The following is a 56201-nucleotide window of genomic DNA, read 5'->3' on the forward strand; positions in this document are numbered from 1 at the left end:
TACAGCGGTTCGCCGATACCGCTGTCGTTCTCCGAGATCAGCTACCAGCATCAGATCCTCGATATCCAGCTCGACGGCGAAACCCTGGTCAGCGTCGAACCGCGGCTGGTCCCGCGCGCGGTCAACCTGCAACGCCTGGGCCCGGTACCGCTGGCGGAGATCCTGCTGCAACTGGCCGAGTTGCCGGACATCGACCTGCTGGCCGAAGAACAGCGCCAGCCCTGGCTGGAAGTGCGGGTGCGCCTGGACGAGCCGCAGCCGGACCTGCGCCAGCAAGTGGAAAGCGCCCTGCAGGGCAAGGCCGTGCGCCTGGTGCGGATCGCCGCCGAATACGCCGGCAACGGAGGCCGCGAGGGCGATGACGGCGCCGCGCAGCTGGTGGAGCTCGACCAGCTCAGCCCGCAGGACCTGTTCAGCCGCGCCTGGCTGGACAGCTACGGCAGCGAAGTGGACGAACAGACCCTCAAGGACTTTGCGCAACTGCTCCAGGAAGTGCAGCACGAGGAGGAGCAGCCATGAAGATTCTTGCCATCCGCCTGAGAAACCTGGCCTCCCTGGCCGGCCCCTTTGAAATCGACTTCACCGCCGAGCCCCTGGCCAGCGCCGGGCTGTTCGCCATTACCGGGCCCACCGGCGCCGGCAAGAGCACCCTGCTCGACGCCCTGTGCCTGGCGCTGTTCGGCGCGGTGCCGCGGCTGAACAATATCGGCCGCGAAACCAAGGTGCCGGAGGTCGACAGCGAAATGCTCACCAGCGACCCGCGCACCCTGCTGCGTCGCGGCACCGGCAGCGGTTACGCCGAGGTCGACTTCGTCGGCATCGACGGCCATCGCTATCGCGCGCGCTGGGAAACCAACCGCGCCCGGGACAAAGCCAACGGCAAGCTGCAGGCCAGCAAGCAGAGCCTGCATGATCTGGATAGCAATCAACTGCTGGCCAGCCAGAAGCGCGACTACGAGCAATTGATCGAAGCCAAGCTGGGGCTCAATTTCGAGCAGTTCACCCGCGCGGTGATGCTGGCCCAGAGCGAGTTCAGCGCCTTCCTCAAGGCCGACGACAAGGAACGCAGCGAGCTACTGGAAAAGCTCACCAACACCTCGATCTACAGCCAGCTCGGGCGGCGCGCCTACAGCAAGAGCAAGGAAGCCGAGGAGCAACACAAGACCCTCAAGGCCCAGGCCAGCGGCATCACCCCGCTGGAGCCTGAGGTGCGCGCCGAACTGGACCAGCGCTTCGACGCCGCCCAGCAGCAGCTCAAGGCCCAGCAGGCGCAGCTCAAGCAGCTGGAGCTGCAACACGGCTGGCTCAAGGAATTGCAGCAATTGCAGGAGCAGCAGCAGAGCGCCGCCGAGCAATTGCAACAGGCGCAAACGGCCTGGAATGGCCTGGCCAGCGAGCGCACCCGGCTGGCTCGGCTGGAGCAGTTGGCGCCGCAGCGCCATCAGTTCGCCCGACAGGTGGAGCTGAACCAGCAATTGACGCCGCTGCGCGAACAGATCCGGCAACAGCGTCAGCAACAAGGCGCAGAACAGCAACGCCAGGGCGAACTGGAGCAGCAGTTGGGTACGGCCCAGGCCGCGTTGCTCGCTGCCCAGGAACAGCAGAGCGCCAGCGCCCCGCTGCTGCGCGAGGCCTTTGCCGAGCAAAGCACCCTCGCCCATCTGGGCAAGAGCTGCGGCGAAGCCGGCGAGCTCAAGGACAAGCTGCAACAGGCCAGCGAGCAAGGCCAGCAGGCGATCCAGGCCATGCTCGAACAGCAGCGGCTGGTGGGCGAGCGCCTGCAACGGATTGCCGAACAGTTGGAACACAGCACTCACCTGGCGCCGCTGAGCGATGCCTGGAACGCCTACCGCGATCGCCTGCAACAGCTGATGCTGGCCGGCAACCGGCTGAACAAGGGCCAGGAAGAACTGCCCGGCCTGCAACAACGGGCCGCCAGCGCCGCGCAGCAGTTGGCCGCGCAACGCGATGAACTGCAAGTGCTGTACAGCGAAGCCGGCGCCGAGCCCCAGGCGGTGGCCGAACAGTTGCAGATCCTCAGCGACCTGCTGCAGGACAACCGCAAGCAACAGCGCGCCTTCGAAGAACTGGCGCGGCTGTGGGCCAGCCAGCAGGACCTGGACAAGCGCGGCGCGGAACTGGCCGACAAGCAGCAGGCCGTGGCCCTCCAGCGCGAAGAACTGAACCGGGTCGGCCTGCAGGCCAAGGCCGAACTGACCGTCGCCGAACAGACCCTGGCGGTGACCCAGCAACTGCTGGAGCGCCAGCGCCTGGCGCGCAGTGCCAGCGTCGAAGAGCTGCGCGAGCAGTTGCAGGACGATCAGCCCTGCCCGGTCTGCGGCAGCCACGAGCATCCTTATCATCAGCCCGAGGCGCTGTTGCAGAGCCTGGGCCGCCATGACGAAAGCGAAGAAGCCAACGCGCGCAAGGCGGTGGATGAACTCAAGGAAAAACTCGCCGAACTGCGCAGCCAGGTGGGCGGCCTGATCGCCCAGCAAAAGGAATTTCTCCAGCAGCAGGAGCAACTGGCGAGCCAGCAACAGGCGTTGGCGCCGAGCATCGAGGCCCATCCGCTGGCGGCGGCGCTGCTCGACCAGAACGCCGGCAAGCGCGAGGCCTGGCTGAACCAGCAACTGGGCCAGTTGCACCAGAGCATCCAGCAAGACGAACAGCGCCAAGGCGCGCTGCTGAAACTGCAAAAGGACGCCGGACGCCTGCAACAGCAACTGCAGGCAGCGATCGAGGCCAGCCAGGAAGCCACGCAGCACCTGACCCAGCAGCAACAGCAACTGGGTGCGGACCGCCAGCGCCTGGAAGAAGAGCTGGCAGCCTTCGCCACCTTGCTGCCGGCCGATACCCTCGAAGCCCTGCGCAACGATCCGGCCGCGACCTTCATGCAGATCGACCAGCAGGTCATGCAGCGCCTGGAGCAGCTCGACCAGCAGAAGGAAGAACAACAGGAGCAGCAACAGCGCCAACTGGCGCTGGACAAGGAACAGGACCGCCAGCAAACCCGCATGCAGCAACTGCAAGCCGCCCAGGAGCAATTCAATGCCCTGGCCGAGCAACAGCAAGCCGCCCGCGACAAGCTCGCGCAACTGCTCGGTGAGCAGCCGAGCGCCGAGCAATGGCAGCAGCATCTGGAACAAGCGGTGGAACAGGCGCGCGCCGCCGAGGTGCTGGCCAACCAGCAATTGCAGCAAGTCCGCAGCCTGCTGGTGCAGCTGGGCGCGGAACTGCAAGGCAAGGAGGAACGGCTGCAGGCCCTGGAAGCCGAGCAGCAGGAACTGGGCAGCAAGATCGCCGACTGGCGCCAGCAACACCCGGAGCTGGACGACGGCGCGCTGGAGCAACTGCTCAGCCTCGACGACCAGCAAGTCGCCGCGCTGCGCCAGCAGCTGCAAGAGTGCGAAAAAGCGGTGGAACAGGCCAAGGTCCTGGTCACCGAACGCGAGCAGCGTTTGCATAGCCATCAGGCCCGGCACGATGGCCAGCTCGATGCCGAACAACTGACCAGCGCCCTGGCCGAGCTGCACAACCAACTGGCCGCCAGCGAACAACTGAGCGCCGAACTGCGCGCCCAGCAGACCGAAGACCAGCGCCGCCAGGATGCCAACCAGGCGCTGGGCGAACAGATCGCCCAGGCCTACGCCGAATGGCAGCGCTGGGCGCGGCTCAATGCCTTGATCGGCTCGGCCAGCGGCGACACCTTCCGCAAGATCGCCCAGGCCTACAACCTCGATCTGCTGGTGCATCACGCCAACGCGCAACTGCGCCAGCTGGTGCGGCGCTATCGCCTCAAGCGCGGCGGCAGCATGCTCGGCCTGCTGGTGATGGACACGGAAATGGGCGATGAACTGCGCTCGGTGCACTCGCTGTCCGGCGGCGAGACCTTCCTGGTGTCCCTGGCGCTGGCCCTGGGCCTGGCGTCCATGGCGTCCAGCACGTTGAAGATCGAGTCGCTGTTTATCGACGAAGGCTTCGGCAGCCTCGACCCGGAATCCCTGCAACTGGCGATGGACGCCCTCGATGGCTTGCAGGCCCAAGGGCGCAAGGTGGCGGTGATTTCCCACGTACAGGAGATGCACGAGCGGATTCCGGTACAGATCCAGGTGCGGCGCCAGGGCAACGGCTTGAGCACCCTGGAGGTGAAATGAATACCCTGTATTCGTTCCGCCGCTGCCCCTATGCCATGCGCGCCCGTCTCGCGCTGCGCTACAGCGGGGTGCCGCTGGAGATAGTCGAAGTCAGCCTCAAGGCCAAGCCGGCGGCGATGCTGGCGCTATCGTCCAAGGGCACGGTGCCGGTGCTCAACGTCGACGGTCGAGTGATCGACGAAAGCCTGGACATCATGCGCTGGGCCCTGGCCCAGCACGATCCGCAGGACTGGCTATTGAAGGATGATGGGCCGGGCCAACAACGGATCGAGGCGCTGATCGCGGAAAACGACCAGGTGTTCAAGCAGCACCTCAATCGTTACAAATACGCCGAGCGTTATCCCGAGCAGCCGATGGAGCATTACCGCGGCCAGGGAGAAGTATTTCTACAGCAGTTGGATGAACTGTTGAGCCAGCGCGACTACTTGCTGGCGGATCATCCGTGCCTGGCGGACATGGCCCTGGCGCCTTTCGTGCGGCAGTTCGCCCATGTCGATCGCGAGTGGTTCGCGCAGGCGCCTTACCCGCATTTGCAGCGCTGGTTGCAGCGGTTCCTGGAGTCGGAGCTGTTCACCCAGGTGATGGCCAAGGCCTGAACCTGCGCCCATTCCGTAGGAGAGAAGCTTGCTCGCGAAAAAAACCGCAACGATAACGCGGTATGACGGATACATCGCCGCTGCGCGGCTATCGCGAGCAAGCTTCGCTCCTACAGAAGATTGTGTTGTTTCGAGAGTTGCATTCAGGCCAGCACGCTGCACATCTGCAACGCCGAGCAATCGACGCTGAACGGGCCGAAGTAGGCGGCCTTGGGCTTGGCTGGCGGGTTGCCGGCCAACAGGCCCTGGGCCTTGGCGGTTTCAATGTTGTGGGCAATGTTGTGATTGCATTCGATGGCGCGGGCCAGCGAGCCCGCCGAGCCCTGCCCTATCCCCAGCAAGGACGCGCCATTGGTCATGAACGCCAGGAAGGCAATGACCCAGAACCTGCGTCCTTTCATAGCAGCGCCACTCCCGCATCCATGGAGTGCTCGGCGGCTTGCGCGCGGTGTTCGAACTGGATGGCCGGGTAAGCGACGTGGATCGGCGGTTGCGCCACCGATGGGGTCTGGGCCGAGAGGCTGACCAGGAGGACCATGGCCAGGTACAAGCCGATGGCGACATAGGCGCCGCGCTTGGCAGAGGTGAGAATCGAGCGGGCCATGATGGTCTCCGTGGGCGTGTTTCAGTGCTCACAGAATCCGTTAAAAACGCCCGCCGCAGAAACCACCTCGGTGCATAGTCACCATCAGTTGGATTGATCGTTAGCCCGGCCCATCAATCCTGCAGCAGGGTCAGCATGCGCTCGCGGGAAGTTTCCGGCTCGCCTTCGACAGGCTGGGCAGCCGAGAGAATCGGGGTGGAATAGAGGAACAGAAGAACCACTGCCAGACGCATCGCCATGCTGTCGATCCTTGGAAAAGAGGGGTCAATAAATTAGCGTCAAATTTAAACATATGGCGATATGACATTACCAAGCTAATTTGCCTGGCATGGGGGAAAACGTCGCATACAGGTGATGCAGGAGCGACATCACTGCCGGTTCGCTGGATGGACAAGCCATTCAGGGAAGCCAGTGACTTCGCTCCTGCATACCTGGGTGTTGTGGGGAGTTTCAGTGTTGGATCTTGTGATCCAGCGCGGCGTAGAAGTTGGCGCTTTGTTGCAGGTATTTCTGGGTGTAGGTGTGGGTCGCGGATTTTTTCTCGCGGATTTCCACGTTGGCGCTGGCTGGCAGGGCCACGGTGGCGGAAATGGCGGAAGCGGCGATCACGGAGAAGAGATTGAAATTCATTGGATAAACCCTCGTATGCAGTCGGCTTGTTTGCCCGGAAGCCTTGATGCGCCGGGCCGTGAAGCAAAACTACGCCCGAGGGTTGGCGGGTTGAAATCTTTTCCAGCAGTAGCAGATATCAGCGTCATTAATAGAACGGCTCAGGCCCCGGCAGCCGGGGCCTGCGGCCTATTGACGCACCAGGAACTTGATATCGCTGGGTGAATCGAACGGCAGTTTTTGCACGGTCTTGCCGAGGAATCCGGTCTTGGCGTCGCGCTCGATCACCACGATCTCGTTGCTCTTCTGGTTGCCGATCAGCACGTACTTGTTGCTCGGGTCGAGGCTGAACTCACGAGGATGATCGCCCTCCACCGAGCGGCGCTGGATTTCCTTGAGCTGGCCTGTGGCCTCGTCGATGGCAAATACCAGCAGCTGATTGGCCTTGCCGCGGTTACTCACGTACAGGTACTTGCCGTCCTTAGAGGCATGCAGCGCACCCGCCGACTTCTTGTCCTTGCCGCCGTTGGTCAAGTCGAGGATCTGCTTCTGGGTCAGCTTGCCGTCCTGGTAATCGAACATCGCCACCTGGGCGCTCATTTCCAGGGTCAGGTAGGCGTGCTTGCCGTCGGCGCTGAACAGCAAGTGCCGTGGGCCGCTGCCCGGCGGCAGCTCGACGAATGCCGGCTCGGCCGCGATCAGTGGATGTTCGGCGTTGGCCTTGGGGTCGTAGCGGTAGATAAAGACCTTGTCCGCGCCCAGGTCGCTGGCGAACACGAATTGGCCGTCCGGCGACGACACCACCGAATGCACGTGGGCCGAGGCCTGGCGCTCGGGGTTGGCCCGGCTGCCCGGGTGGCTGCTGAGCTGGACCACCGGCGACAGTTTGCCGTCGGTGCCGACTGGCAAGACCGCCAGGCTGCCGCCCGGATCTTCGGCCACCGAATAGTTGCTGACGAACAGGTAACGGCCATCGTCGCTCAGGCTCGAATGCGTCGGCTCGTTGCCCAGGCTCTGCACCTGGCTGATCGGGTTCAGCTTGCGGCTCTTGGCTTCGATACTGAAACTGCTGACCCGGCCAATCGCGTCGGCTTGCCCTGGCCCGTTTTCATTGACCACGAACAGTTGCTTCTGGTCCTTGGACAGGGTCAGCCACGACGGGTTGGCGCTCTTGACCACCTGCAGAGGTTTAGCGTCGATCTTGCCGGTGCGGACGTCGAACTTGAGGCGGTAGATGCCCTCGCTCTGGCCCTGGGTGTAGGAGCCGACCAGCACTTCCTGGGTCTCGACCGGCGCGGCCTGCACGGCCATGGCGCCGACACTGCCGGCCATCAGCAATGGCCAGAAGTTACGCATCCTCATGTTCATCCTCCTCATCGTTACGGGCGCTGAAAGCACTCATGCACACCAGGCGGTGCTCACCGGAATCGCCGACGATGGTCCAGCTCTGCAGGGTGTCGTCGAAGGTCGCGGCGTTGACCTGGGCCAGGCTGAAGCTCCAGCGCTTGGCCGCGCGACCGTCCATGCATTCGATCAGCAGGCGCTGGTCGTCAAGGGTGAAGTCGAAGGCGTGCAGCCCGTCGATTTCCAGCATGTCGCAGGCTTGGAGGGCAGTGAGCAAGGTGTCTGTTGCGGCAGTCATGATCATCAGTCAGCAATGGAAAGCGGCCATGATAACGGGTCCGGCGCGGCGCGGCTGTAGTGGCACTACAAAGTTCGCGCGCCCCATTGCTACAAACCTTGTAGCCGCTGGCGAAGCCTGCGCCAGGGCCGGAGGCCCTCCTGGGCCCGGAAGACCGCTGCGACCGTGCCGGTCGATCGCAGCCTCGCGAGCTCGGCAGCGGCTACAGGTCACGGAGACGGGCATAAAAAAACCGCGACCTGGGTCGCGGTTTTGCTTGGAGCCTGGAGGGCTTAGTGGGCGAACAGCGAGCTGCCCTTCTGCCCCGCCAGTTTTTCCGGCTTGATCAGGAACCGCGCCAGTGCCGGCAGCAGCCACAGCGCGCCGAACATGTTCCACAGGAGCATGAAGGTCAGCATCAGGCCCATGTCGGCCTGGAACTTGATGGCCGAGAAGATCCAGGTCGCCACGCCGATGGCCAGGCAAAGGCCGGTGAACAGCACCGCCTTGCCGGTGGATTTCAGGGTCTGGTAGTAGGCTTCCTGCAACGGCAGGCCGGCACGCAGGAAGCTTTCCAGGCGGCTGTAGATATAGATCCCGTAGTCCACGCCGATCCCCACCCCGAGCGCCACCACCGGCAAGGTCGCGACCTTGACGCCGATGCCCATGAACGCCATCAGCGCGTTGCCCAGCACCGAGGTCAGCACCAGCGGCAGGACGATGCACAGGGTCGCCGCCCAGGAGCGGAAGGTGATCATGCACATGACCGCCACGCAGATGTACACCAGCACCAGGATGATCAGCTCGGACTTCTTGATCACTTCGTTGGTGGCTGCCTCGATCCCGGCGTTACCGGCCGCCAGGAGGAATTCCAGGCCTTCCTTGTTGTGCTCCTTGGCGAATTCCTGCACCGCATGCACCGCGCGGTCGAGGGTCTCGGCCTTGTGGTCGTTGAGGAAGATCAGCACCGGCGCCAGCGAGCAATTGTTGTTGTACAGGCCATCGGCCCGGGCGATGGAGTTGTTCAACACGTCCGGGTTGCGCGACAGGGTTTCCCATTTCAGGTTGCCCTCGTTCATGCCCTTGATCATCTGCTTGGACACGGTCACCAGGGAAATCGCCGACTGCACGCCCTCGGTGTTCTGCATCTTCCACATCAGTTCGTCGATCGGCGCCATGGCTTCGTAGCGCGAGCAGCCTTCGGATGCGGTCTTGACCATTACCACCAGCACGTCGGAACTGGTGGAATAGTTGTTGATGATGAAGTTGTTGTCCTTGTTGTAGCGCGAGTCCGGGCGCAGTTCCGGCGCGCCCTGGTCGAGGTCGCCGATCTTCAGGTTCTGGCTGTACCAAAGGCCGCCACCGAAGGCCAGCAAGGCCAGGAAGATCGAGACCGGCGCGACTTTCGGGCTGGCGAAGTTCGACAGCAGGCGCCAGAACGGATGCTCGCGGGTGGCGTCCTTCTTGCTGCGCTCGATCGCCCGCTTGCTGATGCCGACATAGGAAATCGCCACCGGCAGCAGGATCAGGTTGGTGAACACGATCACCGCCACGCCGATGGACGCGCCGATGGCCAGTTCGCGAATCACCCCGATGTCGATGATCAACAGCGTGATGAAGCCCACGGCGTCGGCGAGGATCGCGATCATCCCCGGCAAAAACAGCTGGCGGAAGGTGCGCCGGGCGGCGGTCAGGGCGTTGTCGGCGCCGCTCGATTGCAGGGCGATACCGTTGATTTTCTGCACGCCATGGGAAATGCCGATGGCGAAGATCAGGAACGGCACCAGCATCGAATACGGGTCGAGGCCGAAACCCACGGCGTGCATCAGGCCCAGCTGCCAGACCACCGCCACCAGGGTGGTGATGAGCACGGCGATGGTGCTGCGGATGCACCAGGTGAACCAGTACAGCAACACCAGGGTGATAAGGAAGGCGACGCCGAAGAACATCACCACCATGATCAGGCCGTCGATCAGGTCGCCGACCTTCTTGGCGAAACCGACGATGTGAATCTTCACATTGGGGTTCTGCACCTCGAACTTGTCGCGGATCTTCTCTTCAAGCTGGTGGGAGAATTTCTGGTAGTCCAGGGCCAGCAGCTTGCCCTGGTCTTCCGGGTCCGGGTAGGACTCCAGCAGCGGAATGTCGACGATGCTCGACTTGAAGTCGTTGGCCACCAGGCGCCCGACCTGCCCCGACTTGAGCACGTTGTTGCGCAGCAGGTCGAGGCTGTCGGCCGAGCCGTTGTAACTCTGCGGGATCACTTCGCCGCCGGCGAAGCCTTCCTCCGTCACCTCGGTCCAGCGCACGCTGGGGCTCCACAGCGACTTGAGGCCCGAGCGGTCGACGCCGGAGATGTAGAACACCTCGTCGTGGATCTGCCGCAGCGTCTCCATGTATTCCTTGGTGAAGATGTCACCGTCCTTGGCCTCCACCGAGATGCGCACGGTGTTGCCCAGGTTCGCCAGGTCGTTGCGATGCTCCATCATCTTCTCGATGAAGGGATGCTCGAGCGGGATCATTTTCTCGAAGCTGGTAGACGGCTTGATCAGCGTCGCCTGCCAGAACAGGAAGACGCTGACCAGCAGGCAGATCACGATCACTGCCGGGCGGTTGTTGAAGATCAGACGTTCGAGAAACGTCGCCTTGTCGGTTTGATGACTGGTCATGGAAGTGTTCCCGCCTTCTTATTATTGGCCCGGCTTGCTTGCCCTGATTATTTTCCGAGATCGGCGCCATTCGGCGAGGTCGAGCGCACACCGCCCTGCCCCGCCAGAATCAGGTTGCCATTGCCGGCCGCGGTCACCGCTGCCAGGGAGATCCGGTCCGGACGGTTGTAGACGCTGAACGTCACGCCGTTGTCGGTGCTGCGCACCACGCTGCCGCCGTTGCCGACGATCACCAGCGAGCCGTCCTCCAGCAGCGTGGCGCCGGACAAGCCGAACTCCAGGCTGCCGCGTGCCGCCTTGAGCTCGACCTGCTCCCAGGTGCCGCCGAAATCCGTGGAGCGATAGAGGTTGCCGCGCAGGCCGTAAGCCAGCAGCGTGGCGGGCTGCGCGGTGCCGATCACGCCGAAGAACGAACCTTCATAAGGGCTTTCGAGGCGCTCCCAGGTCTGCCCCCAGTCGGCGGAGCGGAACATGCTGCCCTGCTCGCCGACGATGAACAGGCCGGAATCCTTCACCGCGGCGATCGCGTTGAGGTGGTATTGGTCTTCGTTGTCCAGGCGGTCGCTGGCGTCTTCCCAGGTCTTGCCACCGTCGGTGGTGGCCAGCAGCGCGCCATAGGCACCCACGGCAAAACCGTTGCTGGTGTCCTGGAACCACACGTCCAGCAGCGGCGCTTCGCGCTTGAGGTCTTCGAATTGCTTGGTCCAGGTCAGGCCGCCGTCTTCGCTGGCGAGCACCTGGGCATCGTGGCCGACGGCCCAGCCATGCTTGGCGTCGACGAAATACACCGCGGTCAGCAGTTGGCGGGTCGGCACCTTGGCCTGGATCCAGGTCTGGCCCTGGTCGTCGGAATAGAGAATGTGCCCACGATCGCCGACGGCGACCAGGCGCGAACCGGCATGCACGACATCGAGCATCAAGCCCTTGCTGGCCTTGGCCGATTCGGTGGAATAGACAGTGTCCGCCGCAGACGCAGCGGCCTGGACGGGAGCCGGCAACAGGGCGACTCCCAACAGCGAGAGCGCTGTAGCCAGCAACGCAAATCTGCGCAAGGCCGGCGGGCGGCAGGAACTCACACCCATGACAGGCTCACTCATAGACCTCTCCCCCATTTATTATTGTTAGGTCGTTCAACCTTTACAGGGCGCCGTTCAGGGCGTGCCGATCGACTGGCGATTCCGGACACCGTCCTGAAACCTGCAATCTAGAGCCCCTTCGGAAGCAGACCTATCCTATCGGGCTTTAGAAACTTCTGACAATCGACACCACGTTATCTTTTGTTAACCACCGCCCCCAAGCCTGGGACCTGAATATTTCGGCATTCGCAGGCCTGATCGATACTGGCTTGGCGTACGAAGCGTAGTCGAGGCGGCAGCGAAGCCACCGCGAAATCCACTCCCTTGCTTGCCCAGGGCCCGTGCAGCTAGTCGCGCAAAGACTGATCCGGGTATGGGCCCGCGCTCGCCGGCTTTGGCTATGATGAGCTGCGCGGTTTGCGAGCCGGACCTCAGGAGTGAATCATGATTGCCATACGCGAGGCGTGGAAAGCCGGGTTGCTGGGGCGTGCGCACTGGGCCCGCAACCTGGTGTCCGGGGTGATTGTCGGCGTGGTGGCGCTGCCCCTGGCCATGGCGTTTGCCATCGCCTCCGGGGTCAAGCCCGAACAGGGGATCTACACCGCCATCGTCGGCGGCCTGCTGGTGTCGCTGTTCGGCGGCAGCCGCTTGCAGATCGCCGGCCCCACCGGAGCCTTTATCGTGATTCTGGCCGGGGTCACCGCCAAATACGGGGTCGACGGCCTGCAACTGGCGACCATGATGGCCGGGATCATCTTGTTCCTGCTCGGCATCAGTCGCCTGGGGGCCTTGATCAAGTTCATCCCGGACCCGGTGATACTCGGCTTTACCGCCGGGATCGGGGTGATTATCTGGGTCAGCCAGTGGAAGGACTTCTTCGGCCTGCCCGCCGTCGGCGGCGAGCACTTTCATCAGAAGCTCTGGCACTTGCTGCAAGCCCTGCCCGACCTGCACCTGGCCACTACCCTGCTGGCCCTGCTCAGCCTGGCGCTGCTGTGGGGCGTGCCCAGGGTCCCCCAGCTCAAACGCCTGCCGGCGCCCCTGGTCGCCATGACCCTGGCCACCGCCCTGCAGTCACTGTTCCAGTTCGACGGCGTGGCCACCATCGGCAGTGCCTTCGGCGGCATTCCCCAGGGCTTGCCGGCGTTGCAGTTGCCCGAAATCAGCCTGCCCCGGGTGCTGGACCTGATCGGCCCGGCCTTCGCCATCGCCATGCTCGGCGCCATCGAATCGCTCTTGTCGGCAGTGGTGGCCGACGGCATGGCAGGCACCCGCCACGACTCCAACCAGGAACTGATCGGCCAGGGCATCGCCAACCTGGCCACCCCGCTGTTTGGCGGTTTCGCCGCCACCGGAGCCATTGCCCGCACCGCCACCAACATCCGCAACGGCGGCAGCAGCCCGCTGGCGGGCATTACCCATGCGCTGGTCCTAGTACTGATCATCCTGTTTCTCGCGCCGCTGGCGGCCAATATCCCGTTGTGCGCCCTGGCGGCAATCCTGTTCGTGGTGGCCTACAACATGAGCGAGTTGCACCACTTCAAGCGCATGGTGCAACGGGCGCCGCGGGCGGATGTGGCGATCCTGCTGGCCACCTTTACCCTCACGGTGTTCAGCGACCTGGTGATCGCGGTGAATATCGGGGTGATTCTGGCGATGCTGCATTTCCTGCGGCGCATGGCCTCCTCGGTGGAGGTGCAACAGGTGGTGGAACAGGACCTGCAGCACGAACTGCAGGGCAACGGCCAATTGCGCCTGCCACCCGGCGTGCTGATCTACACCATCGAAGGCCCGCTGTTCTTTGGCGCGGCGGAAACTTTCGAGCGCGCCCTGGCCCAGACCCACAGCGACCCGCAGGTGCTGATCATTCGCCTGCGACATGTGCCGTTCATGGACATCACGGGCTTGCAGATGCTGGAGGAAGTGATTGGCCAGCTGCATAAACGCGGGATCGTGGTGAAGCTGTGCGAAGCCAACCTCAAGGTCCACACCAAGCTTGAGCGGGTCGGCATCCTGCATGCCATCGGCGTGCAGAACTATCACCCTGACCTGAGCAGCGCCCTGACCACCACCCTGTAGCCGCTGCCGCAGGCTGCGAACGGCCCGCAGGGACGCAAGAGGCTGGACGGGAGACCGTCAGGCAAGCCCCTGCGGGGTTTTTCGCAGCCTCGCAGGCTCGGCAGCGGCTACAGCTGTCGAGCCTACATAGGCCCAAGCCCGGCGTCAGGCGAGGCTTTTGCTCACGACCTCAAAGACATCGCTGGACAGCTCGCCGGAAGCGCGGATGCGTTCCAGCTCGCCTTTCATCAGCGCCTGGCGGGCGCTGTCGTATTTGCGCCAGCGGGTCAATGGCGCCAGTTGCCGCGAGGCGATCTGCGGGTTGAAGCCATTGAGCTGGATCACCAGGTCGGCCAGGAAGCGATAGCCAGAGCCATCCGCCGCGTGGAAGTTGATCAGGTTCTGGCCGGCGAAGGCGCCGATCAGGGCACGGACCTTGTTCGGGTTCTTGATATTGAACGCCGGGTGCTGCATCAAGGCCTTGACCCGCTCCAGCCCGCCCGGCAGCGTGCTGCCGGCCTGGACGTTGAACCATTGGTCCATGACCAGGGCATTGTCCTTGAAGTGCTCGGCGAACACCGCCAGGGCCTTGGCCTTCTCCGCTTCTAACGGCGAATTGACCAGCACCGCGAGCGCGGTCAGGCGTTCGGTCATGTTGTCGGCGGCGTCGAATTGCTCGATGGCGGCCTCCAGCACTTGCGGCTTCTCGGTCAGCATCAGGTACGACAGCGCAATATTCTGCAGGGCGCGGCGGGCGAAGTGCTCGGACTCGGCCACATAGGCGGTGGCCTTGGAGACCTCGCGATTGGTCTGGTAACGCTTCCACAGCGCCTCGAACAGGCTGTCGGCCAGTTGCTGGCGGGCGAATTCGCGCGCGGTGTGAATGGCCTCGACATCCGCCACTTCGCTGATTTCGGTCAGATAGGCCTCGCCTGGCAGCGAAAGCATTTCCGCGACCATGGCCTGGTCCAGGCTGTCATCGGCCAGCAATGTGCCCAGCGCGGTGACCAGGCGCTGATCGAGCACCAGTGCCTGGCCCTGCTGATGCTGGGCAATCAGGTCTTGCAGCACTTGCACCGCCAGTTGCTGGCCGGCGTCCCAGCGGTTGAAACCGTCGCTGTCGTGCTGCATGAGGAACATCAGCTGGTCGCGGTTGTACGGGAAGCTCAGCTTCACCGGCGCCGAGAAGCCGCGCAGCAAGGACGGCAGAGGCTGCTCGGCGATGTCGACGAAAGTAAAGGTCTGCTCGGCCTCGGTCACCGAAATCACCCGCGAAGTGCCTTGCGCGGTGGCTTCGCCCGCCAGGCGCAGGGCGATGGCCGCGCCCTTGGAGTCCAGCAGGCCCAGCTCGACCGGAATCACGAACGGCAGCTTTTCCACCTTGTCCGGGGTTTGCGGGCAGCTTTGGCGGAAGGTCAGGCTGTAGGTCTTGGCCGCCGCGTCATAGGCCTCGCTGACCGCCAGGCGCGGGGTGCCGGCCTGGCTGTACCAGCGCTTGAACTGGCCCAGGTCGATGCCATTGGCGTCTTCCATGGCCTTGACGAAATCGTCGCAAGTCACGGCCTGGCCGTCGTGGCGCTGAAAGTACAGGTCGCTGCCCTTGCGGAAGCCTTCGGCGCCGACCAGGGTGCGGATCATGCCGACCACTTCCGAACCCTTTTCGTACACGGTCAGGGTGTAGAAGTTGGAAATCTCGATAAAGCTTTCCGGGCGCACGGCGTGGGCCATGGGGCCGGCGTCTTCGGCGAACTGGTGGGTGCGCAGGTAGGCCACGTCCTGGATGCGCTTGACCGTGCGCGAGTTCATGTCCGAGGAGAAGCCGGCATCGCGGAACACGGTGAAGCCTTCCTTGAGCGACAGCTGGAACCAGTCGCGGCAGGTCACGCGGTTGCCCGACCAGTTGTGGAAGTATTCGTGGGCGACGATCGCCTCGACCCGCTGGTGCGCGGCGTCGGTGGCGGTTTCGGCGCGAGCCAGCACGGCGCTGGAGTTGAAGATATTGAGACCCTTGTTCTCCATGGCGCCCATGTTGAAGTCGTTGACCGCGACGATCATGAAGATGTCCAGGTCGTACTCGCGACCGTAAACCTCTTCGTCCCAGCGCATCGACTTCTTCAGGCTGGTCATGGCGTGCTGGCACTTGTCGATGTTTTCCGGCTCGACATAGATGCGCAGCGCGACTTCACGCCGGCTCATGGTGGTGAAGCTGTCTTCGACGCACCACAGGTCGCCCGCCACCAGGGCGAACAGGTAGGCCGGCTTCATGAACGGGTCTTCCCAGGTCGCCCAGTGCCGGCCGTCTTCGCCCGGGCCGCTGGCGATCGGGTTGCCGTTGGACAACAGCACCGGGTAGCTGTGCTGCTCGGCCACCACGGTGGTGGTGAACTTGCTCATCACGTCCGGGCGATCGAGGTAATAGGTGATCTTGCGAAAGCCCTCGGCCTCGCACTGGGTGCAGAACATGCCGCCGGACTTGTACAGGCCTTCCAGGGCGGTGTTGCTTTCCGGGTGGATCTTGACGCTGGTGTCGACAGTGAAGGATTCGCTGGTCGGCTGCAGGGTCAGGTGGTTGGCGCTCAGCTGGTAGTCCGCGGCCGTCAGCTCGCGGTCGCCCAGGGACACCGACAGCAGCTCCAACTGCTGGCCATCGAGCACCAGCGGCGGCAGGCCGGCGCCATGCGCCGGGTTGCGGCGCATCACCAGTTGCGCATGGACCAGGCTGTGGTCCTCGAACAACTCGAAGGTCAGGTGTGTTTCGTCGATCAGGTACTCGGGCGCCTGATAGTCCTTGAGGTAAATCATCTTCGGTTGTTCGGTGCGCATGCTCGAATCCTTCTACTGATGCACGGCGAGCTGGTAAGCCGTGTATTTACGAATATTGATCACGCCGGTATCGAAGATCAGGTACTGCCCCTTGATCCCCAGCAGCGTGCCCTCGGCAATCGGGTTCTTGTCCAGGTTGAAGCTGACGATCTTGGCCGGGTACTGCTCGACCGGGTAACGAATTTCGATCGGCTCGACGTCGATGACCGGTTGGATCGCCTGCAGGCCGAAGCGTTCCTGCAAGGCGCGCAGGCCCTCGGCGCAGGAAGCGAACAGCTGGTCGCGCACCTGCAGCAGGTCCACCGACTCGGCTTCGCCCTTGAGCAAGGCGCGCCAGTTGGTCTTGTCGGCCACCTGGCTGCGGAACAGGTCCTCGACGAAACCGGATTGCTGGCGGGTCGCCACGCGCATGATCGGCAGCGCCTGGCTGGCGCCCTGGTCGAGCCAGCGGGTCGGCAGTTGCGTCGCGCGGGTGATGCCGACCTTGATCCCCGACGAGTTGGCCAAATACACCACGTGGTCGGTCATGCAGAACCGCTCGCCCCAGGACGGCTCGCGGCAGGTGCCGGCGTCGTAGTGGCAGCGTTCCGGGCTCATGATGCAGATATCGCACTGGGCCAGCTTGGTCATGCACGGGTAGCAATAACCCTGGCTGAAGCTGGTTTTGGTCTTGCGCCCGCAATGGGTGCAATGGATCGCCCCCAGGTATTCCAGGCGCAGGGGGCTGCCGATCAACGGATTGACCGGCACCTCGGTGTCGCCAAGGCGAAAGGCATACTGCACATCGGAGCCTTCCAGGCGCGCCGACATTTTACTGATGGAGCCACGGCCAATCTCGATCAATGGATGGCATCCGACTTGAAGAGGATATTCGGCACTTCGATCGACTTCGACGCACATTCCTGCGGGCCCATGTAACCGGTGCGCTGTTCTTCGGGCAGGTTCTGCATTTCCCAGGCGATCACCGCCTGCAGGGACAGCTCGCGCTGCTCGGCGGTGAGCTTGCGGCCATCGGACCATTTGCCGATCTCTACCGCCAGTTTCAGGCTCTGGTAGATGTCCGGGGTGATGTTTTCAATCATTTCAACAAACGACGACATAAGTGGTCTCCAGCATTAGAGGGCCAGTTTACGGCGGCTGTACAAGCCGCCCAACAAACCTGTGAGGCATCCGACGAGCAACCCGCCGACGTGGGCGGCGTTGGCGATTTCACCGAAGCCGATCATCGAGATCAGCCCCGACATACAAATCAGCAACCATACCAGCATCATCGCCAGGACCCCGCGAGGCAGGCGATACGCCGGGTTGGGCGACAGCAACTGATAGATCCAGCAGTGCCCGAGCAGGCCGTACAGCACGCCGGACAGGCCACCGAACAGGCTCGGCCCGCTGAACAGGTATTGCGCGTAGTTCGACACCAGGCTGAACAGCAACGTCAGGCCCAGCAGGTTGATGCTGCCCTGGCGCTGTTCGATGCGTCGCCCCAGCTCCCAGTACCACATGCCGTTCATGGCGATGTGCAGGAAGCCGAAGTGGATCAGCATCGGCGTGACCAGGCGCCACCACTGCCCCGCCGCCAGGCTGTCGGCCAGGGGCGTGAAGCGGATGTAGTCGCCGACCACGCGGAACTCGAGGAAGGTCAGCCAGCTCAGGGACTCGAGGTTTTCGCCGAGCAGGGTCAGGGCGCCGACGATCAGGCTCAGCAGCAGGATCAGCGCGGTGGCTGGGCTATGCCGCAGTTGCTCGACGAAACCCGGACGACGCATCGCGGCGCCAGCCTCGGGAATGTCCAGTTGCTGCTCGGGGTCGCCCGCCGGAAAACGCTCGTACAGCGAACGCACGTCCTCGCTGATGGCATGTGGCACCCAGAGCACCTGCTCCCCGGCTTCCTCGCTGACCCGGTGCGGCACCTGCATGCGCTGCAACAGTTTGACGAAGCCACTCAGGTCCACATTCAACGGCAGACGCAATACCGCAACAGCACTCATGGCAGGGACTCCTCCGGCCGCTCGACATAGACCCAGACGAATTTATCCGGGTCCAGGCGGGTTTCCTGGTCCAGGCGATAAGCCACCAGCCTGCCGTAGAGCACCGCGCTGTAATCCAGGCAGGCTAGGTTCGAGCGAATCGGCGCCGGTTTGCCGCTGCGCCAGTAATGGCCGACGAACAGCAATGGCTCATCGACGCCGTAGCGCAGCAGGTTGTTTTTTTCCGCCGATGACAGCGGCGTGCGGGCGACCGGCTCGGGCAGCGCATCGGGCTGGAAGACGATGTCGCCGTAAGTCTGCGGGTCGTCTTCCCAGAACTTGGTGCGAAAGAACGAACGGGTCAGGCCATCGCCGCTGGTCATGGTCAGGCCATGGGGCAGACGCATGTCGGTGCCGCGCAGCAGGCGGTCGAACACGTTATTGGCGAAGCTGCCAGGTACCGCCGAGGCCTGGAGAAAGTGCTCGTCGATGCAGCCATCGGGGTATTGCGCCCGCAGCGGCTCGATCAGGCCGGCGTCCCAGCAGGCATGCACCACGCGAAAACGCCCGGCGTCGATAAACAGCGGCATCTCGTAGAACCAGGCGAGGAAATCGTGCCAGTCCTTGGGGTGCTGTTCGAACTGCGCCAGGGTCTCCTTGATCAGGCGGGCATGACGCGGCGTGTGTTCGCGCACGAACTGCCTGCTGCTGCCGGGCGGTGCCGGAGTGACCCAGCCCAGGGCGTTGAATTCATGGTTGCCCATGACGCACAGCGCCTGGCCGGCCTCAACCATGTCATGGACGATGTGCAGGGCTTCGCGGATCCGTGGGCCGCGGTCGATGATGTCACCGAGGAACACCGCCATGCGCGACGAATGCCGCCAGACGCCGCCCTGCTTGCGATAACCGAGCTTGTCCAGCAAGTGCTCCAGGGTCAGGGCGCAACCGTGCACGTCACCGATCAGGTCGTAGCTACGCGCGGGATCGAGCATCAGTCGCCTCCACCACCCAATCGACTGCCCCAGCCGAGCTTGGTCCGGCAGACCTCGTAATAGTTATGGTCCAGCGGATGGATCAGGCGCAGTTTCTGCGCCTTCTTGCTGACGGTGATGGTGTCACCCGGGGCGCAGGTGAAATGGTTCTGCCCATCGCAGGAAACCTGCGGGTAGATTTGCATATCCTTGGACACGACAATTTTCAGCTCGCTGTTGCCATCGACCACGATCGGCCTTCCCGACAAGGTATGGGGATACATCGGCACAATCACAATGGCGTCGAGCTTGGGATGCATGATCGGCCCGCCGGCGGACAAGGCGTAGGCCGTGGAGCCGGTCGGCGTGGCAACGATCAGGCCGTCGGCCTTCTGGCTGCAGACGAACTGACCGTCGATATAGATCTCGAATTCGATCATCCGCGTCGATTTGCCCGGGTGCAGCACCACATCGTTCAACGCATCGCCCTGGCCGATGGCTTCGGCGTGGCGCCGCACTTCGGCCTGCAGCAGGAAACGGTTTTCCACCAGGTAATGGCCATCGAGGACTTCGGCGACCTTGATTTCCAGCTCGTCCGGACGAATATCGGTGAGGAAGCCCAGGCTGCCGCGGTTGATCCCCAGCACCGGGATGTTGTGGCGCGCCAGGGCACGGGCCGCGCCCAGCAGGCTGCCGTCGCCGCCGACCACGATCACCATGTCGCAGACTTCGCCCAGCAACTTGCGCGACGAAGTCTGCAGGCCGTGGCCTGGCAGCACTTCGGCGATGGTGTCTTCGAGGATCACATGCAGGTGGCGGGCGAGCAGAAACCTTTTCAGTCGGCGAACTGTGTCCAGCACCTGCGAACTGCCCAGGCGACCGATAATGCCGATATTGCGAAATTGCTCCATGGGGCTCCTGCAAGGTTCTGGGACGGGCAAAGCAGAGATTATGGGCGAAAGCCGGCCATAGACAAAATCCTTTCAGCCTCGACGTTAGGCGCTATGCTCGCAGAATGATCCTGTTTCCCGGCTTGCTCGACCTCCCCCGCCAGTTGCGCCACCCCGAAGTGCGCGACCTGGCCTGGGTCATCCTCGCGCCACCGATGCTCGACCAGACGCCCTGGCCGCAGCGCCATCCACTGGCCGGCAGCGACTGGGTGCAGGCGCCCCAGGCGCTGGAACACTGGTTGCGCCAGCTGGACCAGGACGACCGCATCCTGCGCCGCTGGCTGGCCCTCGGCCCGACCAAGCGCCTGGGCCTGTATTACGAACGCCTGTGGCAATTTGCCGTACAGCACGCGCCCGGCGTCGAGCTGTTGGCGGCCAACCTGCCGATCCGCCGTGCAGGCCACACCCTGGGCGAACTGGACATGCTGCTGCGCGATCGCGACGGCATTCATCACCTGGAACTGGCGATCAAGCTCTACCTCGGCCCGCAATCGGGCGACGGCGAAGACACCGCGGCATGGCTGGGCCCCGGCTGCCACGATCGCCTGGACCGCAAGCTCGCGCATTTGAATGAACACCAGTTGCCGATCTCCGCCCGGGCCGACAGCCTGGAGGTGCTCGCGGCCATGGATATCCAGGACTTCAGCGCGCACCTGTGGCTCGGCGGCTACCTGCTCTACCCGTGGCCCGGCGCCACCCGGCCGCCTCGCGGTGCTCATCCGCAGCACCTGCGCGGGCGTTGGCTGCACCAGCGCGACTGGCCGGCCTTTATCGCGCAAAGCCCGGTCGGGCGCTGGCAACCCTTGCCACGCCAGGCCTGGCTGGCGCCGGCGTCCTACCCGGCGGCGCAAACCTGGAGCGATCAGCAGTTGCAAGCCTGGCTGCAGGAACTGGACCCGCAGGCCCCGGCGCAACTGCTGGTGCGCCTGACGGAAAACCGCGCCGGCGACTGGGAAGAAGCCGAGCGCCTGTTCTTGGTGGCGGACCTCTGGCCGAATGTGCCGGGTACGGCTTGAGCCGCCCTCAGCACCTCAGCCTTCCTACATCACCGACAAACGCAGGGCCAGCGCCGCCAGGGTCACCAGCAGCACCGGCAGGGTCAGCACGATACCGACCTTGAAGTAGCGGCCCCAGCCGATATGAATGTTCTTGCGCTCCAGCACGTGCAGCCAGAGCAAGGTGGCCAGGCTGCCGATCGGGGTGATCTTCGGCCCCAGGTCGCTGCCAATCACGTTGGCATAGATCATGGCTTCCTTGACCAGGCCGCTGGCCTGGCTGGCGTCGATGGACAACGCGCCGATCAGCACCGTCGGCATGTTGTTCATGATCGAGGACAAGAAGGCCGTCAGCAACCCGGTGCCCATGGCCGCGCCCCAGATACCGTGCTCGGCGAAGCGGTCGAGCCAGCCGGCCAGATAGGTGGTCAAGCCGGCATTGCGCAGGCCGTACACCACCAGGTACATGCCCAGGGAGAAAATCACGATCTGCCACGGCGCTTCGCCGAGGACCTTGCGGGTCGAGATCTTGTGGCCCCTGGCCGCGATGCCCAGCAGCAAGGCCGCGCACACCGCCGAAATCGCGCTGACGGGAATGCCCAGCGGCTCCAGGGCGAAACAGCCCAGCAGCAGGATGATCAACACCCACCAGCCGGCGACGAAGGTGGCCTTGTCGCGGATCGCGCTGGCCGGCGATTCCAATTCCTCGGGATCGTAGGCTTGCGGAATGTCGCGGCGGAAAAACCACAGCAGCACCGCCAGGGTCGCGGCCACGCTGACCAGGTTCACCGGCAGCATCACCGCGGCGTACTGGTTGAAGCCGATGTTGAAGAAGTCCGCGGAAACGATATTCACCAGGTTCGACACCACCAGCGGCAAGCTCGCGGTATCGGCGATGAACCCGGCGCCCATGACGAACGCCAGGGTCGCCGCCCTGGAGAACCGCAGCGCCAGCAACATGGAAATCACGATCGGCGTGAGAATCAGCGCCGCTCCGTCGTTGGCGAACAGCGCCGACACCAGCGCCCCCAGCAGCACCATGAAGGCAAACAGCTTGCGTCCGCTGCCCTGCCCCCAGCGCGCCACATGCAAGGCGGCCCAGGCGAAAAAGCCGGCCTCGTCGAGCAGCAGACTGATGATGATCAAGGCCACAAAGGTGCCGGTGGCGTTCCAGATGATCTGCCAGACCACCGGAATATCCGTTAATTGCACGACCCCGAACAGTAATGCGAGCACCGCGCCGAACACCGCGCTCCAGCCCACGCCGAGGCCCTTGGGCTGCCAGATCACCAGGGTAATGGTCAGCAGGAAAATCAATGAAGCAGTCAGCATGCCAGGCAGCCTTGAACAGAAAATGAAGTTGGGGAGGAATTCAGCAGCAGCGCACGGGGCGATCGGTCATGCCTTGCAGGCGTTGCAGGTCGCCCAGCAACCAGGGGCTGTTGGCCTGCAGCGTGTTTTGCAGCAGGGTGCTCACCCAGGGGGCCAATTGCGGATGCAGCCGGTAGTAGATCCACTGCCCCTGGCGACGGTCGGCCAGCAAGCCGCAACTGCGCAACAGCGCCAGGTGCCGGGAGATCTTCGGCTGGCTCTGGCCCAGCGCGGCGGTCAGCTCACAGACGCACAACTCGCCTTCGTGGGTAACCAGCAAGGCAATGCGGCTACGGGTTTCGTCGGCAAGTGCCTTGAACAGCTCGGCGGGGTTGAGAGTGTCGGACACAAGGGCCACTCCAGACATATGAAGTGGCGAATATATGAATATTCAGATATGCGGTAAAGCGCTTTTCTCACGGCACGGGAATCGCCCATGCCCCGCGAAAGCCGGCTGGCCGGCTTTCGCGGCGCGCAGATCAGAGCTTTTTATGCTGCTCGACCCACTGGGCGTAGGCATTGATGAAGCCCTGCAAGAACGGCTTGACCGACTCGGACAGCTTGCCCGCCTCGTCGAAAGCCGAGCCGGCGCCACCCAGGTAGGCTTCCGGCTGCTGCATGCACGGCACATTGAGGAATACCAGCGACTGGCGCAGGTGGTGGTTGGCGCCGAAGCCGCCGACGGCGCCCGGGGAGACACTGATCACCGCTCCCGGCTTGCCGCTCCAGGCGCTCTTGCCATAGGGCCGCGAGCCCACGTCGATGGCATTCTTCAGCGGCGCGGGAACCGAGCGGTTGTATTCCGGGGTCACGAACAGCACCGCATCGGCGCCACTTACCTGCTGGCGGAAGGTCTGGTAGGCGGCCGGCGGATCCACATCGATGTCTTCGTTGTAGAGCGGCAAGTCGCCAATCTCGACAATATTCAGCCGCAAATTGGCCGGGGCCAGTTCCGCCAGGGCCAGCGCCACTTTCCGGTTGATCGAGGCCTTTCTCAGGCTACCCACCAGCACTGCGATCGTGTAGACGTTGCTCATAGCCAATTCCCGACTTCTGGTTGAGGAGGCTGGTAGTTATAGATGATCCATCCCGCCTGGAGCCACCCGCGCAAGGAAAATTGGCGAGCTTTTTCATGTGCCGCGCCGCTGTACGCGCGCTGCAACCAGGCTGCGGACTATTTTTTTTTCGTCGCTAAACTTCCTTCACCCAGGCACGGTCTACAGGACCGCGAATTGAGTGTTTTATCTCCAGAGGCTCTAAAGATGGCAGCAGTACTCGTCGGACAATTTCATGCAAGGGACGCGGAAGGCCGTGTCTATTCGGTGCATGAGTTCCAGGAATCCACCCCGTCGCCAGACGGTATCGCCGGCTCGGAGCCTGTTACCACCTATCGCCTGGCCATTGGCGATCGCGTCAACAAAATGGACGACAACCAGTTTCTCCTCGTGCAATCGGGCATCACCCTCATTCGCGAACCCGAGACCATTCTCCCTTCATAACGTGCCGTTATGAGCTGAAGTCATAAGCCTGGACATGAGTTAGGATTCAGGATGAATCCCTCACCGGCTGGACATGGACTTCAAGCATGCGTTTACGTCATATCGAAGTGATTCAGGCGCTCCTGCAAACCGGTCACCTGGGCACGGCCGCCGAGCTGCTGCAACTGCCGGTGGCCGAAGTGGAAGCGATCCTGCGCGACGCCGAAGGCCAATTGGGCTTCATGCTCTTCGCCAGTGTTCGCGGCCGCCTGCAAGCCACTCGAGAGGCCCGCGAGCTACAGCCGGCGATCGCCACCCTGTATGACGCCTTCGAACCCGTGCAACGCCTGGCCGACAGCCTGAAACAATACCAGGCGCCGCCCTTGCGCATCATCGGCACCCCGCCCCTGGCCCAGCAACTGTTGCCGCAGAGCATCGCCGCCCTGCGCCGGCGCTTTCCCGATACCCCATGCAATCTCGCCAGCCAGGGCACCCGCGACATGGTCAAGAGCCTGTTGCTGCGCGAAGGCGACTTGGGCCTGAGCCTGCACAACCCCGATCACCCCGATATCCAGTGCGTGGCCCTGGCCCAGGGCAAGCTGCAACTGCTAGCCCCCCACGGCTGGTTGCAACCGAAGCAGAAGTACATTTCCCTGCAGGACCTGGCGGGCCAGGCCATGGTCGGCCTGGAAGGCCAGGACCCGCTGAGCGTGACCCTCGACAGCAAGCTGCAGAACCTGCGCCCCAGCCCGACCATTCACACCCGGGTGCAAACCCACCAGATGATGCGCAGCATGGTCGAGGCTGGCGAAGGCCTGGCCATTGTCGACCCCTTCACCGCGCTGGGCGCCCGCGCGGGCGGCCTGGACGTCTGCCCGCTGTCGCCGCCGATCCCGGTCACTCTTTATGCCTTGACCCGCAGCGGCAACGCGCCCTCGCCAACCCTCGAGGCGTTGCTGGAAACCCTCACGGAAAAAGCCGAAGGCATGCTGGCCGGCTAGCCCCCGGCTTACCGCGCCAGTTCGTCGTTGAATAGCCGATACCAGAAAATCGCCACCTCGGCCGTGGTCGGATCGATCCCGCGATAACGCAGGTGGTCGATGCCACCGACCACATAACCACAGCGCTCGTAGAGCCGGCAGGCTCCCAGGTTGTTGTTCTGGGTTTCCAGCATGATGCCCGGCAGCTTCTTCTTGCGGCTCCAGAACTGCGCGACATCCAGCAAGGCCTTGGCCACCCCGTGGCGTCGCGCCGGGGCGTGCACCGCCAGCTCGTCGATATGGGCGTAACCGTTCCAGTTGGTGCTGACCACCACATGGCCGACCGGCTCGTCGTCCAGGTAGGCCATGAACACCGCGCTGTCGGCGGCATCGCGATAGCTGCTGAATTCTTCGGGATCGATGCCGTAGCACTTGCGGTACGGGGTGATATGCCGCAATGGCCATTTGGCCACCGCCTGCTCGCTCTCGGCCTGGGCGTAGGCGCTGACTTCGAAGCTGAAATCGCTACCCCACACATAGGCGGCGAAACCATCGTCGGCGACACGCACCGACAAGCCGGGATACTTGGGATTGATCATTGGCTGCATAGCGGGAAACGTCCTCAAACCTTGATGCAATCGACGGTGTAATGCCGCCCATTGCCTTCGTCTTCATGCTGCAATCCATGCACATCCGCGACAAAGCCGGGAAAGCTGCTATCGAACGTACGGGCAAACGCCAGGTAATCGATGATCGAGCGGGTCGATTCGGTGAAACGTTCGCCCGGCATGATCAATGGGATACCCGGCGGGTATGGCACCAGCATCACCGCCGCCACCCGCCCGGCAAGGGCATCGATGGAGACGGCCTCGACCTCGCCCCGCACCAACTGATCGTAGGCGTCGGCGGGCTTCATCGTCACCTCCGGCAGCACGGTGTACATGCGCTTGAGGTGCTTGGCCGTGGCATTGCTGCGGTAACAGGCATGCAACTGATCGCAGAGGTCGCGCAGGCCCATGCCCTGGTAGCGCGCCATGTCCTGCTGGGCGATGCTCGGCAGGCAGGCCGCGAGGCTGGCATTGGCGTCGTAGTTGCGCTTGAACTCCAGCAGCTCGGTCAGCAGCGTGCTCCACTTGCCTTTGGTGATGCCCATGGAAAACAGCACCAGAAATGAATACAGGCCGGTCTTTTCCACCACCAGGCCGCGCTCCCAGAGAAACTTGCTGACCACCGCCGCCGGAATCCCGCGCTCGCTCAAGGCACCGCCAGCGGTAAGCCCGGGCATCACCAGAGTGACCTTGATCGGGTCCAGCAGCACGTAATCGTCGGTCACCCCGGCGAAGCCATGCCATTCGCCTTCTGGCTCCAGCAGCCAGTCCGCGGTGCTGACCCGGTCGATGCCTTCCACCCGCTCCGGTTGCCAGATGGAAAACCACCAGTCGTCGGCGGCGATGTGCTGGCGCAGGTTGGCCAGGGCCCGGCGGAAACTCAGGGCCTCGTCGAACATTTCTTGCAGCAGCGAGCGCCCCGCCGGCCCTTCCATCATTGCCGAGGCCACGTCCAGCGAGGCGATGATGCTGTATTGCGGCGACGTGGAGATGTGCATCATGAAGGCTTCGTTGAAGCGGTCGCGGTCCAGCTGCCGCGCACCGCCGTCCTGCACATGGATCATCGAGGCCTGGCTGAAGGCCGCCAAAAGCTTGTGGGTCGAATGGGTGGTGAACACCAGCGGGCTGTCGGCGCTGCGCGAGGTGCCCATGCCGTAACGCCCCTCGAAGAACTCATGGAAGGCCGCGTAGGCGTACCAGGCCTCGTCGAAATGCAGCACCTCGACGCTGTTGCCCAGGCTCTGCTTGATCAGCTCGGCGTTGTAGCAGAGGCCGTCATAGGTCGAGTTGGTGATCACCGCCAGCTTGACCTTGGCAGGCCGGCCCTGGGTCAGCGGGTTGGCGTCGATCTTGGCCTGGATCGATTCGCGGCTGAATTCGCTCAAGGGAATCGGGCCGATGATCCCCAGCTCGTTGCGCTCCGGACAGAGGAACAGCGGGATCGCGCCGGTCATGATGATCGAATGCAGTACCGACTTGTGGCAGTTGCGGTCCACCAGCACCAGGTCGTCGCGACCGACCATGGAGTGCCAGACGATCTTGTTCGCCGTCGACGTGCCGTTGATCACGAAGAAGGTATGGTCGGCGCCGAAATTGCGCGCCGCCCGCGCCTCGGCTTCCGCCAGGGGCCCGGTGTGGTCGAGCAGCGAGCCCAGCTCCGGGACCGATACCGACAGGTCCGAACGCAGGGTGTTTTCCCCAAAGAACTGATGGAACGCCTGCCCCACCGGGCTTTTGCGATAAGCCACGCCGCCGCCGTGCCCCGGGGTGTGCCAGGAATAGTTGGAATCGGCCGTGTGCTGCACCAATGCCTTGAAGAAAGGCGGCAACAGGCCATCGAGGTAATTGCGCGCCGCCCGCGCCACCTGGCGCGCCAGGAACGGCACCGTGTCTTCGAACAGGTAGAGAATGCCGCGCAGCTGATTGAGCTCGCTCATGGCGTCGGCCGGTGCGTTTTCCAGGGTCACCTGCTCGCCCAGGGCGAAGATCGGCAGGTTCGGCGCACGTACCCTAGCCAGGCGGATCAGCTCCACCATGTTTTGCAGCAGATGGGTGTTTTCCCCGGCGCCTTCGGCGGCGATCAGCATGCAGGCCAGGCCGTGATGGGTCGAGGCCACCAGGCGCCCTTCGGCATAGTCCACCGCGGAAAAGATACTGAAGCCTTCCTGCTCCAGCTCCTTGGCGATCCCCCGCACCCGGTCGCCGGCGACAGTGTCGGCCTTGATGTCGCGATGCACGATAAGGACGGGGAATTTCAGGTCTTTGTACATGGCGCCAGGCATCCTGAGGCGGCGGACAAGCGTCCGCCAATCACCTCAGGGTAGAAGCTCGGGGGCCGGTGCGGAACCCCATCAACGACCTCCTGTAACAAAAGGTCGCCCACGAACAACTACTGCTGCTGGGCCTTGGCTTCGGCCAGCTGGGTCCAGAGCGCCGGGGCACCGGCGGATTTGGCGATGATCTCGAGACGCACCAGGTGCTCGGCCAGTTCGGCTTCGCTGGCACGGATCACCCGACCGCGCTGGCGATCCGCCGGCAGCCGGCGGATTTCGCTGGCACGGTTGCCCGAGCCTTCGCTGCCGTTGCCGTCCGAAGCGTTGCCGGCCAGCGACAGGCTGGTCTGGCCGCCAGTCATGGTCAGGTAGACGTCGGCGAGAATCTCCGAGTCGAGCAAGGCGCCGTGCAGTTCACGACCGGAGTTGTCGACGTCGTAGCGCTTGCACAAGGCATCGAGGCTGTTGCGCTGGCCAGGGTGGCGTTCCCGGGCCATCAACAGGGTGTCGAGGATGGTGCAGTGCTGGGTGATGTCGGCGCGGTCGTGCTGGCCCATCAGGGCGAATTCGTTGTTGATGAAGCCAACGTCGAACGCCGCGTTGTGGATGATCAGCTGCGCGCCCTGGATGAACTCGAAGAACTCATCGGCGACTTCGGCGAAGCGCGGCTTGCCCACCAGGAATTCGTTGGTGATGCCGTGGACGCCGATCGCGCCCTCGTCGCTCTCGCGATCCGGTTGCAGGTAAACGTGGAAATGCCGACCGGTCAGGCGCCGTCCGATCAACTCGACGCAACCGATTTCAATGATCCGGTGGCCGTCGGTCACCGGCATGCCGGTGGTTTCGGTATCGAGTACAACAGATCTGTTGGCCATCAGGGGTCAGTTCTCAACGGTGGAAGTCTTTCAAGGCGCGGGATTTTAGCACGCTCTCGCGGCATGGCACGCATGCCGGATTCGCCCGGTTGCGGCCTGCGCAGTTTTTAACAATCGTTCGCAAAGCTCATGCAGTTTGCCGTGCGGCGGCTTGTTAGGGTTCGCGACGATATTTCCAGCGGACCTCCACCTCTCATGACCACCTGCAAAATTCGACTGCCCTTTCTGATGTGCTCCTGCCTGTTCGCCAATCTTGCCCAGGCCACCAGCCTGGTGATCAGCACCGACATCACCATGAGCCTGGCCTTGAGCACAACCGAAGGCAGCTCTAAAGCCACCAGCTCGTTCAAGGATGACAAACTCGTGCTGGCCGCCCGGAGCGATGCCGCAACCTTTGTCGCCAGCGCCGGCGACATTCGCGGCGCCCAGCTGGAAGCGGCCCTGCAGCACATTCGCCAGGTACTTGGCGACTCGCCCTACTCCGACCTGCAGCTGGCCAGCGCCATCCTTACGCTTTGATCGCCCCGGACGGCGCCGCTCATTTATCCCGCGCTCCACGCGTTGCTTTAAATGAGCGCGACCATTGCGCTACCGTACGCCCCACTCAAGCGGGCGGGGTGCCGATACCCGGCCTGCACTCACCTCCAGGAAACCGCCTTCCCATGCTCGAGACTCGACAGGTGATCCCCCTGCTGCTGGCCGCGGCCTTCATCGGTGGCTGTTCATCGCTTCCGGCAACCGACAGCGACGCCGGGCCACGGCCGTTGATCGTCGCCCATCGCGGCGGTGCCGCGGACTTTCCCGAGAACACCCTGCTGGCCATCGACAACGCCCTGCGCAACGGCGTCGACATGCTCTGGCTCACCGTGCAACTAAGCCGCGATGGCGTGCCGGTGTTGTATCGCCCCGCCGACCTGGGCGCCAACACCCCGGCATCCGGCGCGGTCAACGAAAAAACCCTCGCACAGCTGCAAGCGCTGAATGCCGGCTGGAACTTCAAGCAGACAGCGGCCGATGGCCAGGTGAGATTTCCCTATCGTTCGCAGCCGCTGAGCATTCCGTCGTTGCGCCAGGCGCTGGCGGCGATCCCCGAATCGGTGCCGGTCATTCTCGACATGAAGGCCCTGCCAGCCGCTCCCCAGGCCAAGGCTGTGGCCCAGTTGCTGGAGCAGCTGCATGCCTGGAACCGGGTGCTGATCTACTCCACCGATGCCAGCTACCAACAGGCTTTCGCGCAATATCCGCAGGCGCGGCTGTTTGAATCCCGGGACAGCACCCGGGATCGGCTGGCCAGCGTCGCTCTCGCCCATAGCTGTAGCGCGCCGCCCGCCCCAGCCAGTTGGGTGGCCTTCGAGTACCGGCGCCCGGTTCAACTGGTCGAGACCTTCACCCTGGGCGAAGCCCGTTCCAAGGTGGATGCCCGGCTATGGACGCCCGCCGCGGTGGATTGCTTCCAGTCGCGGGGCAAGGTGCGGATGCTGGCGATCGGGATCAATACCGCCGAGGACTACCAGGCGGCCGCCTGCCTGAAGATGGATGCGGTGCTGGTGGATTCGCCCCGCGCGATGCGGGAAATGAAGCAGCGGCTCGAATGGCCGCTGCGTTGCCCATGACTACCCGGCCAGGGCATCAGGCCTGCTTGTAACCGCGCACCTCGTCGACGCCGCGGTTGGCCAGTTGGTCTGCCCGTTCGTTGCCGTGGTGCCCGGTGTGGCCGCGCACCCATTTCCAGGTGACCTGGTGGCGGTTGACCTGCTCATCGAGCTGCTGCCACAGGTCGGCATTCTTCACCGGTTCCTTGGCCGCGGTTTTCCAGCCGCGCTTTTTCCAGTTGGCCATCCATTCGTTGATGCCCTTCATCACATATTGCGAGTCAGTGACCAGGATCACCTGGCACTCGCGCTTGAGTTCCTCCAGGCCACGGATCGCCGCCATCAGCTCCATGCGGTTGTTGGTGGTGTTGGCTTCGCCGCCCCAGAGTTCCTTCTCCACGCCCTTGAACACCAGCAGTGCGCCCCAGCCTCCCGGGCCAGGATTGCCCTTGCAGGCGCCGTCGGTGAAGATTTCTACGCTATCGCTCATGCCAGACTTCCAATCGAAAATACCTGTGGCCCGCCGATCGTCGATCGACAACGCCCAAGCCGGGCAAACTCGGCCCGGCTGAATTAAAGAGGGGGTTCGCTGTGCCGGCGGTTGACCTTGGCCATCGGCAGCGGCACCAGCTTGCCCATCGGCTCGCGGCGCACCTGGCGCACCGGGCGCAGGCCGACCACTATCTTGCGTGCTACCAGCAGGTAGAAACCGCCGCCGGACAGTTGCCAGTCGCCGGCCTTGCGCTCCCAGCCGGCCAGCCGTGCCTGCCAGGCCGCCGAGGCAAGCGGCGGACGATAGCACCCGAAGCGGCGTTTCTCCAGCGCGAAGCCCAGCAGGTTCAGCCAGTCGGCGACCCGCGACGGCGAAATGCAGCGTGCCTTGCGCAGCGCGTCATGGGCGAACGCATGCCGCAGGCCCCAACTGCTCCAGGGATTGATCCCGACGATCAGCAGATGCCCGCCAGGGCGCACCGCGCTGGCGGCTTCGCGCAGCAGGCCGTGGGGCGACAGGCAGAAATCCAGGCCGTGCTGCAGCACCACCACATCGGCGGCATGCTCGCTGAGCGGCCAGGCCTGCTCCTCGCAGACGATCTCCACGCCGGGCAGTGGCGCACCCAGGCGGACATTGCGCTGCACCTGCGGCGCTGTCGGCGGGGTTTGCGCCGACGGCCCGTAATGCACCAGGTAACCGCCAAAGAAGCGCCCCAACTCGTCGTCGAGCATGCGCCGTTCTTCATCCAGCAGAAATTGCCCCAGTGGCCCGGACAGCCACTCACGGGCCGAACTGATCAGGGCCAGCCAGTCAGGATCGGCCTGAGCGAACGCTTTATCGGTCATTGCATTCTCCAACCCGCCAAGAAGTTCTAAGATGCGCCAATGTTTTCCGCTTGGCGACTCCAACGATGATACAGATCAGTGCCCTGCCCGCGTTCACCGATAACTACATCTGGTTGTTACAGGATCATCGCCACCAGCGCTGCGCGGTGGTCGATCCGGGGGACGCTGCGCCGGTCCTGGGCTGGCTCGCCGAGCATCCGGGCTGGGTGCTGAGCGATATCCTGGTAACCCATCACCACCACGACCACGTCGGCGGTGTCGAACAGCTGAAAAAAGCCAGCGGCGCCAAGGTCTGGGGCCCGGCCAACGAAAACATCCCGGGGCGCGACGTGGCCCTGAACGACAACGACCGGGCCAATATCCTGGGCTGGGACTTCGACGTCTACGCGGTGCCCGGACACACCCTGGGACATATTGCCTACTACCATCATGGCTTACTGTTTTGCGGCGACACCCTGTTCGCCGCCGGCTGCGGGCGCCTGTTCGAGGGCACGCCGGAGCAAATGCACCATTCGCTGAGCCGCCTGGCCGCCTTGCCCGCCGACACCCTGGTGTACTGCACCCACGAATACACCCTGAGCAACCTGCGTTTTGCCCAGGTGGTGGAGCCGGACAACCCGCACATCGCCGAGCGCCTGCAAAAAGTCAGCGAACTGCGGGAAAACGGCCGCATGACCCTGCCTTCCACCCTGGCCCTGGAAAAACTTACCAACCCTTTCCTGCGGACCGGCGAAACATCCGTTAAACAAAAAGCGGACGAACGGAACGGCCTCGATAACCGGGCCCAGAGTGCGGTTTTTGCTGCCTTGCGGGCTTGGAAAGATAAGTTCTAAGCAGGTGTCGGGTTGGTACGAAAATTCTGAATGGTTGACCGCACCCGGTGCGCTTTCTAGAATCGCCCGACATTTTTGCCCGGAACTTACTTCCAGCCAATGTCGTCATCTATTCGTAAATCCATCAATTCAGACGCATTGACGCGGTTGGCTCAAGCCATCGCGGTGGCTGTGTCCGCCACCCTGGCGGGCTGCCAAAGCACGAGCCACGTCCCGCAAACCGACACTTCCCACACCCAGAATTTCAACGCCCGCATCAAGCAGAAACCCATCTGGCTGAATGAAAAACCCAGCCCGCAATTGCCCCAGGACGTCTGGGAGCGCATGCGCGAAGGTTTCCAGTTGCAGGAAGGTATCGGCGTCAACCCGCGCATCGAACAGCAGCGCCTGTGGTTCGCCAGCAATCCCTCGTTTCTCGAGAATGCCAGCGAACGCGGCAGCCTCTATATCCATTACATCGTCGAACGCCTTGAAGAACGCAACATGCCGCTGGAACTGGCGCTGCTGCCCGTGATCGAGAGCGCCTACAACCCGCTGGCCTATTCCCGGGCCGACGCGGTCGGCCTCTGGCAGTTCATCCCGTCCACCGGTCGTTCCTTCAACCTGCGCCAGACCCGTTTCTACGATGGCCGTCGCGATATCACCGCGTCGACCACCGCGGCCATGGATTACCTGACCCGCCTGCACGACATGTTCAATGGCGACTGGCTGCTGGCCCTGGCGGCCTATAACGCCGGCGAAGGCACGGTCAGCCGGGCCATCGAGCGCAACGAGAAACTCGGCCTGCCCACCGACTACTGGAACCTGCCGCTGCCGTCGGAAACCCAGGCCTACGTGCCCAAGCTGCTGGCCCTGTCCCAAGTGGTCATGGCGCCCGAAGCCTATGGCGTGAACCTGAACCCGATCGCCAACGAACCTTATTTCCAGGTCGTCGAGATCAACCAGCGCATGGACCTGTCCAAGGTCGCCGCGGTGGCCAATATCGACGAAGACGAGCTGTTCCAGCTCAATCCGGCCTTCAAGCAGCGCACCACCATCGACGGTCCCCAGCACCTGCTGGTGCCGACGTCCAAGGCGCAACTGCTGAGCGCCAGCCTGTCGACCATGAAACCCGAGGAACTGATCAGCCAGCGTTCGCTCAAGCCGGTGTTCGAGGGTGCCGACAGCCGCGAGATGGCCCAGGCCAAGCGCAACTATCGGGTCAAGCGTGGCGATAACCTGTCGCAGATCGCCAAGGCCAACAAGGTCGGGGTCAAGGACCTGCAACGCTGGAACAATCTGACCGGCAAGAAACTCAAGGTCGGCCAGACCCTGGTCATGCAGGACACCCGCAAAGCCAAGACCGGCACCAAGACCAATGCCAAGACTTCCGGCAAGAAGACCCTGGTCGCCAGCACCGACAAGAAGTCGACCCAGTACAAGGTCAAGCAAGGCGACTCGCTGTACATGGTGGCCAAGCGCTTCAACGTCGAGATGCAACACCTCAAGCGCTGGAACCCCCGCGCCGGCCAGGCCCTCAAGCCAGGCCAGATGCTCACCGTCTACCTGCCTCACTGATCTGTAACTCCTGGCGCAGGTCCTACTGCGCCAGGAAGATCGCCGCGACTGTGCCAGTCGTTCGCAGCCTTCGGCAGCGGCTACGGGGTTGCCTTGAAATCGTGATATCTCCAACGACTCTTCCGGCGTAGCCGCTGCCGCAGGCTGCGATAAGGCCGCAGGTACTCCTGCGCCAGGAAGATCGTCGCGACCGTGCCGGTCGTTCGCAGCCTTCGGCAGCGGCTACAGGATTGCCTTGAAATCGGGATGTTTCCAACGACTCTTCCGATGTAGCCGCTGCCGCAGGCTGCGATAGGGCCGCAGGTCCGCCTGCGTCAGAAAGATCGTCGCGACCGTGCCGATCGTTCGCAGCCTTCGGCAGCGGCTACAGGCAAATGTCGTGGTCGGCGGGGGCGGCCTTTTTCCTGTCGATACAAGCTGTTACTGTACGGAGCACAAAGCCCAAGCCGCCCGGATCGGATCTCTGCCTTGATGCGTCCCCTCCTCCTGTCCCTAATCAGTCTGGCCTTGAGCTTTCCCGCAAGCGCAACGATCACTGAAAGTCATGGTTACGCGCAGTTCGGCACGCTCAAGTACCCCGCCAAGTTCACCCATTACGATTGGGTCAACCCCGCCGCGCCCAAGGGCGGGACCTTGCGGCTCATGGCGTTTGGCACCTTCGATACCCTCACCCCCTACACCTTCAAGGGCAGCAGCCCGGTTTCCACGCCCAACTTCCTGCAATACGGGGTCAACGAACTCAACGAGCCGCTGATGGTCGGCACGGGCCAGTACGCGCCGTCCGGCGACGAGCCGACTTCCAGCTACGGCCTGATCGCCCGCTCCGTCGAATACAGCGAAGACCGCAGCTGGGTGGTGTTCAACCTGCGTCCCGAGGCGCGTTTCCACGACGGCAAGCCGATCACCGCCTACGATGTGGCGTTTTCCTACCGGTTGCTGCTCAAGGAAGGCCACCCGCAATACCGCACCAATCTGCAGGAAGTGCAGCGGGTGGATATCCTCGGCCCGCAGCGCATCCGCTTTGTCTTCAAGCGCTCCGGCAACCCGCTGCTGATCCTGCGCCTGGGCGAGCTGCCGGTGCTGCCGCAGCATTACTGGAAAGACCGCGACTTCAAGGCCACCACCTTCGAGCCGCCGCTGGGCAGCGGCCCCTACCGCATCACCCGGGTGCAGCCGGGCCGCTCGCTGCTGTTCGAGCGGGTCAAGGACTATTGGGGCAAGGACCTGCCGGTCAATCGCGGCTTCAACAATTTCAACAAGGTCGCGGTGGAGTTCTACCGCGACAGCGGCGTGGCCTTCGAAGCCTTCAAGGCCGGCGAATTCGACATCTACATCGAGCACCAGGCGAAGAACTGGGCCAACGGCTACAACTTCCCCGCAGTCAATCGCGGCGACGTCATCAAGGCCCAGGTGGCGCACCAGATCCCGACCCAGACCCAAGGCCTGTTCATGAACAGCCGCCGGCCGATTTTCGCCGAGGGCAAGGTGCGCGAGGCCCTGGGCCTGATGTTCGACTTCGAGTGGACCAACCGCACCCTGTTCAGCGGCGCCTACAAGCGCGCGACCAGCTATTACCCGAACAGCGAGTTCTCCGCCAGCGGCCTGCCGGTCGGCCATGAATGGCTGCTGCTGTCGCCCTACCGCGAGCAATTGCCGGCCAGCCTGTTCACCCAGCCCTTCAGCCTGCCGCAGACCGATGGCCGCGGCATTCCGCGGGCCACCCTGCGCCGTGCCCTGGGCCTACTGGCCGAAGCCGGCTGGAAGCTCAACGGCCAGCGCCTGCTCAATAGCGCCGGGCAACCGCTGCGTTTCGAGCTGCTGCTGGTCAACCCGAACCTGGAACGGATCCTCCAGCCCTACGTCGAAAACCTCGCCAGCATCGGCATCGACGCACGCCTGCGCACCGTGGACCGGGCGCAATACAAACAGCGCCTGGACCAGTTCGACTTCGACATGATCCTCATGACCCTGAGCCAGACCCTGAGCCCGGGCCTGGAGCAATGGCAGTACTTCCACTCCAGCCAGGCCAGGGTCAAGGGCAGCAAGAACTATGCAGGCATCAGCAACCCCATCGTCGATCACCTGCTGGAACACCTGCTCGCCGCACAGAGCCGCGACGAGCAACTGGCCGCCGGTCGGGCCCTGGATCGGGTGCTGCTGTGGCAGCACTACATCATCCCCAACTGGTACCTCAACTATCATCGCCTGGCGTACCGCAACCGGTTCGCCTTCGTCACCACGCCGCCCTACCAACTGGGCCTGAGCGCCTGGTGGCTGAAGTCTCTGGAGAAAGCCCAATGATGCCCCTGCGTGCCCTGCTCCCGTGGGCCGGCGGCGTGCTGCTGGTGGGAATCGCCTGTCTCGCCCAGGCCGCCCCGCAACACGCCCTGACCCTGTACAACGAACCGCCGAAGTACCCGGCAAACTTCAAGCACTTCGCCTACGTCAACCCGGACGCGCCCAAGGGCGGCACCTTCCGCGAGGCCGGCTTCGGCGGCTTCGACAGCCTCAACCCGTTCATCAACAAAGGCGTGCCGGCGGACAATATCGGGCTGATCTACGACACCCTGATGCGCCAGAGCCTGGACGAACCCTTCACCGAATACGGGCTGATCGCCGGGCAGATCGAAAAGGCCCCGGACAACAGCTGGGTACGCTTCTACCTGCGCCCCGAGGCACGCTTTCACGACGGCCATCCGATCCGCGCCGAGGACGTGGTATTCAGCTTCGAAACCCTGATGAAGACCGGCGCGCCGATGTTCCGCGGCTACTACGCCGACGTCGATCAAGTGGTCGCCGAAGACCCGCTCAAGGTGCTGTTCAAGTTCAAACACGCCAACAATCGCGAGCTGCCGCTGATTCTCGGGCAACTGTCGGTGCTGCCCAAGCATTGGTGGGAACACCGCGACTTCTCCAAGGGCAACCTGGAGATCCCCCTCGGCAGCGGCCCGTACAAGGTGGCCGAAGTGAAGGCCGGGCGCTCGGTGCGCTACGAGCGAGTCAAGGATTACTGGGGCAAGGATTTGCCGATCAACCGCGGCCAGTTCAATTTCGATGTCATGGTCACCGACTATTTCCGCGACAACACCGTGGCCCTGGAAGCCCTCAAGGCCGGGCAGTTCGACTACTGGCTGGAGATCAGCGCAAAGAACTGGGCCAACGCCTACAACGTCCCGGCGGTGACCGAGGGCCGGCTGATCAAGGAACAGATTCCCAACGGCAACCCCACCGGCATGCAGGGCTTCGTCTACAACATCCGTCGCCCGCTGTTCCAGGATGTGCGGGTGCGCAAGGCCCTGAGCCTGCTGCTGGACTTCGAGTGGACCAACAAGCAGCTGTTCAACGGTGCCTACACCCGTACCCGCAGCTACTTCGAGAACTCGGAAATGGCCGCCACCGGCCTGCCCGACGCCGACGAACTGCAAATCCTCGAACCGCTGCGCGGCAAGATCCCCGAGCAGGTCTTCAGCGAAGCCTTCCAGCCCTCGGTGTGCGACGGCAGCGGCATGATCCGCGCCCAGCAGCGCCAGGCCTACCAGCTGTTGCAGGAAGCCGGCTGGCGCATCGTCGACGACAAGATGGTCGACGCCCAGGGCAAGCCGGTCGTCATCGAATTCCTGCTGGCGCAGACCGAATTCGAGCGCATTTTGTTGCCCTTCAAGCGCAACCTCGCCGACCTGGGGATCGACCTGGTGATTCGCCGGGTCGACGTCTCCCAGTACATCAACCGCCTGCGCTCGCGGGACTTCGACATGGTGGTCGGCAGTTTCCCGCAGTCGAGTTCGCCCGGTAACGAGCAGCGCGAATACTGGAAGACTTCCAGCGCCGACAACCCCGGCAGCCGCAATTTCATCGGTCTCAAGGACCCGACCATCGACGCCCTGGTGGAAGACCTGATCAACGCCGACTCGCGCAAGAGCCTGGTGGCCCATGCCCGCGCCCTCGACCGCGTGCTGCAATGGGGCTACTACGTGATTCCCAACTGGCACATCAAGACCTGGCGCGTGGCCTACTGGGACCATATCGGCCATCCCCAGGTCTCGCCCAAGTACGACATCGGCATCCAGACCTGGTGGATCAAGCCCGACGCCAAGCCGGCCGTGACCCCGGCCACCCAATCGCAAGCCGCCCCCGCCGGCGTGGAGCAATAAGATGCTGGCCTACATTCTGCGGCGACTGCTGCTGATCATCCCCACCCTGTTCGGCATCCTGCTGATCAACTTCGTGATCATCCAGGCCGCGCCCGGCGGCCCGGTGGAACAGATGATCGCCAAGCTCGAGGGCTTCGAGGGCGCCACCAGCCGGATCGCCGGCGGCGGCGCCGAAGTTTCGGTGGCAGGCTCCAGCTACCGCGGCGCCCAGGGCCTGGACCCGGCGCTGGTCAAGGAAATCGAGAAGATGTACGGCTTCGACAAATCGGCGCCGGAACGCCTGTGGATCATGGTCAAGAACTACGCCACGCTGGATTTCGGCGACAGCTTCTTCCGCGATGCCAAGGTGGTCGACCTGATCCGCGAGAAGCTCCCGGTGTCGATCTCCCTGGGGCTGTGGAGCACCCTGATCATGTACCTGGTATCGATCCCCCTGGGGATCGCCAAGGCCACCCGCCATGGCAGCCACTTCGACGTCTGGACCAGCTCGGCGATCATCGTCGGCTACGCGATCCCGGCGTTCCTGTTCGCCATCCTGCTGATCGTGATGTTCGCCGGCGGCAGTTATTTCGACTGGTTCCCGCTGCGCGGCCTGACCTCGAACAACTTCGACCAGCTGAGCTGGAGCGGCAAGATCCTCGACTATTTCTGGCACCTGGCCCTGCCGGTGACCGCGCTGGTGATCGGCAACTTCGCCACCATGACCCTGCTGACCAAGAACAGCTTCCTCGACGAGATCAACAAGCAGTACGTGATCACCGCCCGGGCCAAGGGCCTGACCAAGCGCCGCGTGCTCTACGGCCACGTGTTCCGCAACGCCATGCTGCTGGTGATCGCCGGGTTCCCCTCGGCCTTCATCGGCATCTTCTTTACCGGATCCTTGCTGGTGGAGGTGATCTTCTCCCTCGACGGCCTGGGCCTGATGAGCTTTGAAGCGGCGATCAACCGCGACTACCCGGTGGTGTTCGGCACCCTGTTCATCTTCACCCTGCTGGGGCTGGTGGTGAAACTGATCGGCGACCTGACCTACACCCTGGTCGACCCACGCATCGACTTCGAAAGCCGGGAGCATTGAGATGAACCTGTCCCCCCTCAATCGCCGACGTTTCGAACTGTTCAAGGCCAACAAGCGCGGCTGGTGGTCGCTGTGGCTGTTCCTGATCCTGTTTGGCGCCAGCCTGGGCGCCGAGCTGATCGCCAACGACAAGCCGCTGGTGGTGCACTACGACGACGGCTGGTACTTCCCGGCGCTCAAGCGCTACCCGGAAACCACCTTCGGCGGCGAATTCCCGCTGGAGGCCAACTACAAGAGCCCGTATATCCGTGAACTGCTGGCGGCCAAGGACGCCTGGGTGCTGTGGGCGCCGATCCCCTTCAGCTACCAGAGCATCAACTACGACCTGAAGGTCCCGGCCCCCGCGCCGCCCTCGGCGGAAAACCTGCTGGGCACCGACGACCAGGGCCGCGACGTGCTGGCGCGGGTGATCTACGGCTTCCGGGTGTCGGTGCTGTTCGCCCTGACGCTGACCATCCTCAGCTCGATCATCGGCGTCATTGCCGGGGCGCTGCAGGGCTTCTATGGCGGCTGGGTCGACCTGGCCGGGCAACGCTTCCTGGAAATCTGGTCGGGGCTGCCGGTGCTCTACCTGTTGATCATCCTCGCCAGCTTCGTGCAGCCGAACTTCTGGTGGCTGCTGGGGATCATGCTGCTGTTCTCCTGGATGAGCCTGGTGGACGTGGTGCGCGCCGAATTCCTGCGCGGGCGCAACCTGGAATACGTGCGCGCCGCGCGCGCCCTGGGCATGCAGAACGGCGCGATCATGTTCCGCCATATCCTGCCCAACGCCATGGTCTCGACCATGACCTTCATGCCGTTCATCCTCACCGGCGCCATCGGCACCCTGACCGCCCTGGACTTCCTCGGCTTCGGCCTGCCGCCCGGCGCGCCGTCCCTGGGCGAACTGGTGGCCCAGGGCAAATCCAACCTGCAGGCGCCGTGGCTGGGCATCAGCGCCTTTGCCGTGCTGGCGATCATGTTGAGCCTGCTGGTATTTATCGGCGAGTCCGCTCGCGATGCCTTCGACCCGAGGAAATGAGATGAATCAGGACAATCTGATCGAAGTGCGCGACCTCGCCGTCGAATTTGGCGTCGGCGAACACACGCAACGGGTGGTCAACGGCATCAGCTTCGACATCAAGCGCGGCGAAACCCTGGCGTTGGTCGGCGAAAGCGGATCCGGCAAGTCGGTCACCGCGCACTCGATCCTGCGCCTGTTGCCCTACCCGCTGGCCCGCCACCCGTCCGGGACCATCCAGTACGCCGGCCAGGACCTGCTGAGCCAGAAAGAGAAAACCATCCGCCATATCCGTGGCAACCGCATCGCCATGATCTTCCAGGAGCCGATGACCTCGCTCAACCCGCTGCACAGCATCGAGAAGCAGATCAACGAGGTGCTGGGCCTGCACAAGGGCCTGACCGGCAAAATCGCCACCCGGCGCACCCTGGAGCTGCTGGAACTGGTGGGCATACCCGAGCCGCACAAGCGCCTCAAGGCCCTGCCCCACGAGCTGTCCGGCGGCCAGCGCCAGCGGGTGATGATCGCCATGGCCCTGGCCAACGAGCCGGAGCTGTTGATCGCCGACGAGCCGACCACCGCTCTGGACGTCACCGTGCAACTGAAAATCCTCGAACTGCTCAAGGAGCTGCAGGCGCGCCTGGGCATGGCCTTGCTGCTGATCAGCCACGACCTCAACCTGGTCCGGCGCATCGCCCACCGCGTGTGTGTGATGCAGCGCGGCTGCATCGTCGAGCAGGCGCCTTGCGAACAGCTGTTCCGCGCGCCGCAGCATCCCTACACCCGTGAATTGCTGGCGGCCGAACCCAGCGGCAAGCCGGCGAGCAATGTGGTCGGCCCGCCATTGCTGCAGGTCGAGGACCTGAAGGTCTGGTTCCCGATCAAGAAGGGCCTGCTGCGCCATACCGTCGACCATGTGAAGGCGGTGGACGGCATCAACTTCAGCCTGCCCCAGGGCCAGACATTGGGCATCGTCGGCGAGAGCGGTTCGGGCAAGTCGACCCTGGGCCTGGCGATCCTGCGGCTGATCGGCAGCAAAGGCGCCATCCGCTTCGAGGGCAAGCAGCTGGACGGCCTGTCACAGCAGCAGGTGCGGCCGTTGCGCCGGGAAATGCAGGTGGTGTTCCAGGACCCTTTCGGCAGCCTCAGCCCGCGCATGTGCGTGAGCCAGATCGTTGGCGAAGGCCTGCGCATCCACAAGATCGGCACCGCCGCCGAGCAGGAACAGGCGATCGTCGAAGCGCTCAAGGAAGTGGGGCTCGATCCGGAAACCCGCCACCGCTATCCCCACGAATTCTCCGGCGGCCAGCGCCAGCGCATCGCCATTGCCCGGGCATTGGTGCTCAAGCCGGCGCTGATCCTGCTGGACGAACCGACCTCGGCCCTCGACCGCACCGTGCAGCGCCAGGTGGTGGAGCTACTGCGCACGCTGCAGGCCAAGTACAACCTGACCTACCTGTTCATCAGCCACGACCTGGCGGTGGTCAAGGCGTTGAGCCATCAGTTGATGGTGGTCAAGCATGGCCAAGTGGTGGAGCAAGGCAATGCGCAAGAGATCTTCACCACCCCGCAGCATCCGTACACCCGGCAATTGCTGGAAGCCGCGTTCCTGAGCCAGCAAACCCAGGAAGTCTGAAACCGCGGGGCTGGTGATGGGCCGCTTTGCGGCCTTCGCGGGCAAGCCTCGCTCCTACGCAAGCCTGTAGCCGCTGGCGCAGCCTGCGATCGGCTGCGCAGCAGACGCGGAATCGGCAAGCGCGGTGGGGCTGGAAAACCGCGGAGGCTGGGGAATGGCCCGCTTTGCGGCCTTCGCGGGCAAGCCTCGCTCCTACGCAAGCCTGTAGCCGCTGGCGCAGCCTGCGATCGGCTGCGCAGCAGACGCGGAATCGGCAAGCGCGGTGGGGCTGGAAAACCGCGGAGGCTGGGGAATGGCCCGCTTTGCGGCCTTCGCGGGCAAGCCTCGCTCCTACGGCCTCTGGCGCAGCAGACGCCAGGGCCCGACCGGGCGGCATGGCAATCCGCCTCATGCCTGGGCAGCGACAACCGGCCTAGACATGCCGCCTCATGGACTTGTCGGCATCCGCCAGCAAGCTCTCCACATCGGCCGGCTTGCCCGGCTCGAATTCGATCTGGCCGATGCTGAAGCAAATGTCGTAAACGCACTGCTGGGTGCTGGTGCGCTCGTCGAGAATGGCTTGCAGGCGGGCAATGATCGCCAGCTTCTCGACCCGCTCCGAGCCGGTCAGCAGCACCGCAAAACGCTGGTATTCCAGATGCCCGACCACATCGCTCTCGCGAAAGGCGATGCGCAGCCCGTCGGCGAAGGTCTTCAGCGCGGCCTCGCCCTCGTCCGGCCCATAGGCGCGGACGATGCGGTAGATATCGTCGAGATCGAACACCAACAGGGTCGCCGGACACTTCAGGTCCCGGCAGGCCTGCAACGCGTCGCCGGCCAGCACCGCAAAGCCGTGCCGGTTGGGCAGCAGGGTCAATTTATCGAGGTTGGCCACCTGCACCGCGGCCAGTTCCTGCTCGGCCCGGCGGCTCTGATCGCGCAACAGTTGCCGGGACGGGTCGTCCGCCTCGGGCGATGGCGCCTGGGTCGGCGCCTGGACAGGTTTGTCTGGGGAAAACATCGCACACTCCATTCCATTGGCGGGTCACTCCTTCAGCGTAGCCGCCAAAGACGTTGGCTCCGGGGTAACCGGCCGTGCGGGGCCCTTCCGGGCCTCAACTTCCGACCGCCGGGCAAGGCCCGCCGGCCGCGGCCCACAGCTTGAACTGGCTGACGAACACCTCATGGGGCACCGCTACCGGCGCACGGTTGCCGCCGGGGTTCCAGCCCCACAACACCAGCTTGTCTTCGCTGACATGCTTGATCAGCGCGGCAAAGTCGCGATCGCCATTGCTGGCCCTGTCCTTGATCATCTGGCACAGCCGGTCGGCCGGCAGGCCGATCCAGGCCATCTTGTGCGCCGCCGGCGGCAGGCTCCAGTGCGGCGCCCCCGGTGGCGCGTGGGGGCCATAGCTGGCCGGCGGATTGTCTTCGCCATGGCAGGCGGCACACGGCAGCCCCGCCGCGCCCTTGCCGTCCAGGCCGCGAACCACGGCCATGGCATGGGGCGTGCCGGCGTCGAACTGCAGGGGTGCATCCCCGGGAATGTGGCAATTCTGGCAACGCGGGCTCTGGAACACCTTCTGCACCGTGGCGAACGCGGCGAGCGCCGGCTCATCGGCGGCGAACAGGTCCGAGGCGTAGCCGCCCAGGCCAACCAGGATCAGCGAGCCGAGGAACAGATGGCGCCTCATCTCACACCCCCGCCAGTTGCAGCGGCAGCTCGCGCAGGCGCTGGCCGGTCAGGGCGAATACCGCGTTGGCCACCGCCGGCGCCGTGGGCGGCACGCCCGCCTCGCCAATACCGCCGGGCTTGTCGCTGCTGGCCACTATATGCACCTCGACCTGGGGCATTTCGTTGAGGCGCAACACCTGGAAATCGTGATAGTTGGACTGCACCACCCGGCCATCCTTGAAGGAAATGCGGCTGTGCAGGGCCATGCCCAGGCCAAAGGTGATGCACGACTCCATCTGTGCGGCGATGCTTTGCGGGTTCACCGCCACCCCGCAATCCACCGCGCAGACCACCCGGTGCACGCGAATCTGCTCGGCGTCCTGGGACACCTCGGCCACTTGCGCCACGTAGCTGCCGAAAGACTCATGCACCGCAACGCCCAGCGCATGGCCGTTGGGCACCGGCTTGCCCCAGCCTGCCTTTTCCACCGCCAGGTTGAGGACCCCAAGGTGCCGCGGGTGGTCCTTGAGCAGGGTGCGGCGGTATTCCACCGGGTCCTGGCCCGCCGCGTCGGCCATCTCATCGATCAACGACTCGACGACGAACGCCGTGTGGGTATGGCCCACGGAGCGCATCCACAGCACGGTGATGCCAGTCATCGGCGAATGCAGCTCGACCCGGTGGTTCGGTGTGCCCTTGAGGTAAGGCCCGTCCGCCAGGCCCTCGACCGAAGTGTTGTCGATACCGTTCTTGACGAAGCTGGCCTCGAACGAGGTGCCCGCCATGATCGACTGCCCCACCAACACATGCTGCCAGGCCAGCGGCAGGCCCTTGGCGTCCAGGCCGACCTGCGCCTGGTGCAGGAATGCCGAGCGGAAGTAGCCGCCGCGCACGTCGTCTTCCCGCGACCAGACGGTTTTCACCGGCGCTCCGGCGGCCTTGGCCACTTCCACCGCCTCGCTGACGAAGTCCGAGGTCGGGTTGGCCCGGCGGCCGAAACCACCGCCTAGAAATTGCGTATGGATCTGTACCTGTTCCGGCTTGAGCCCGGTGATCTTCGACGCGACCATCTGGTCCAGGGTCTGGAACTGGGTGCCGGTCCAGATCTCGCACTTGTCGGCGCCGATGCGCACCGTGCAGTTGAGCGGTTCCATCGGCGCATGGGCCAGGTACGGCACGCTGTATTCGGCCTTGAGCACCTGCGTCGCCTTGGCCATGCTCCCCGCCGCATCGCCGGCCTCGGCGGCCCGGGTGCCGGGGGTCGCCGCCAGTTTGCGAAAGCCCTGCATCAGGCTTTCGCTGCTCATGCTGGCGTTCGGCCCCAGGTCCCATTCGGCCTTGAGCGCATCGCGCCCCTGCTTGGCCGCCCAGTAATGCTCGGCCACCACCGCCACGCCCGTGGGCACCTGGAGCACCTTGAGTACCCCGGGCACCGCCAGCGCGGCCTCAGGGTCGAAGGACTTGAGCGTGCCGCCGAACACTGGCGAGCGCAGGACCACGGCGCTCAACAAGCCATCGAAATACATGTCCATGCCGAACTGCGCGCGGCCGGTGATTTTCTCCGGGGTATCCAGGCGCGGGGTCGGCTGGCCGATCAGCCGCCAGTCCTTGGCGTCCTTCAGGCGCAGCGAGGCCGGGTCCGGCACCGGCAGTTGCCCGGCCTCGTTGGCCAGCTCGCCATAGCTCAGGCGCTGGCTCCCCGCCACCACCCAGCCCTGCTCGGTGTGCAGGGTCGAGGGCGCGACCAGCAGGCGCTTGGCCGCCGCCTCGATCAGCATCTGCCGGGCCGCGGCGCCGGCCTGGCGATAGCGGTCGAACTCCATCCAGGTCGAGGTCGAGCCGCCGGTGATCTGCATCCCGCCGAACGCCGGCAAGCCATACACCGCGGCGGCCGGCGCATGTTCGACGCGGATCTTCGACCAGTCGGCATCCAGCTCCTCGGCGATCAGCATCGGCAGGCCGGTCCAGATGCCCTGGCCCATTTCCGAGTGGCCGAGCACCACGGTGACCATGCCGTCCGGGGCGATGCGCAAGAACGCATTGGGCACGAACTCTTCGCCCGCCGCGCGGGCAAAACGATTGGCGCCCGGGATGACGAACGCCACCACCAGCCCGCCGCCGAGCAGCGCGCCAGCCTTGAGAAATCCGCGACGCGATGGCGTGATCATGCCTTGCCCCCTTTAGCCGGTTCAGCCGATTTGCGCGGCACGCTTGACCGCCGCGCGGATTCGCGGGTAGGTGCCGCAGCGGCAGATATTGCCGGACAGCGCCTGGTCGATATCGCTGTCGGTGGGCGACGGGATCTTCGCCAGCAAGGCCGCGGCCGACATGATCTGCCCCGACTGGCAGTACCCGCATTGCACCACGTCCAGTTCGGCCCAGGCCCGCTGCACCGGGTGCGAGCCGTCCACGGACAGGCCCTCGATGGTGAGGATCTTCTGCCCGTTGGCCACGGTCGCCGCCGGGGTGACGCAGGAACGCAGCGGCGCGCCGTCGACATGCACGGTGCAGGCGCCGCACTGGGCGATGCCGCAGCCGAACTTGGTGCCGGTCAGGTGCGCCACATCGCGCAACACCCAGAGCAGCGGCATGTCCGCGGGCACCTCGAGCTGCTGGTCCTTGCCATTGATATTGAGTGTCAGCATGCATGACTCCTCAGGCCGAAGGGGGGACAGGATTCACGGGATCCTGGAGCGGTGTCGCCGTGGCCGAAGGCCTACGCGCGCCGCGAGGTTTTCCATTCAGCTAAGCGCAATTTGCCGAACAGGCCGGATTCTGCGACCGCCGGTCATGCGCCCACCGCCCTCGGATGAAGGGCGGTGAGTTGTCGATCTACGGCAACCCCGGACGACTATCGGCTGGCTACGCTTGCTCAAGCGTGGACCATCCGCCGAGGAGAACCGTCATGCCGCACATTCATCGCATTACCCCCTGCCTGTGGTTCGACCACCAGGCCGAAGCCGCCGCGCAGTTCTACTGCTCGGTGTTCGAGCATTCGCGCATCACCGCCCTCACCCACTACGGCAAGGCCGGGTTCGAGCTCCACGGCCGCCCCGAAGGCTCGGTGATGACCGTGTCCTTCGAGCTCGACGGCCAGACCTTCACCGGCCTCAACGGCGGCCCGGTGTTCCGGTTCAACGAAGCGATCTCCCTGCAGGTCAACTGCCAGAACCAGGGGGAAATCGATCATTTCTGGAGCGCGCTGTCTTATGGCGGCGATCCCCAGGCCCAGCAGTGCGGTTGGCTCAAGGACAAGTTCGGGCTGTCCTGGCAGATCATCCCCAGCGCGCTGAATCACTGGATGACCGACCCCGATACGACCAAGTCGCAGCGGGTGATGCAGACCCTGCTGCAGATGAAAAAACTCGATATCGCCGCGCTGGAGCGAGCCTTCGCCGGCCAGAGCTAATACACTCGTTGGCCGACGCTTGCCGATGGGAGCCCTTTGATGAAGCCAAATTTGAGCCGCCACCTCGATACCGCCCCGCAGTTCTGGCGCGATGCGGCGCTGCCCTTTATCGAAGCCCGCTCGATCGCCGATGGGCGCAAGGTCTGTTACGCCCGGCATGCCCACGAGCATTTTTCCATCGGCGCCATCACCGCCGGCTACAGCACCTACCTGCACGAGCAAGCGCAATTTCGCATCGGTGTAGGCACCGTGGTGCTGATGAACCCCGGCGAAGTGCACGCCTGCAACCCGATCGACGACCAGCCCTGGTCGTACCTCATGCTCTATGTCGATACATCCTGGCTGACCGACCTGCAGCACCAATTGGGGTTCAGCCAGGACTTGGGCTTTCGCGCCTTTGCCACGCCCCACAGCGACGATCCCGAGCTCTACGCCGGGCTCAATCGCCTGTATGAGGTGCTGGTGGACGAACAGGCCGAGACGCTGCACAAACACAGCGCCACGGTGACGTTTTTCAGCGACCTGCAGCAGCGCCTGAACCCGGCAGGCCGGCCGCCGCGCGAAAGTAACCAGAAGCTGCAACGGGCCGCCGACTACATCCGCGAACACTGCACCCGCTCGCTGAAACTAGAGGAAATCTGCCAGGCCGCCGAGCTGTCGCCGTCCTACCTGATTCGCGCCTTCAAGCAGCATTACGGCATGACGCCCCACGCCTTTGTGGTCAACCAGCGGGTGCAATTCGCCCAGGCCCGGCTGCGCGACGGCGAGCCGATCGCCGACGTGGCCCTGGAAGCCGGCTTCGCCGACCAGGCGCATTTCCAGCGCGCGTTCAAGCAGCACCTGGCGGCGACGCCGGGGCAATATCGCGGGTGACGCCTCCCAGCCTCCCCCGCTTGCGTAGGAGCGAGCGGGCGGCGATCCGACTTGCCCGCGAAAGCCATGACGCGAAACACCTGGCACACCGCTCAAATGCTCAAGGCAACAACAGATACACCGCGCTCGCCACCAGCAACAACGCCATGCTGCGGTTGAACAGGCGCATGCCCTTCGGGTTGCTCAGGTACTGGCGCAAAAAGGTCCCGGCGTAGGCCCAGCAGGCAATCGACAGATAACAGATCACCAGGTACACCAACGCGAACTGCCACACCAGCAGCGCCTCGCCATTGGCGGCAAACGCCCCCATGCCGGCGACGCAGGCCAGCCAGGCCTTGGGATTGAGCCACTGCATGAGCGCGCCGTACCAGGCCGACGGCGCCTTGGTGTCGCCATTGCTGCCCAGCCGGCCGTCATCGGCCGCCAGCTTCCAGGCCATGAACAGCAAGAAGGCGACCCCGAACAGCTGGATGCCGCGGGTGAGGAACGGCCATAGCCGCAACAGCTCGTGCAAGCCCAGGCCGATCAGCACCAGCAACAGGACAAAGCCCAGGGTTGCGCCACCGACGTGCCGCAGGCTGGCGCGAAAGCCGAACTGCGCGCCAGAACTCAGGGCCACGATATTGACCGGGCCCGGGGTAATCGAAGAGGCTAGCGCGAAGGCCGCCATGGAAAACATTACGCTCATCACACACCTTCAAAGGATCAATCGGAGAGTCCGGTGGCCAAGGTAGGTGCGCGAGCCTTGCCTGTATTGAAGAAAATACCCCCTCGCTCACGGACGAACCCTATGCCCGATGCCTCCTGCGCGACCACCATCACCGCCCGCCTGCTGTTGCGGGCGCCGACCGCCGCTGACCTGGACGTCGTCCAACTGATCCACGGCGATCCGCGGACCCAGCGCTACAACCCGGCCGGCCCCGACAGTCGCGAAAGCTGCCGGCAACGGCTGCTGGGTTGGATAGAACACTGGCGGGATCAGGGTTTCGGCTATTGGGTGGTCTGCGACCGTACCCAAGCGGAACGGGTGCTGGGGTTCGGCGGCGTCATGCACAGCCGCTTCGGCGAGCGCAGCGGGCTGAACCTGTACTTTCGCTTCATCGTCGAGGCCTGGGGCCAGGGCTACGCCAGCGAAATGGCCGGCGCCGCGCTGCACCTGGCGTTCCGCGTGCTGGGCAAGGCACAGGTGATCGGCCTGGTGCGCCCCGATAACCTGCCATCGCGGCGTGCCCTGGAACGCCTGGGCCTGACCCGCGACGGCGCGCTGGAGGACTTTCCCGGCCTGCCCCCCAGCCTGCTGTACAGCCTCAACGCCGAGCGCTATTTCGCCGCCCAGGCCACCTCGCCCAACGACACCCAGCGGAGCCTCGAACCATGAGCCAGATCGAACTCCACCCAGCCCAGCGCGACGAGCTGGAATGCCTTGAAAACCTGATGCAGTTCTACCTGTACGAACTCAGCGAGTGGCTGCCGCTCCAGCTGGGCCGCCATGGCCTGTTCGCGATTCAGCCGCAGGCCGAATACTGGCGCCAGCCCGGCACCCGCCCCTGGTTGCTGCGGGTCGACGGCGAGCTGGCGGGCTTTGCCATCGTCGACGAGCAGGTGCATTTTGCCGAGGTGCAGTACAACCTTGCCTACTTCTTCGTGGCCCGGCGCTTTCGCGGGCATGGCGTCGGCAGCCAGGCGGTGGCGCAACTGCTGGCGCAATTGCCCGGGCACTGGCAGATCTTCCACATCGAGGCCAACCCGCCGGCCCGGGCATTCTGGGCCCGGGTCATTCCCGCGCTCAGCCAGGATGCCTACAGCCGCCACCCGATCACGGCAGACGGCTACCCCTGCACCCTGTATAAATTCAACACCCTGGCATTGCCCGGGCAATGAGCGAGGTGAAAAAAACCTCGTCCCGCGTGCCTGCACCGGCAGGGATCCTGGGCCACGGCCGCTGACCGATTAACGCAAACCGCTGTTCCAGAGGCTTGCGACGATTGTTTCGCCGAATAAAAAAATATCACGCGTGAGCCATTGAGCAGCAATAAAATCCCCTGTAATGTTCTCACGCGTGATACGTGAATAGCGGAGTCACCCCATGAAAAAGACCCACCCGGCCGGTCAGCCTGCTGACCCACGGGCTTCCTCAGAGAGTCGACAAGGAGAGCGCTCGAACCCTTTCAGCGTCAAGGCAGCCAGCAGCAAGGCATCCGGCAAGAAACCGTCGAGCTTCTACATGAAGCAGATGCGCGCGGGCCTGAGTGCCGCTGGTTATGTGAAACATGAAACCTGGGTACTTCCGGAAAACCGGAGCGTGCTCAAGCACATTGAGAAGAAGCTGCGCCAACCCCTGATAGGCGGCGCACCGGTATTGGAGACCGACATGATTGCAGGTGAGAACTGGACCATCGACCGCCTCTTCGGCGCCTTGCAGGCCCTGGACGAAGTGACCTCGAACGACATCGGCCTGAGCCTGATTCAAGGCGCCGAGCAAAGCATCAAGCTGGAAATGCACGAGTTCGGCGGCCTGCCGATCTACATCGCGGTGGTCGGCGAGCAGATCATCGTCGACACCGTGCTGGTGGACCTGGAGTCGATTAACGACGTCGCCCGTTTCAATGACGCCGTACTGCGCAGCCGGGAGATGTTCCCCCTCTCCTCGATCGGCATCGAGACCATGCCCAACGGCCAGACCGTCTACAACATGTTCGGCGCCCTGAGCTCGAGCTCGAACCTGACCAATGTGGTGACCGAGGTCAAGACCCTGGTGGACAACGTCCAACGCGCCACCGAAGCCTTCGAAAGCTTCTTCAACTGATTGCCGAGAACCTGGAGTACCGCGACATGACTCAGTCCATCTGGAACAAACTCTTCACCGCCCTGCGCGGCGGCGCCAACGAAGTCGGCGAAAGCATCGTCGACCACCAGGCCTTGCGCATCCTCGACCAGGAAATCCGCGACGCCGACAACGCCCTGTCCAACGCCAAGCGCGAACTGGTCAGCATCATGGCCAAGCACAAGCTGGCCTCGGAGCGCGTGAGCGAGTTCACCGCGAAGATCACCGACCTGGAATCCAAGGCCGTGGCCGCCTTGCAGGCCAACCGCGAAGACCTGGCCCTGGAAGTCGCCGAGGCCATCTCGACCCTGACCACCAGCCTGGAAGCGGAACAAAAGCAAGCCAGCGAATTCGGCACCTACGCCGAAAACATGCGCAAGGACATCGGCAAGGCCGAAGCGCGCATCCGCAGCCTGCGCCAGCAAGTGGACATGGCCAAGGCCCGCGAGAGCGTGCAGAAGGCCCAGGTCAGTGCCTCGATCGCCAGCGGCGGCGCCAATGGCAAGCTGGAAACCGCGGTCAACACCCTGAGCCGCCTGCAAGCCAAGCAAGACCAGCGCGCAGCGGAATTGGAAGCCCAGGAGCAACTGGCCGACTCGGCCAATGGCAACGACCTGGAACGCCGCCTGCGCGAAGCCAACATCGTGCCCGACCAAGGCAGCGCCAACGCCATCCTCGAGCGCCTGAAGAAACAGAAGTCGGCCGAATAAGCCCTCTGGAGCGGTAAAAAGGCACGCGGCGCGATGCCAATAAAACTGTAGGAGCACAGCTTGCTCGCGATGGTCGTTAACGATATCGCGTACTGGCTGGATGAGCGCGGTGTTCTCCAGTGCATCGCGAGCAAGCTGCGCTCCTACAGTGGATCACCTGCGCTTAACCGACCTCCTGGAGGGCCTCGATGGTCGTTGCAAATGGTTTCAAGACCCTGGCGGGCCTGGCCCTGCTGATGATCGCGGTGCAGGTGCTCAACAGCCTGAGCGGCTACAGCCTGAACATCTTCGGCCTGATCCCACGGACGTTGCAGGGTTTGCCCGGCATCGTTACCTCGCCCTTTCTCCACGGCTCCTTCGCCCACCTGACAGCCAACCTGGTGCCCTTCCTGATTCTCGGCGCCATGGTGATTGCCGAGGGCTTGCGGCGCTTTGTGGCGGCCAGCCTGATCATCATCCTGCTCGGCGGTGCGCTGCTCTGGCTGTTCGGCTTCAGGGGCATTCATGTGGGCGCCAGCGCCTGGGTCTTTGGCCTCTGGGCCTACATCCTCACCCGCGCCTGGTTGCTGCGCAGCTGGAGCAGCCTGCTGGCCGCCGCCGTGACGATGTTCCTGTACTCCGGGCTGGTCCTGGGGTTCCTGCCGCGTGCCGGAGTTTCCTTCGAAGGACATCTGTTCGGAGCCTTTTCCGGGCTCATTGCAGCAAAAGTGCTTTTATCCGGCGCCAAGCCGATGTCTAATGCCGCGCGGCAATGAGCCATGTCCTGCCCGGGCATCGCACGACACGCCGCTTCACGGATAGATCAGCTCATCAGGAAATCAGGGACTCGATGTCGATTTTTATCTTGCTTCGCGTATACGCGGCCACCTTCTTCCATCGCTTCGGCTGGATGGGCCTGGCCATGGCGCTCGGCGTCCATGCCGCGACTTCCTATCTCGGCCTGGTGGCCCTGGGCGAGCAGCACCTCACCGCGCCCAGCACCTTTATCTATTTCTACTTCACCACCACCCTGACCGTGGGTTATGGCGACCTGTCGCCACAATCCGCCGCTGGCCGGGTGTTCGTGGCCGTGTGGGTGATGCTCGGCGGCATTGCGCTGCTGACCGCGGCCATCGGCAAAACCACCAGCAGCGTCATCGACGTATGGAGAAAAGGCATGAAAGGCAAAGGCGACTTCACCGGCAAGACCGGGCATACCGTACTGGTCGGCTGGGAAGGCGCGTCCAGCGAGCGGGTGATCGAATTGCTGCTGCAGGACGAAACCTCCAACGACAACCTGATCGTCATCTGCGACGCCAGCCTCGAAGAGAACCCGATGCAGGGCAAGGCCGCGTTCGTCAAGGGCGAGAGCCTGTCGTCCGCGGCCCTGCTGCTGCGCGCCGGGGTGCCCGGCGCCGAGCGCGTGCTGGTGCGCACCAGCTCCGACGACCTGACCCTGGCCAGCGTGCTGGCGATCAATCAGCTGCGCCCGAGCGGCCATGTGGTCGCCCACTTCAATGACAGCGAAATCGCCACCCTGGCCTCCTCCTACGCCCCCAAGCTCGAGTGCACCTCGAGCATGGCCATCGAGATGCTGGTCCGCTCCTCCCAGGACCCGGGCTCCTCGGTGGTGATCAACGAACTGCTGTGCGTCGGCGAAGGCGCCACCCAATACGTCATGCGCCTGCCCGAGACTTACCAGTGCAGCTTCGCCGAGCTCTACGTCCGCCTCAAGGAAGACTACAACGCCACCTTGATCGGCTATCGCGCCCGCGGCACGCAACACCCGCAGATCAATCCGCACAGCCAGACGCGGATCCACGGCGGCGAACTTTTCTACATCGCATCCTCGCGCCTCAAGGACATCGACAATGGGATGGTTTAAACGCTTCATGGGGCTACAGGCCCCCACCAGCACAAGCTCCAGTTTCGCCCCCGGGCCGCTGGGCCTGAGCATGGGCACCGGCATCCGCTTCGACGCCAGCCTCAAGCTGTTGCTCGAGGGCCACAGCGCCGTGGCGATTCCCGCCGACCAGGCCGTCTACAGCGAGGGCCTGGTGGACCTCGGCCAGTCCAACTGGCTGGCGCGCTACTACCTGGACGACGAGGATTACTGGCTGCAAGTGCACACCAGCGGCGGCGTCGACGGCGAGGTCAAGTCGATCATCCTGTTCAACTATCTGAACAACCAGGCCCTCAACAGCGAAGACGAACTGCGGCGCCTGGCCGGCCCGAAGAGCCTGATCGGCCGCCCCACTTACCAACTCGAGGGTGTCCAGTACCAGCGCGAATGGGGCACCGAAGCCGGGCAGACCGAACTGGTGCCCATGCACGAGCAGGTTTCCAAGCCGGACGAGACCTTCGCCTTCGATAGCCATTCGATGCTCTACGCCCGCGACACCGGCCTGACCAATCGCCGCGAGTTCCTGCTGTTTTCCGTGGAGCAATATGCCGACGGCAGCGTCAGCCTCGTGACCTCCCTCGGTATTTCCCTGTACATGACCGACCTGCAAACCCTCTGACAAGGACCAGACCCATGCTTGAAGCGCTCTCCATTTCCCTGAACAAATTCGCCGTGGTCGGGTTCCTGACCTACCTCCTCGGCGCGGCCGTGCTGTTCGCCCTGTTCCAGTTCGTCTACACGCGCATGACCCCGCACAAGGAATTCCAGCTGATCCGCGACGGCAACAGCGCCGCCGCCGTTGCCCTGGGCGGCGCCATCATCGGTTTCGCGATCCCGGCCAGCAACGTCATTGCCTACTCCATCAGCCTGCTGGACTTCGTTGTCTGGGCGCTGATCGCCGCCGTGGTGCAACTGGTGGCGTTCCTGATGACCAGCCTGGTGCTCAAGGGCGCCTCGCAGCGCATCCGCAACGGTGAAATCGCCGCCGGCATCTACGTCGCCGCCGTGGCCATCAGCGTCGGCCTGCTCAACGCCGCCTGCATGACCCCCTCGCAGAACTGATCGACCGCACGGAGCACTCGATGAAACGAAGCCAATACGTCCAGCTCTCCCTGGCCGCCTCGGTGGCCCTGGCGGTCTCGGGCTGCAACTCGGAGCCGGAAACCCTCGCGGTCCAGCAGAAATTCAACTTCCAGTCGGTGCAGGAATGCGTGGACGGCAAAATCGCCGTGGACGTCTGCTCCGATGCCTATATCAAGGCCATGGCGGAGCACCGCGCCCAGGCGCCGGTCTACGACAACCAGGCCGATTGCGATGCCGACTTCGTCGAAAACTGGTGCCAGATGGACTCCAGCGGCAAGTTCGTGCCCAAGCTCGGCGGCTTTGAAATCAACGCCCAGGGCGCCTTCACCCGCGAGCAGCTGGCGGCGGCCGGGGTCAGCCCCCAGGCTGGCCAGGGCTCGTCGTTCAGCAGCATCGACAGCGGCCTGCTCACCGGCCTGCTGATCGGCAACATGCTCAGCGGCGGCAGCCGCAACTATTACTCCGAGCCGGTCTATCGCTACCGCGACAACCGCGGCGGGTACGCCAACTCGACGCTGAACCAGCGCATCGCCAGCGGCTCGACCTTCAGCAAGTCGCGCCAGGCGCAATACGGCAAAGGCTTCCAGACCACGCGGCCGATGTCGGTGGCCTCCTCCACCTCCCGTGGCGGTTTCGGCAGCCAGGCCAGTGCGCGTAGCGGCTGGGGCGGCTCCAGCTCCTCGAGCTGGAGTTCGGGACGCTCGAGCAGCTAAGGGACCGCGCCATGAAGAAGATCCTCTGCAACGAACGTCCGGACTGGCGACAGACCGCGGAAAAACTCGGCTTCCTGTTCCACACCATCGACGGCGAAGCCTACTGGGACGAAAGCGCCTACTACCAGTTCAGCCTCAAGCAGATCGAGGACGACCTGGAAGACCCGACCACCGAGATCCATGAGATGTGCATGGACCTGGTGGACCGGGTGGTGCGCAGCGAGGCCTTGCTGGATCGGCTGAGCATCCCGCCGGCCTTCTACGACATGATCTGCACTTCATGGCTCGACGGTCACCCGCACCTCTACGGCCGCCTGGATTTTTCCTATGACGGCCAGGGCCCGGCCAAGCTGCTGGAACTCAACTACGACACGCCCACCAGCCTCTATGAAACCGCGGCGTTCCAATGGGGCTGGCTGGAGCAGAACATCGAGCGCGGCCTGCTGCCGCGCCATGCCGACCAGTTCAACAGCATCGATACGAGGCTGCACCAGGCCTTTGCCCAGCTGGGGATCAAGCACCCGTTCTATTTCGCCTCGATGAAGGAGTCGGTGGAAGACCGCGCCACCACCGACTACCTGCGCCTGATCGCGGAAAAAGTCGGCATCGAGTCGCGGCATATCGACGTGGAAGACATCGGCCTCACCGCCGAGGGGCGCTTCGTCGACCTGCAGGACCGCTGGATCCCGCACCTGTTCAAGCTGCACGCCTGGGAGTTCATCTTCCATGAACCCTTCGGCGCGGCGATCGCCGGCAGCGACACGCAGTTCTTCGAGCCGGCGTGGAAGGCCATTCTCTCCAACAAGGGCATCCTGCCGCTGCTGTGGGAAGCCCACCCGGGCCACCCGAACCTGCTGGAAACCCACCTGGACCTGCACCCGCAGCGCGACGTGCCCAAGGGCTGGGTGCGCAAGCCGTTCTTTTCCCGCGAGGGCGCCAACATCGAGTTGCGCACCCCGCAGGACGAGGTGGTCAAGGAAGACGGCCCCTACACCGACGCGCCGTACATCCTGCAGTCCTTCGCCCCGCTGCCGCGCTTTGGCGACAGCTACACGCTGATCGGCTCCTGGGTCATCGGCGACCAGGCCGCCGGCATCGGCGTGCGCGAAGACAACAGCCTGATCACCAAGGACTCCAGCCGCTTCCTGCCGCACCTGATCCTCGATTGACCGCTCGCCGGGGCGCGCCCT

The 56201-nt window shown here is 64.0% G+C and carries 55 protein-coding genes (1 of these 55 only partly in view); 28 read left to right on the forward strand and 27 right to left on the reverse strand.

Annotated elements, in window-relative coordinates; all coding sequences use genetic code 11:
* The 3 genes in view from BLV20_RS26105 to BLV20_RS26115 are tightly spaced (each overlapping or abutting the next) and all read left to right on the forward strand, a layout consistent with a single transcriptional unit that may run on beyond the window.
* Positions 1 to 519, forward strand: the 3' end of a protein-coding gene (locus BLV20_RS26105) for an exonuclease SbcCD subunit D C-terminal domain-containing protein (protein WP_092305300.1). The gene continues 726 nt to the left of window position 1, outside the view; the window shows 519 of its 1245 coding nt (coding positions 727-1245); its start codon lies beyond the left edge, outside the window; it ends in the stop codon at positions 517 to 519.
* Entirely contained in the window at positions 516 to 4157 is a 3642-nt protein-coding gene (locus tag BLV20_RS26110) for an AAA family ATPase (protein WP_092305301.1), read from the forward strand. The genes BLV20_RS26105 and BLV20_RS26110 overlap by 4 nt, the downstream gene beginning before the upstream one ends.
* Positions 4154 to 4753: a glutathione S-transferase gene (locus tag BLV20_RS26115; RefSeq protein ID WP_092305302.1), complete on the forward strand. Its 600-nt coding sequence runs from the start codon at positions 4154 to 4156 to the stop codon at positions 4751 to 4753. Before BLV20_RS26110 ends, BLV20_RS26115 begins: the two co-directional genes overlap by 4 nt.
* Before the next feature lie 143 nt (positions 4754 to 4896).
* Here the strand turns inward: BLV20_RS26115 and BLV20_RS26120 are convergent, their stop codons facing one another.
* The 8 genes from BLV20_RS26120 to BLV20_RS26150 form a co-directional block, all read right to left on the reverse strand.
* On the reverse strand, positions 4897 to 5154 hold the full coding sequence (locus BLV20_RS26120) for a hypothetical protein (protein ID WP_092305303.1): 258 nt from the start codon (positions 5152 to 5154) through the stop codon (positions 4897 to 4899).
* Positions 5151 to 5357: a hypothetical protein gene (locus BLV20_RS26125; RefSeq protein ID WP_092305304.1), complete on the reverse strand. Its 207-nt coding sequence runs from the start codon at positions 5355 to 5357 to the stop codon at positions 5151 to 5153. Before BLV20_RS26125 ends, BLV20_RS26120 begins: the two co-directional genes overlap by 4 nt.
* Before the next feature lie 113 nt (positions 5358 to 5470).
* Entirely contained in the window at positions 5471 to 5596 is a 126-nt protein-coding gene (locus BLV20_RS31835) for a hypothetical protein (protein WP_256577876.1), read from the reverse strand.
* A gap of 211 nt (positions 5597 to 5807) precedes the next feature.
* On the reverse strand, positions 5808 to 5987 hold the full coding sequence (locus tag BLV20_RS26130; protein ID WP_092305305.1) for a hypothetical protein: 180 nt from the start codon (positions 5985 to 5987) through the stop codon (positions 5808 to 5810).
* Positions 5988 to 6155: 168 nt separating this feature from the next.
* Positions 6156 to 7328: a lactonase family protein gene (locus BLV20_RS26135; protein WP_092305306.1), complete on the reverse strand. Its 1173-nt coding sequence runs from the start codon at positions 7326 to 7328 to the stop codon at positions 6156 to 6158.
* A complete protein-coding gene (locus BLV20_RS26140; protein WP_038579469.1) occupies positions 7315 to 7608 on the reverse strand; it encodes a DUF5629 family protein in 294 nt (97 codons plus the stop codon). Before BLV20_RS26140 ends, BLV20_RS26135 begins: the two co-directional genes overlap by 14 nt.
* A 272-nt stretch (positions 7609 to 7880) precedes the next feature.
* Positions 7881 to 10256 (reverse strand): efflux RND transporter permease subunit, encoded by a 2376-nt coding sequence (locus BLV20_RS26145; protein WP_092305307.1) that lies wholly within the window; start codon positions 10254 to 10256, stop codon positions 7881 to 7883.
* Between the two features lie 47 nt (positions 10257 to 10303).
* Positions 10304 to 11353, reverse strand: coding sequence for a WD40/YVTN/BNR-like repeat-containing protein (locus tag BLV20_RS26150; RefSeq protein ID WP_092305308.1), 1050 nt, complete (start codon positions 11351 to 11353; stop codon positions 10304 to 10306).
* Between the two features lie 423 nt (positions 11354 to 11776).
* On the opposite strand from BLV20_RS26150, the gene BLV20_RS26155 reads away from it, so the two are divergent.
* The gene (locus BLV20_RS26155) at positions 11777 to 13411 is read left to right on the forward strand and encodes a SulP family inorganic anion transporter (protein ID WP_092305309.1); all 1635 of its coding nucleotides are present in this window, start codon (positions 11777 to 11779) and stop codon (positions 13409 to 13411) included.
* A gap of 144 nt (positions 13412 to 13555) precedes the next feature.
* Here the strand turns inward: BLV20_RS26155 and pepN are convergent, their stop codons facing one another.
* The 6 genes from pepN to BLV20_RS26185 are packed head-to-tail and all read right to left on the reverse strand — an operon-like array spanning position 13556 to position 20062.
* A complete protein-coding gene (gene pepN / locus BLV20_RS26160) occupies positions 13556 to 16213 on the reverse strand; it encodes an aminopeptidase N (protein ID WP_092305310.1) in 2658 nt (885 codons plus the stop codon).
* A gap of 12 nt (positions 16214 to 16225) precedes the next feature.
* Complete coding sequence (locus BLV20_RS26165) at positions 16226 to 17056, reverse strand: DUF2797 domain-containing protein (RefSeq protein ID WP_092305311.1); 831 nt, start codon at positions 17054 to 17056, stop codon at positions 16226 to 16228.
* Entirely contained in the window at positions 17053 to 17313 is a 261-nt protein-coding gene (locus BLV20_RS26170; protein WP_092305312.1) for a YeaC family protein, read from the reverse strand. The genes BLV20_RS26165 and BLV20_RS26170 overlap by 4 nt, the downstream gene beginning before the upstream one ends.
* A 15-nt stretch (positions 17314 to 17328) precedes the next feature.
* Positions 17329 to 18201 (reverse strand): rhomboid family intramembrane serine protease, encoded by an 873-nt coding sequence (locus BLV20_RS26175; RefSeq protein WP_092305313.1) that lies wholly within the window; start codon positions 18199 to 18201, stop codon positions 17329 to 17331.
* On the reverse strand, positions 18198 to 19175 hold the full coding sequence (locus BLV20_RS26180; protein ID WP_175540269.1) for a metallophosphoesterase: 978 nt from the start codon (positions 19173 to 19175) through the stop codon (positions 18198 to 18200). Before BLV20_RS26180 ends, BLV20_RS26175 begins: the two co-directional genes overlap by 4 nt.
* Positions 19172 to 20062 (reverse strand): NAD(+) kinase, encoded by an 891-nt coding sequence (locus BLV20_RS26185; RefSeq protein WP_092305315.1) that lies wholly within the window; start codon positions 20060 to 20062, stop codon positions 19172 to 19174. Before BLV20_RS26185 ends, BLV20_RS26180 begins: the two co-directional genes overlap by 4 nt.
* Positions 20063 to 20166: 104 nt before the next feature.
* Here BLV20_RS26185 and BLV20_RS26190 point away from each other — a divergent pair, with 104 nt between their 5' ends.
* Complete coding sequence (locus BLV20_RS26190; protein WP_092305316.1) at positions 20167 to 21117, forward strand: DUF1853 family protein; 951 nt, start codon at positions 20167 to 20169, stop codon at positions 21115 to 21117.
* A gap of 24 nt (positions 21118 to 21141) precedes the next feature.
* Here BLV20_RS26190 and BLV20_RS26195 read toward each other — a convergent pair whose 3' ends face one another.
* The 3 genes from BLV20_RS26195 to BLV20_RS26205 all read right to left on the reverse strand — a co-directional run bounded on the left by BLV20_RS26195 (position 21142) and on the right by BLV20_RS26205 (position 23504).
* Positions 21142 to 22428, reverse strand: a complete 1287-nt coding sequence (locus BLV20_RS26195) for an arsenic transporter (RefSeq protein WP_092305317.1) — start codon at positions 22426 to 22428, stop codon at positions 21142 to 21144.
* A gap of 40 nt (positions 22429 to 22468) precedes the next feature.
* Entirely contained in the window at positions 22469 to 22816 is a 348-nt protein-coding gene (locus tag BLV20_RS26200; RefSeq protein WP_092305318.1) for a metalloregulator ArsR/SmtB family transcription factor, read from the reverse strand.
* 130 nt (positions 22817 to 22946) lie between these two features.
* On the reverse strand, positions 22947 to 23504 hold the full coding sequence (locus tag BLV20_RS26205; RefSeq protein WP_092305319.1) for an NADPH-dependent FMN reductase: 558 nt from the start codon (positions 23502 to 23504) through the stop codon (positions 22947 to 22949).
* A gap of 225 nt (positions 23505 to 23729) precedes the next feature.
* Here BLV20_RS26205 and BLV20_RS26210 point away from each other — a divergent pair, with 225 nt between their 5' ends.
* Both BLV20_RS26210 and BLV20_RS26215 read left to right on the forward strand, forming a co-directional pair.
* Positions 23730 to 23966: a hypothetical protein gene (locus tag BLV20_RS26210; protein WP_092305320.1), complete on the forward strand. Its 237-nt coding sequence runs from the start codon at positions 23730 to 23732 to the stop codon at positions 23964 to 23966.
* Positions 23967 to 24052: 86 nt separating this feature from the next.
* Positions 24053 to 24946, forward strand: a complete 894-nt coding sequence (locus BLV20_RS26215) for a LysR substrate-binding domain-containing protein (protein WP_092305321.1) — start codon at positions 24053 to 24055, stop codon at positions 24944 to 24946.
* Between the two features lie 8 nt (positions 24947 to 24954).
* Here the strand turns inward: BLV20_RS26215 and BLV20_RS26220 are convergent, their stop codons facing one another.
* The 3 genes from BLV20_RS26220 to dnaQ form a co-directional block, all read right to left on the reverse strand.
* Entirely contained in the window at positions 24955 to 25533 is a 579-nt protein-coding gene (locus tag BLV20_RS26220) for a GNAT family N-acetyltransferase (protein ID WP_092305322.1), read from the reverse strand.
* 14 nt (positions 25534 to 25547) lie between these two features.
* Complete coding sequence (locus tag BLV20_RS26225) at positions 25548 to 27803, reverse strand: Orn/Lys/Arg family decarboxylase (protein ID WP_092305323.1); 2256 nt, start codon at positions 27801 to 27803, stop codon at positions 25548 to 25550.
* A gap of 119 nt (positions 27804 to 27922) precedes the next feature.
* Positions 27923 to 28681 (reverse strand): DNA polymerase III subunit epsilon, encoded by a 759-nt coding sequence (dnaQ, locus tag BLV20_RS26230; RefSeq protein ID WP_092305324.1) that lies wholly within the window; start codon positions 28679 to 28681, stop codon positions 27923 to 27925.
* Positions 28682 to 28876: 195 nt separating this feature from the next.
* Here dnaQ and BLV20_RS26235 point away from each other — a divergent pair, with 195 nt between their 5' ends.
* Together BLV20_RS26235 and BLV20_RS26240 are read left to right on the forward strand one after the other, a co-directional pair.
* Positions 28877 to 29200 (forward strand): DUF2388 domain-containing protein, encoded by a 324-nt coding sequence (locus tag BLV20_RS26235; protein ID WP_092305325.1) that lies wholly within the window; start codon positions 28877 to 28879, stop codon positions 29198 to 29200.
* A gap of 143 nt (positions 29201 to 29343) precedes the next feature.
* Complete coding sequence (locus BLV20_RS26240; protein ID WP_092305326.1) at positions 29344 to 30294, forward strand: glycerophosphodiester phosphodiesterase family protein; 951 nt, start codon at positions 29344 to 29346, stop codon at positions 30292 to 30294.
* A 16-nt stretch (positions 30295 to 30310) separates the two neighbouring features.
* On the opposite strand, the gene rnhA is transcribed toward BLV20_RS26240, so the two are convergent.
* Together rnhA and BLV20_RS26250 are read right to left on the reverse strand one after the other, a co-directional pair.
* Positions 30311 to 30763: a ribonuclease HI gene (gene rnhA / locus BLV20_RS26245; RefSeq protein WP_009048707.1), complete on the reverse strand. Its 453-nt coding sequence runs from the start codon at positions 30761 to 30763 to the stop codon at positions 30311 to 30313.
* Positions 30764 to 30846: 83 nt separating this feature from the next.
* Entirely contained in the window at positions 30847 to 31611 is a 765-nt protein-coding gene (locus BLV20_RS26250; RefSeq protein ID WP_092305327.1) for a class I SAM-dependent methyltransferase, read from the reverse strand.
* A 65-nt stretch (positions 31612 to 31676) separates the two neighbouring features.
* Between BLV20_RS26250 and gloB the strand changes: the two genes are divergently transcribed.
* The 7 genes from gloB (at position 31677) to BLV20_RS26285 (ending at position 41863) form a co-directional block, all read left to right on the forward strand.
* Positions 31677 to 32444, forward strand: coding sequence for a hydroxyacylglutathione hydrolase (gloB, locus tag BLV20_RS26255; protein WP_092305328.1), 768 nt, complete (start codon positions 31677 to 31679; stop codon positions 32442 to 32444).
* A gap of 99 nt (positions 32445 to 32543) precedes the next feature.
* Complete coding sequence (locus BLV20_RS26260; protein ID WP_092305329.1) at positions 32544 to 34001, forward strand: transglycosylase SLT domain-containing protein; 1458 nt, start codon at positions 32544 to 32546, stop codon at positions 33999 to 34001.
* 471 nt (positions 34002 to 34472) lie between these two features.
* Positions 34473 to 36302, forward strand: coding sequence for an extracellular solute-binding protein (locus tag BLV20_RS26265; RefSeq protein WP_092305330.1), 1830 nt, complete (start codon positions 34473 to 34475; stop codon positions 36300 to 36302).
* The gene (locus BLV20_RS26270) at positions 36299 to 38152 is read left to right on the forward strand and encodes an extracellular solute-binding protein (protein WP_092305331.1); all 1854 of its coding nucleotides are present in this window, start codon (positions 36299 to 36301) and stop codon (positions 38150 to 38152) included. Before BLV20_RS26265 ends, BLV20_RS26270 begins: the two co-directional genes overlap by 4 nt.
* 1 nt (position 38153) lies before the next feature.
* Positions 38154 to 39227 carry a microcin C ABC transporter permease YejB gene (locus BLV20_RS26275; protein WP_092305332.1) on the forward strand — a complete coding sequence of 358 codons (1074 nt, stop codon included), beginning with the start codon at positions 38154 to 38156 and terminating at the stop codon, positions 39225 to 39227.
* Between the two features lies 1 nt (position 39228).
* Complete coding sequence (locus BLV20_RS26280; RefSeq protein WP_025809207.1) at positions 39229 to 40248, forward strand: ABC transporter permease; 1020 nt, start codon at positions 39229 to 39231, stop codon at positions 40246 to 40248.
* Position 40249: 1 nt separating this feature from the next.
* Positions 40250 to 41863, forward strand: coding sequence for an ABC transporter ATP-binding protein (locus tag BLV20_RS26285; RefSeq protein WP_092305333.1), 1614 nt, complete (start codon positions 40250 to 40252; stop codon positions 41861 to 41863).
* Between the two features lie 412 nt (positions 41864 to 42275).
* Here BLV20_RS26285 and BLV20_RS26290 read toward each other — a convergent pair whose 3' ends face one another.
* The 4 genes from BLV20_RS26290 to BLV20_RS26305 form a co-directional block, all read right to left on the reverse strand.
* Positions 42276 to 42863, reverse strand: a complete 588-nt coding sequence (locus BLV20_RS26290; protein WP_092305334.1) for a GGDEF domain-containing protein — start codon at positions 42861 to 42863, stop codon at positions 42276 to 42278.
* Positions 42864 to 42957: 94 nt separating this feature from the next.
* Positions 42958 to 43536, reverse strand: coding sequence for a hypothetical protein (locus tag BLV20_RS26295; protein ID WP_092305335.1), 579 nt, complete (start codon positions 43534 to 43536; stop codon positions 42958 to 42960).
* A gap of 1 nt (position 43537) precedes the next feature.
* Positions 43538 to 45685: a xanthine dehydrogenase family protein molybdopterin-binding subunit gene (locus BLV20_RS26300; protein WP_092305336.1), complete on the reverse strand. Its 2148-nt coding sequence runs from the start codon at positions 45683 to 45685 to the stop codon at positions 43538 to 43540.
* Positions 45686 to 45706: 21 nt separating this feature from the next.
* Complete coding sequence (locus BLV20_RS26305; protein ID WP_092305337.1) at positions 45707 to 46162, reverse strand: (2Fe-2S)-binding protein; 456 nt, start codon at positions 46160 to 46162, stop codon at positions 45707 to 45709.
* Between the two features lie 260 nt (positions 46163 to 46422).
* On the opposite strand from BLV20_RS26305, the gene BLV20_RS26310 reads away from it, so the two are divergent.
* Positions 46423 to 46926, forward strand: a complete 504-nt coding sequence (locus BLV20_RS26310; RefSeq protein ID WP_092305338.1) for a VOC family protein — start codon at positions 46423 to 46425, stop codon at positions 46924 to 46926.
* A 39-nt stretch (positions 46927 to 46965) separates the two neighbouring features.
* Complete coding sequence (locus BLV20_RS26315) at positions 46966 to 47799, forward strand: AraC family transcriptional regulator (RefSeq protein ID WP_092305339.1); 834 nt, start codon at positions 46966 to 46968, stop codon at positions 47797 to 47799.
* A 100-nt stretch (positions 47800 to 47899) separates the two neighbouring features.
* Here BLV20_RS26315 and BLV20_RS26320 read toward each other — a convergent pair whose 3' ends face one another.
* Positions 47900 to 48487, reverse strand: a complete 588-nt coding sequence (locus BLV20_RS26320; protein WP_092305340.1) for a LysE family translocator — start codon at positions 48485 to 48487, stop codon at positions 47900 to 47902.
* Between the two features lie 102 nt (positions 48488 to 48589).
* Here BLV20_RS26320 and BLV20_RS26325 point away from each other — a divergent pair, with 102 nt between their 5' ends.
* From BLV20_RS26325 to BLV20_RS26370, 10 genes are all read left to right on the forward strand, one after another.
* Positions 48590 to 49177 carry a GNAT family N-acetyltransferase gene (locus BLV20_RS26325; protein ID WP_092305341.1) on the forward strand — a complete coding sequence of 196 codons (588 nt, stop codon included), beginning with the start codon at positions 48590 to 48592 and terminating at the stop codon, positions 49175 to 49177.
* Positions 49174 to 49680, forward strand: coding sequence for a GNAT family N-acetyltransferase (locus BLV20_RS26330; protein WP_092305342.1), 507 nt, complete (start codon positions 49174 to 49176; stop codon positions 49678 to 49680). The genes BLV20_RS26325 and BLV20_RS26330 overlap by 4 nt, the downstream gene beginning before the upstream one ends.
* Positions 49681 to 49885: 205 nt before the next feature.
* Positions 49886 to 50605, forward strand: a complete 720-nt coding sequence (locus BLV20_RS26335; protein WP_371914343.1) for a YjfI family protein — start codon at positions 49886 to 49888, stop codon at positions 50603 to 50605.
* A 26-nt stretch (positions 50606 to 50631) separates the two neighbouring features.
* Positions 50632 to 51333 carry a PspA/IM30 family protein gene (locus BLV20_RS26340; RefSeq protein WP_092305344.1) on the forward strand — a complete coding sequence of 234 codons (702 nt, stop codon included), beginning with the start codon at positions 50632 to 50634 and terminating at the stop codon, positions 51331 to 51333.
* A gap of 188 nt (positions 51334 to 51521) precedes the next feature.
* Positions 51522 to 52088: a rhomboid family intramembrane serine protease gene (locus tag BLV20_RS26345; protein WP_092305345.1), complete on the forward strand. Its 567-nt coding sequence runs from the start codon at positions 51522 to 51524 to the stop codon at positions 52086 to 52088.
* 74 nt (positions 52089 to 52162) lie between these two features.
* Positions 52163 to 53197, forward strand: a complete 1035-nt coding sequence (locus tag BLV20_RS26350; protein ID WP_092305346.1) for a potassium channel family protein — start codon at positions 52163 to 52165, stop codon at positions 53195 to 53197.
* Positions 53184 to 53834 carry a DUF2491 family protein gene (locus BLV20_RS26355; RefSeq protein ID WP_092305347.1) on the forward strand — a complete coding sequence of 217 codons (651 nt, stop codon included), beginning with the start codon at positions 53184 to 53186 and terminating at the stop codon, positions 53832 to 53834. Before BLV20_RS26350 ends, BLV20_RS26355 begins: the two co-directional genes overlap by 14 nt.
* 14 nt (positions 53835 to 53848) lie before the next feature.
* A complete protein-coding gene (locus BLV20_RS26360; RefSeq protein ID WP_092305348.1) occupies positions 53849 to 54277 on the forward strand; it encodes a DUF350 domain-containing protein in 429 nt (142 codons plus the stop codon).
* Positions 54278 to 54297: 20 nt separating this feature from the next.
* Complete coding sequence (locus BLV20_RS26365; RefSeq protein WP_092305349.1) at positions 54298 to 55011, forward strand: DUF1190 domain-containing protein; 714 nt, start codon at positions 54298 to 54300, stop codon at positions 55009 to 55011.
* An 11-nt stretch (positions 55012 to 55022) separates the two neighbouring features.
* Positions 55023 to 56180 carry a glutathionylspermidine synthase family protein gene (locus tag BLV20_RS26370; protein ID WP_092305350.1) on the forward strand — a complete coding sequence of 386 codons (1158 nt, stop codon included), beginning with the start codon at positions 55023 to 55025 and terminating at the stop codon, positions 56178 to 56180.
* Positions 56181 to 56201: the final 21 nt, after the last annotated feature.

The organism is Pseudomonas sp. NFIX28 (genome assembly GCF_900107395.1).
Classification (GTDB): Bacteria; Pseudomonadota; Gammaproteobacteria; order Pseudomonadales; family Pseudomonadaceae; genus Aquipseudomonas.

Bases quoted from the DNA above. Each gene is read 5' to 3' on its own strand.
- BLV20_RS31835 (WP_256577876.1), bottom strand. From the start codon at position 5,596: ATGGCGATGCGTCTGGCAGTGGTTCTTCTGTTCCTCTATTCCACCCCG.
- BLV20_RS26220 (WP_092305322.1), bottom strand. From the start codon at position 25,533: ATGCAGCCAATGATCAATCCCAAGTATCCCGGCTTGTCGGTGCGTGTC.
- BLV20_RS26240 (WP_092305326.1), top strand. From the start codon at position 29,344: ATGCTCGAGACTCGACAGGTGATCCCCCTGCTGCTGGCCGCGGCCTTC.
- BLV20_RS26185 (WP_092305315.1), bottom strand. From the start codon at position 20,062: ATGGAGCAATTTCGCAATATCGGCATTATCGGTCGCCTGGGCAGTTCG.
- BLV20_RS26360 (WP_092305348.1), top strand. From the start codon at position 53,849: ATGCTTGAAGCGCTCTCCATTTCCCTGAACAAATTCGCCGTGGTCGGG.
- BLV20_RS26265 (WP_092305330.1), top strand. From the start codon at position 34,473: ATGCGTCCCCTCCTCCTGTCCCTAATCAGTCTGGCCTTGAGCTTTCCC.
- BLV20_RS26145 (WP_092305307.1), bottom strand. From the start codon at position 10,256: ATGACCAGTCATCAAACCGACAAGGCGACGTTTCTCGAACGTCTGATC.
- BLV20_RS26350 (WP_092305346.1), top strand. From the start codon at position 52,163: ATGTCGATTTTTATCTTGCTTCGCGTATACGCGGCCACCTTCTTCCAT.
- BLV20_RS26310 (WP_092305338.1), top strand. From the start codon at position 46,423: ATGCCGCACATTCATCGCATTACCCCCTGCCTGTGGTTCGACCACCAG.
- BLV20_RS26150 (WP_092305308.1), bottom strand. From the start codon at position 11,353: ATGAGTGAGCCTGTCATGGGTGTGAGTTCCTGCCGCCCGCCGGCCTTG.
- pepN (WP_092305310.1), bottom strand. From the start codon at position 16,213: ATGCGCACCGAACAACCGAAGATGATTTACCTCAAGGACTATCAGGCG.
- BLV20_RS26125 (WP_092305304.1), bottom strand. From the start codon at position 5,357: ATGGCCCGCTCGATTCTCACCTCTGCCAAGCGCGGCGCCTATGTCGCC.
- BLV20_RS26365 (WP_092305349.1), top strand. From the start codon at position 54,298: ATGAAACGAAGCCAATACGTCCAGCTCTCCCTGGCCGCCTCGGTGGCC.
- BLV20_RS26155 (WP_092305309.1), top strand. From the start codon at position 11,777: ATGATTGCCATACGCGAGGCGTGGAAAGCCGGGTTGCTGGGGCGTGCG.
- BLV20_RS26340 (WP_092305344.1), top strand. From the start codon at position 50,632: ATGACTCAGTCCATCTGGAACAAACTCTTCACCGCCCTGCGCGGCGGC.
- BLV20_RS26325 (WP_092305341.1), top strand. From the start codon at position 48,590: ATGCCCGATGCCTCCTGCGCGACCACCATCACCGCCCGCCTGCTGTTG.
- BLV20_RS26120 (WP_092305303.1), bottom strand. From the start codon at position 5,154: ATGAAAGGACGCAGGTTCTGGGTCATTGCCTTCCTGGCGTTCATGACC.
- BLV20_RS26250 (WP_092305327.1), bottom strand. From the start codon at position 31,611: ATGACCGATAAAGCGTTCGCTCAGGCCGATCCTGACTGGCTGGCCCTG.
- BLV20_RS26210 (WP_092305320.1), top strand. From the start codon at position 23,730: ATGGCAGCAGTACTCGTCGGACAATTTCATGCAAGGGACGCGGAAGGC.
- BLV20_RS26140 (WP_038579469.1), bottom strand. From the start codon at position 7,608: ATGACTGCCGCAACAGACACCTTGCTCACTGCCCTCCAAGCCTGCGAC.
- BLV20_RS26205 (WP_092305319.1), bottom strand. From the start codon at position 23,504: ATGAGCAACGTCTACACGATCGCAGTGCTGGTGGGTAGCCTGAGAAAG.
- BLV20_RS26345 (WP_092305345.1), top strand. From the start codon at position 51,522: ATGGTCGTTGCAAATGGTTTCAAGACCCTGGCGGGCCTGGCCCTGCTG.
- BLV20_RS26195 (WP_092305317.1), bottom strand. From the start codon at position 22,428: ATGCTGACTGCTTCATTGATTTTCCTGCTGACCATTACCCTGGTGATC.
- BLV20_RS26260 (WP_092305329.1), top strand. From the start codon at position 32,544: ATGTCGTCATCTATTCGTAAATCCATCAATTCAGACGCATTGACGCGG.
- BLV20_RS26110 (WP_092305301.1), top strand. From the start codon at position 516: ATGAAGATTCTTGCCATCCGCCTGAGAAACCTGGCCTCCCTGGCCGGC.
- BLV20_RS26335 (WP_371914343.1), top strand. From the start codon at position 49,886: ATGAAAAAGACCCACCCGGCCGGTCAGCCTGCTGACCCACGGGCTTCC.
- BLV20_RS26300 (WP_092305336.1), bottom strand. From the start codon at position 45,685: ATGATCACGCCATCGCGTCGCGGATTTCTCAAGGCTGGCGCGCTGCTC.
- BLV20_RS26115 (WP_092305302.1), top strand. From the start codon at position 4,154: ATGAATACCCTGTATTCGTTCCGCCGCTGCCCCTATGCCATGCGCGCC.
- dnaQ (WP_092305324.1), bottom strand. From the start codon at position 28,681: ATGGCCAACAGATCTGTTGTACTCGATACCGAAACCACCGGCATGCCG.
- BLV20_RS26315 (WP_092305339.1), top strand. From the start codon at position 46,966: ATGAAGCCAAATTTGAGCCGCCACCTCGATACCGCCCCGCAGTTCTGG.
- BLV20_RS26280 (WP_025809207.1), top strand. From the start codon at position 39,229: ATGAACCTGTCCCCCCTCAATCGCCGACGTTTCGAACTGTTCAAGGCC.
- BLV20_RS26270 (WP_092305331.1), top strand. From the start codon at position 36,299: ATGATGCCCCTGCGTGCCCTGCTCCCGTGGGCCGGCGGCGTGCTGCTG.
- BLV20_RS26170 (WP_092305312.1), bottom strand. From the start codon at position 17,313: ATGTCGTCGTTTGTTGAAATGATTGAAAACATCACCCCGGACATCTAC.
- rnhA (WP_009048707.1), bottom strand. From the start codon at position 30,763: ATGAGCGATAGCGTAGAAATCTTCACCGACGGCGCCTGCAAGGGCAAT.
- BLV20_RS26130 (WP_092305305.1), bottom strand. From the start codon at position 5,987: ATGAATTTCAATCTCTTCTCCGTGATCGCCGCTTCCGCCATTTCCGCC.
- BLV20_RS26190 (WP_092305316.1), top strand. From the start codon at position 20,167: ATGATCCTGTTTCCCGGCTTGCTCGACCTCCCCCGCCAGTTGCGCCAC.
- BLV20_RS26285 (WP_092305333.1), top strand. From the start codon at position 40,250: ATGAATCAGGACAATCTGATCGAAGTGCGCGACCTCGCCGTCGAATTT.
- BLV20_RS26215 (WP_092305321.1), top strand. From the start codon at position 24,053: ATGCGTTTACGTCATATCGAAGTGATTCAGGCGCTCCTGCAAACCGGT.
- BLV20_RS26290 (WP_092305334.1), bottom strand. From the start codon at position 42,863: ATGTTTTCCCCAGACAAACCTGTCCAGGCGCCGACCCAGGCGCCATCG.
- BLV20_RS26135 (WP_092305306.1), bottom strand. From the start codon at position 7,328: ATGAGGATGCGTAACTTCTGGCCATTGCTGATGGCCGGCAGTGTCGGC.
- BLV20_RS26175 (WP_092305313.1), bottom strand. From the start codon at position 18,201: ATGAGTGCTGTTGCGGTATTGCGTCTGCCGTTGAATGTGGACCTGAGT.
- BLV20_RS26235 (WP_092305325.1), top strand. From the start codon at position 28,877: ATGACCACCTGCAAAATTCGACTGCCCTTTCTGATGTGCTCCTGCCTG.
- BLV20_RS26370 (WP_092305350.1), top strand. From the start codon at position 55,023: ATGAAGAAGATCCTCTGCAACGAACGTCCGGACTGGCGACAGACCGCG.
- BLV20_RS26320 (WP_092305340.1), bottom strand. From the start codon at position 48,487: ATGAGCGTAATGTTTTCCATGGCGGCCTTCGCGCTAGCCTCTTCGATT.
- BLV20_RS26225 (WP_092305323.1), bottom strand. From the start codon at position 27,803: ATGTACAAAGACCTGAAATTCCCCGTCCTTATCGTGCATCGCGACATC.
- BLV20_RS26330 (WP_092305342.1), top strand. From the start codon at position 49,174: ATGAGCCAGATCGAACTCCACCCAGCCCAGCGCGACGAGCTGGAATGC.
- BLV20_RS26295 (WP_092305335.1), bottom strand. From the start codon at position 43,536: ATGAGGCGCCATCTGTTCCTCGGCTCGCTGATCCTGGTTGGCCTGGGC.
- BLV20_RS26275 (WP_092305332.1), top strand. From the start codon at position 38,154: ATGCTGGCCTACATTCTGCGGCGACTGCTGCTGATCATCCCCACCCTG.
- BLV20_RS26305 (WP_092305337.1), bottom strand. From the start codon at position 46,162: ATGCTGACACTCAATATCAATGGCAAGGACCAGCAGCTCGAGGTGCCC.
- BLV20_RS26355 (WP_092305347.1), top strand. From the start codon at position 53,184: ATGGGATGGTTTAAACGCTTCATGGGGCTACAGGCCCCCACCAGCACA.
- gloB (WP_092305328.1), top strand. From the start codon at position 31,677: ATGATACAGATCAGTGCCCTGCCCGCGTTCACCGATAACTACATCTGG.